32 protein-coding genes (1 of these 32 running past the window's edge) are annotated in these 44,938 nt (G+C 72.5%); 10 read left to right on the top strand and 22 right to left on the bottom strand.

The window, feature by feature from the left end:
• Positions 1–75: 75 nt before the first annotated feature.
• Genes LZG04_RS42825 through LZG04_RS36470 form a run of 5 tightly spaced genes read right to left on the bottom strand, consistent with a single transcriptional unit; the run spans position 76 to position 6,806 of the window.
• Complete coding sequence (locus tag LZG04_RS42825) at positions 76–1,779, bottom strand: CBM35 domain-containing protein (RefSeq protein WP_233825892.1); 1,704 nt, start codon at positions 1,777–1,779, stop codon at positions 76–78.
• Between the two features lie 34 nt (positions 1,780–1,813).
• Positions 1,814–3,706: a glycoside hydrolase family 127 protein gene (locus LZG04_RS36485; protein WP_233825890.1), complete on the bottom strand. Its 1,893-nt coding sequence runs from the start codon at positions 3,704–3,706 to the stop codon at positions 1,814–1,816.
• A gap of 27 nt (positions 3,707–3,733) precedes the next feature.
• Positions 3,734–4,549 carry a carbohydrate ABC transporter permease gene (locus LZG04_RS36480; RefSeq protein WP_233825888.1) on the bottom strand — a complete coding sequence of 272 codons (816 nt, stop codon included), beginning with the start codon at positions 4,547–4,549 and terminating at the stop codon, positions 3,734–3,736.
• 29 nt (positions 4,550–4,578) lie between these two features.
• Positions 4,579–5,505, bottom strand: coding sequence for a carbohydrate ABC transporter permease (locus LZG04_RS36475; RefSeq protein ID WP_233825886.1), 927 nt, complete (start codon positions 5,503–5,505; stop codon positions 4,579–4,581).
• 2 nt (positions 5,506–5,507) lie between these two features.
• Positions 5,508–6,806: a sugar ABC transporter substrate-binding protein gene (locus LZG04_RS36470; protein WP_233825884.1), complete on the bottom strand. Its 1,299-nt coding sequence runs from the start codon at positions 6,804–6,806 to the stop codon at positions 5,508–5,510.
• Positions 6,807–6,994: 188 nt separating this feature from the next.
• Between LZG04_RS36470 and LZG04_RS36465 the strand changes: the two genes are divergently transcribed.
• Together LZG04_RS36465 and LZG04_RS36460 are read left to right on the top strand one after the other, a co-directional pair.
• A complete protein-coding gene (locus LZG04_RS36465; RefSeq protein WP_233825882.1) occupies positions 6,995–8,065 on the top strand; it encodes a LacI family DNA-binding transcriptional regulator in 1,071 nt (356 codons plus the stop codon).
• Between the two features lie 335 nt (positions 8,066–8,400).
• On the top strand, positions 8,401–9,675 hold the full coding sequence (locus LZG04_RS36460; protein ID WP_233825844.1) for an amidohydrolase: 1,275 nt from the start codon (positions 8,401–8,403) through the stop codon (positions 9,673–9,675).
• A 49-nt stretch (positions 9,676–9,724) separates the two neighbouring features.
• On the opposite strand, the gene LZG04_RS36455 is transcribed toward LZG04_RS36460, so the two are convergent.
• The 5 genes from LZG04_RS36455 to LZG04_RS36435 form a co-directional block, all read right to left on the bottom strand.
• Complete coding sequence (locus tag LZG04_RS36455; RefSeq protein ID WP_233825842.1) at positions 9,725–11,035, bottom strand: hypothetical protein; 1,311 nt, start codon at positions 11,033–11,035, stop codon at positions 9,725–9,727.
• Between the two features lie 8 nt (positions 11,036–11,043).
• On the bottom strand, positions 11,044–12,402 hold the full coding sequence (locus LZG04_RS36450) for an alpha/beta hydrolase domain-containing protein (RefSeq protein ID WP_233825839.1): 1,359 nt from the start codon (positions 12,400–12,402) through the stop codon (positions 11,044–11,046).
• A 454-nt stretch (positions 12,403–12,856) separates the two neighbouring features.
• Positions 12,857–13,477, bottom strand: a complete 621-nt coding sequence (locus LZG04_RS36445; RefSeq protein WP_233825837.1) for a QsdR family transcriptional regulator — start codon at positions 13,475–13,477, stop codon at positions 12,857–12,859.
• A gap of 86 nt (positions 13,478–13,563) precedes the next feature.
• Entirely contained in the window at positions 13,564–13,977 is a 414-nt protein-coding gene (locus LZG04_RS36440) for a hypothetical protein (protein WP_233825835.1), read from the bottom strand.
• A 97-nt stretch (positions 13,978–14,074) separates the two neighbouring features.
• Positions 14,075–15,346: an erythromycin esterase family protein gene (locus tag LZG04_RS36435; RefSeq protein WP_233825833.1), complete on the bottom strand. Its 1,272-nt coding sequence runs from the start codon at positions 15,344–15,346 to the stop codon at positions 14,075–14,077.
• Between the two features lie 101 nt (positions 15,347–15,447).
• On the opposite strand from LZG04_RS36435, the gene LZG04_RS36430 reads away from it, so the two are divergent.
• Together LZG04_RS36430 and LZG04_RS36425 are read left to right on the top strand one after the other, a co-directional pair.
• On the top strand, positions 15,448–15,822 hold the full coding sequence (locus tag LZG04_RS36430) for an ATP-binding protein (protein ID WP_233825831.1): 375 nt from the start codon (positions 15,448–15,450) through the stop codon (positions 15,820–15,822).
• A gap of 54 nt (positions 15,823–15,876) precedes the next feature.
• Positions 15,877–20,232, top strand: coding sequence for an HAD-IC family P-type ATPase (locus LZG04_RS36425; protein WP_233825829.1), 4,356 nt, complete (start codon positions 15,877–15,879; stop codon positions 20,230–20,232).
• On the opposite strand, the gene LZG04_RS36420 is transcribed toward LZG04_RS36425, so the two are convergent.
• The 3 genes from LZG04_RS36420 to LZG04_RS36410 are packed head-to-tail and all read right to left on the bottom strand — an operon-like array spanning position 20,213 to position 23,326.
• Positions 20,213–21,028, bottom strand: coding sequence for a carbohydrate ABC transporter permease (locus LZG04_RS36420; RefSeq protein ID WP_233825827.1), 816 nt, complete (start codon positions 21,026–21,028; stop codon positions 20,213–20,215). The two genes, LZG04_RS36425 and LZG04_RS36420, sit on opposite strands and share 20 nt — an antisense overlap.
• Entirely contained in the window at positions 21,025–22,002 is a 978-nt protein-coding gene (locus LZG04_RS36415; protein WP_233825825.1) for a carbohydrate ABC transporter permease, read from the bottom strand. The genes LZG04_RS36420 and LZG04_RS36415 overlap by 4 nt, the downstream gene beginning before the upstream one ends.
• A 7-nt stretch (positions 22,003–22,009) precedes the next feature.
• Complete coding sequence (locus LZG04_RS36410) at positions 22,010–23,326, bottom strand: ABC transporter substrate-binding protein (RefSeq protein ID WP_233825823.1); 1,317 nt, start codon at positions 23,324–23,326, stop codon at positions 22,010–22,012.
• A gap of 244 nt (positions 23,327–23,570) precedes the next feature.
• On the opposite strand from LZG04_RS36410, the gene LZG04_RS36405 reads away from it, so the two are divergent.
• Together LZG04_RS36405 and LZG04_RS36400 are read left to right on the top strand one after the other, a co-directional pair.
• Complete coding sequence (locus LZG04_RS36405) at positions 23,571–24,737, top strand: SGNH/GDSL hydrolase family protein (protein ID WP_233825821.1); 1,167 nt, start codon at positions 23,571–23,573, stop codon at positions 24,735–24,737.
• A 152-nt stretch (positions 24,738–24,889) separates the two neighbouring features.
• Positions 24,890–26,866: an alpha-glucuronidase gene (locus tag LZG04_RS36400; RefSeq protein WP_233825819.1), complete on the top strand. Its 1,977-nt coding sequence runs from the start codon at positions 24,890–24,892 to the stop codon at positions 26,864–26,866.
• Here LZG04_RS36400 and LZG04_RS36395 read toward each other — a convergent pair.
• The 8 genes from LZG04_RS36395 to LZG04_RS36360 all read right to left on the bottom strand — a co-directional run bounded on the left by LZG04_RS36395 (position 26,863) and on the right by LZG04_RS36360 (position 38,378).
• Positions 26,863–27,861, bottom strand: coding sequence for an IS481 family transposase (locus LZG04_RS36395; RefSeq protein WP_233825817.1), 999 nt, complete (start codon positions 27,859–27,861; stop codon positions 26,863–26,865). The two genes, LZG04_RS36400 and LZG04_RS36395, sit on opposite strands and share 4 nt — an antisense overlap.
• Positions 27,862–28,063: 202 nt before the next feature.
• Positions 28,064–30,082 (bottom strand): beta-galactosidase, encoded by a 2,019-nt coding sequence (locus LZG04_RS36390; RefSeq protein WP_233825815.1) that lies wholly within the window; start codon positions 30,080–30,082, stop codon positions 28,064–28,066.
• Positions 30,079–30,771: a DUF624 domain-containing protein gene (locus LZG04_RS36385; protein ID WP_233825813.1), complete on the bottom strand. Its 693-nt coding sequence runs from the start codon at positions 30,769–30,771 to the stop codon at positions 30,079–30,081. Before LZG04_RS36385 ends, LZG04_RS36390 begins: the two co-directional genes overlap by 4 nt.
• 2 nt (positions 30,772–30,773) lie before the next feature.
• The gene (locus LZG04_RS36380) at positions 30,774–32,297 is read right to left on the bottom strand and encodes a xylan 1,4-beta-xylosidase (protein ID WP_233825983.1); all 1,524 of its coding nucleotides are present in this window, start codon (positions 32,295–32,297) and stop codon (positions 30,774–30,776) included.
• Between the two features lie 87 nt (positions 32,298–32,384).
• On the bottom strand, positions 32,385–34,016 hold the full coding sequence (locus LZG04_RS36375) for an extracellular solute-binding protein (RefSeq protein ID WP_233825811.1): 1,632 nt from the start codon (positions 34,014–34,016) through the stop codon (positions 32,385–32,387).
• Between the two features lie 50 nt (positions 34,017–34,066).
• The gene (locus LZG04_RS36370; protein ID WP_233825809.1) at positions 34,067–35,002 is read right to left on the bottom strand and encodes a carbohydrate ABC transporter permease; all 936 of its coding nucleotides are present in this window, start codon (positions 35,000–35,002) and stop codon (positions 34,067–34,069) included.
• Positions 34,999–35,988, bottom strand: coding sequence for a sugar ABC transporter permease (locus LZG04_RS36365; RefSeq protein ID WP_233825807.1), 990 nt, complete (start codon positions 35,986–35,988; stop codon positions 34,999–35,001). The genes LZG04_RS36370 and LZG04_RS36365 overlap by 4 nt, the downstream gene beginning before the upstream one ends.
• Complete coding sequence (locus tag LZG04_RS36360; protein WP_233825805.1) at positions 35,985–38,378, bottom strand: glycoside hydrolase family 3 N-terminal domain-containing protein; 2,394 nt, start codon at positions 38,376–38,378, stop codon at positions 35,985–35,987. Before LZG04_RS36360 ends, LZG04_RS36365 begins: the two co-directional genes overlap by 4 nt.
• A 303-nt stretch (positions 38,379–38,681) precedes the next feature.
• On the opposite strand from LZG04_RS36360, the gene LZG04_RS36355 reads away from it, so the two are divergent.
• Complete coding sequence (locus LZG04_RS36355) at positions 38,682–39,743, top strand: LacI family DNA-binding transcriptional regulator (RefSeq protein WP_233825803.1); 1,062 nt, start codon at positions 38,682–38,684, stop codon at positions 39,741–39,743.
• 126 nt (positions 39,744–39,869) lie between these two features.
• Here the strand turns inward: LZG04_RS36355 and LZG04_RS36350 are convergent, their stop codons facing one another.
• A complete protein-coding gene (locus LZG04_RS36350) occupies positions 39,870–40,829 on the bottom strand; it encodes a glutathione S-transferase family protein (protein ID WP_233825981.1) in 960 nt (319 codons plus the stop codon).
• Positions 40,830–41,082: 253 nt separating this feature from the next.
• Between LZG04_RS36350 and LZG04_RS36345 the strand changes: the two genes are divergently transcribed.
• The 3 genes from LZG04_RS36345 to LZG04_RS36335 all read left to right on the top strand — a co-directional run.
• Entirely contained in the window at positions 41,083–42,240 is a 1,158-nt protein-coding gene (locus tag LZG04_RS36345) for an AI-2E family transporter (protein ID WP_233825801.1), read from the top strand.
• A 190-nt stretch (positions 42,241–42,430) separates the two neighbouring features.
• Positions 42,431–42,883, top strand: coding sequence for a helix-turn-helix domain-containing protein (locus LZG04_RS36340; RefSeq protein WP_233825799.1), 453 nt, complete (start codon positions 42,431–42,433; stop codon positions 42,881–42,883).
• Between the two features lie 256 nt (positions 42,884–43,139).
• A protein-coding gene (locus tag LZG04_RS36335; protein WP_233825797.1) for a helix-turn-helix domain-containing protein crosses the window boundary here: on the top strand, positions 43,140–44,938 show its 5' portion. The gene runs 478 nt beyond the window's last position; the window shows 1,799 of its 2,277 coding nt (coding positions 1–1,799); it begins with the start codon at positions 43,140–43,142; its stop codon lies beyond the right edge, outside the window.

Raw genomic sequence — 44,938 nt, 5'->3', positions numbered from 1 at the left:
GGCCTCGCGGGTTGGGGGGGTGGGGGGGGGGGCGGGGGGTGGGGGGGGCGGGGGGGCGCGGCCCCCCGCGGCGGGTCAGGTCAGCTGGATGTAGTCCAGCTCCGCGTACCCGGTGCCGCCGGCGAAGTGGGGCGAGCCCTTCGCCAGGCGGATCACGTTGTAGCCGGCCCGCAGGGCGACCGCGGTGCTCACGGTGGAGCCGAACTGGCCCCACCCGGCCGTCGGCGGGTAGCTCACCGTCGACCAGGCGCTGCCGTTGTAGGCCAGGCCCTGCGTGGCGGTCGCGCCGGTGCCGTTGGCGTACCCGATGGTCATCGTGTAGTTGCGCGCGGTGGGCACGTTGACGACGAAGTCGACATAGCCGGCATTGCGCGGGTCGCCGGTGTTGTCGATGCGGCCGACGTACCCGCCGTTGGACGCGGAGGACGCGGACAGGCGCTCGGCGCGGAACACCGACGCGTTCTCCGCCTCGTACCGCTGCTGGTAGGACGGCACGCCGCTGGTCGGCTCGACCACGAGGTGGTACGACGCGGTGTCCGACATGTTCGCCACCGGCACGGTGATCTCGCCGTTGGTCACCGGGTAGGTGGTGTTGGCGATCGTGGTCGGTGCGGACACGTTGGTGAAGCGGCCGGATCCGGGCGTGGACTCCAGCCGGACGCGGACGGTGCCGCCGAGACCGCCCAGCCCGGTGACGCGGACGTTGTTCGTGCCGGACTCGTCGCCGAACACGACGTCGACCCGCTTGCGCGTGCTGTCGTAGGAGGCGAAGCCGTCCAGCCCGGTCTGGGCGCGCGGGGTGGTGCGCACCATGTTGCCCGCCATGTCGCCGTACCACTTGTACAGCCACCAGGAAGCGGTCGGCCGGCTGTTGTACGTCAGGCCGTTGACGGTGCCGTACTCGTACCAGAACGCCCGGTCGGCGGCCCACACCCCGGCGCGTTCGAGCTTGGCGATGTAGTTGGTGACGCGGCCGGGCACGTCGATCTCGGCGGTGGTGGCGTACTCGTTGATGAAGATGCGGCGCGGGCTGATCCCGAGCGACGACTCGATCGAGCGGTACTCGGCGACGTGCGCGGCGATGCCGGAGCTGCCGGACAGCTCGTGCCAGACGACCAGGTCGGGCAGGGTGTTGGTGGTGCGGGCGTTGGTGAGGAAGTCCCTCATCCGGGTCGGGTTCCAGTAGGAGTCACCGGGCCCGGCGACCGGGGTGACGGTGTCGCGGGCGCGGATGCGCTGCACGGTGCGGGTCCAGCCGGTGTTGAAGTCGCCCGCCGCCGCGGTGTTCCAGGTCCAGTCGGGCTCGTTCCAGATCTCCCAGGCGGTGATGTTGCTGACGCTCGTCGCGGCCAGCCGGTCGTTGACCATCTGGTCGACCTTGGCGAGCCAGTCGTCCCAGCCGACCCACCGGTAGGGGAAGTCGCGGTAGATGTCGGGCATGCGGATCACCTGCGCGGCTCCGACCCGGTCGGCCTGCGGCGCGACCAGGAGGGCGTCTCCGCCCGGCGGCTGGCCGTTGGGTGCCTGGCCGACCCGCGGCGGCGGCTGGGTGAGGGTGTGCGGCTTGATCGGCAGCAGCATCGAGTCCGGCGGCCGGTTGTTCTCGGCCAACGCGTACAGGCCGCCGGCGGCCACCCGCGTGACGGGCCGGAACGGCACGCCCGCGTCGACGACCAGCGTGCTGCCCGCCGCCTGGGCGGAGTGCAGGGGTAGTGCCACCAGGGTGGTGGCGGCGAGGGCGGAGACCGCTATCGCGGTCCGCAGTGTCGGCTTTGGCACCGTGCACCTCGTTCGGGGGTTGGGGGAGGGTGGGTCATCCCGTGGTCGTGGTCGGGATCCAGACGCGCATCGGACCGGGCGACCGGTTGCCCCACAGGAAGTAGGGGACGGCGGTGAGGCGGAGCGGGGCGGCGGCGGAGTCGGGCGTACCGGTCCGGTACAGCGCGTCGTCGCCGGGCGGCACGACCGCACCTCGCGTGGTCAGCGCGACGGGGACGTCGGGCAGGTCGGTCGGTTCGACGGCGGCGGCCGGATCGATCCGCACGTCCTCCAGCACCACGCCGGCGGGCAGGTCGGCCTGCTCGACGCAGTAGACGAGCGGGCCGCGGGCCAGCGCCACGCAGCCGCGCACGGCGTCCACGCGCGGGTGCGCGGTGACCACGCGGACCGGCATGGCCAGGTCGAGCGTGACGGTGGCGCCGCCCGACCAGTCCCGGCGCAACCGCAGGTAGCCGCCCTCGGGCACGACGTCGACCGGCACGCCGTCCACCAGCGCCGACGCCTCCGCGCACCAGCCGGGGACGCGCAACGCCAGCGTGAACGGGCCCGAGCCGGTCACGTCCAGCTCCACGCGGCCGTCCCACGGGTAGTTCGTGCGCGTGACGATCTCGGCCGCCTCGGTGCGCACGGTCCCCGCCGAGTACAGGTGCACCTGGACGCCGGTGTCGTCGGTCGTGGCGGTGTAGCCGTGCAGCGACGCGACCAGCCGCGCCAGGTTCGGCGGGCAGCACGCGCACGAGTACCACGGCAGGCGCTGCGACGGCGCGTCCTCGTGCGAGCCGTCGTGCCCGGTGCGCAGGTGCAGCGGGTTGGAGTAGAAGAAGCGCGTGCCGTCCGCCGACGTGGAGCCCGCCACCGCGTTGTACAGCGCGCGTTCCAGCTCGTCGGCGTACCGGGACTCGCCGGTGGCCAGCAGCATCCGCCAGTTCCACTGCACGCTGGCGATCGCCGCGCACGTCTCGCCGTACGCCCGGTCGGCGGGCAGCTCGTACGGGTCGCCGAACGCCTCGTCGCGGTGCCGCGAGCCCTGCGCGCCGGTGAGGTAGGTCTTGCTGCCGAACGCGTCGTCCCACAGCCGGCGCGCCGCGTCCAGCAACTCCTCGTCACCGGTCTCGACGGCGACGTCCACCACGCCCGCCAGCAGGTACAGCTGCCGCACGACGTGACCGGCCACCTCCTCGGCCCGCCGCACCGGGACGTGGTCCTGCAGGTAGGCCGAGCCGAACCGCTCGCCGTCGAGCAGGCCCTGGCCGCGCAGGTCGAGCATCCGGCGGGCCAGGTCCAGGTACGGCCGGTGGCCCGTCACCCGGAACAGCTCGACCAGCGCCGTCTCGACGCCGGGGTGCCCGTCGATGCCGGGCGGCGCGTCCGGGCCGCCGAAGCAGTCGACCAGCAGGTCGGCGAACCGCCGCGCGACCGCGACCAGCTCCGCGCCCACACCGGCCCGTGCGGCGGCGACGGCGGCCTGGATCAGGTGCCCGCCGACGTACAGCTCGTGGCTGTAGTGCAGCTCCTGCCACCGCCGTTCGGGCTTCACGACGGTGTAGTGCGAGTTCAGGTAGCCGTCGTCGCCCTGCGCCTTGGCCAGCAGCTCGGCCGCGGTGTCGACGAACGCCCGCAGCCGCTCGTCGCCCGGGTCCGAGGTGAGCTGCCACGCGGCGGCTTCCAGGGTCTTGTGCACGTCGGAGTCCGCGAACCACATGTTGCGGAACTCGCCGGTCACCTCGCCGGTGACCAGCCGCAGGTTGTCCAGCGCGCCGGAGACCTCCAGCTGCTCGACGCAGTGCGGCAGCGTGCCGGTGGCGTTGCGGCGCTGCCAGCGGCCGAAGAAGCCGTCGGCGGCGAAGGCGACGCCGTCGAGCGCGACCGGGCGCAACGCGGAGGTGGCGGCCGGTGTCGGCTGGACGGGACCTTGGTGCGCAGTCATGGGTGTTCCTTCCGAGCCCGTGACAGGTCAGCCCTTGAGGGCGCCCGAGGTGAAACCGCGTACGTAATGCCGTTGCAGCAGCAGGAAGACCACGACGCACGGCAGCGCCGACGTGACCACGCCCGCTTGCAGCGCCTCGAAGTCGACCGACCCGAGGCTGCCGGACTGCAGGTTGAACAGCGCGACCGGCAGCGTGAACTTCGCGCCGTCGGTGAGGAAGATCAGCGGCGCGACGAACTCGTTCCAGGCGGCCAGGAACGAGAACAGGCCGACCGTGACCACGCCCGGCAGCACACCGCGCAGCAGCACCCGCCACAACGCACTGCCGGGCGTGCAGCCGTCGATCAACGCCGCCTCCTCCAGCTCGCGCGGCAGCGCCTCGAACGAGCTGCGCATCATGAACAGCCCGAACGGCAGCTGGAACATCGCCAGCACCAGCCCCAGCCCGATCAGCGAGTCCTGGAGGCCGATCCAGCCGAGCAGGATGTACAGCGGGACCAGGATCGTGGTGTAAGGCACCATCAGGATCGCCAGCGTGACGATGAACAGCAGGTTGTGGCCGGGGAACCGCAGCCGGGCCAGCGCGTACCCGCCGAGCGTCGTCGCGACCACGGTGACCGCGACCGCGACGACCGCCACCACCAGCGTGTTGACCAGGTAGGTGCCCAGCCCGCTGCCGTAGTCGGCCAGCCGCTCGTAGTTGTCCAGGCCCCAGCCCGGCTCCCCGTCGGCGGCCCGCCTGCTGTTGACCGACGAGTACAGCGTCCACAGCATCGGCAGCAGGAACAGCACGGCCAGCGCCGAGCCCGTGACGTGGAAACCGGCGGTGCGCGCGCGTGACATGGCGCCCAACCTCCTTGCGGTGGGAACGGTCACCGGCCACGGCGCAGCAGCCGCAGCTGCGCGCCGTTGACGACGATGAGGACGGCGAGGATCGCCACGGACACCGCCGCGGCCCGGCCGAGGTCCTGGGACAGGAAAGCCTCGCGGTAGACGCTGATCACCACGGTGGCCGTCTCGTGCCTGCCGCCGGTGAGGATGAAGAACTGGTCGAACGCCAGCAGCGACCCGGTCAGCGACAGCACCATGGTCAGCGCGAGCGTCGGCCGCAGCAGCGGCAGCGTGACGCGCCACAGGATCTGCCACCGGTTCGCGCCGTCGGCCCGCGCCGCCTCGTAGAGCACCGGGTCGATGCTCTGCAGCCCGGTCATCAGGATCAGCATGTAGAAGCCCGCGAACCGCCAGGTGATCATGCCGACGGTGGACGCCAGCGCGTTGTCGGTGGAGCCGAGCCAGTCGACCGGGCCGAGCCCGAGGAAGTCGACCAGCCCGTTCAACGGCGACGCCTCGGTGTTGAACAGCCCGTAGAACAGCAGGCTGGTCGACGCGAGCCCGACCACGCTGGGCAGGAACAACGCCGTCCGGTAGGCGCCGACGCCCGGCCTCGCCTCCTGCACCAGCAGCGCGAGGCCGAACGCGACGAGACCGAGCACGACGGTCGTCACGGCCGTGTACTTCAGCGTGAACCCGATCGCCCGCAGGAACAACGGGTCCTGGAGCGCGCTGTAGTTCTCCACCCCGTTCGGGGCCGACGCGCCCAGCAGCGGCCAGTGGTTGAACGACATCCACACCATCAGCACCAGCGGGATGACGAACAGGACGACCACCAGCAACGCCATGGGACTGGCGTAGAGGATGCCCAGCCTGCGCCGCGCTCCCGCGATGGTCGCGCGGCGGCGACGGTCCGGCGGTGCGACCGGGGTCGGGGTGCGGGGTCGGGCCCGCGTGAGGGTGGCCATCGTCAGCTGCCGGCCAGGGACTCGGTGATGGTGCCGTTGTGCTGCTTCAGCGTCGCGGCGACGTCCTGCGAGCCGAACAGCGCGTCGGTGACCGCGGCCGTCCACGGGCCGTTGGTGTCGTTGAACGTCTTGCCGAAGTTCACCGAGATCGGCGTCTGCCCCTCGCTCGCGAGCAGGTTGAACACCCGCAGCCGGTGGTCCTGCTTGGCGTAGGCGTTGTCGGCGAGGTCGCTGCGCACGGTGATGTTCTTGTTCTTCGCCAGCACCTCGACCTGCGCCTGCTCGGACAGCGTCCAGGAGATGAAGTCCCACGCCGCCGCGGCCTTGGTGGAGTTGGCGCTGATGCCCAGCACGTCACCGCCGACGAACGAGGACCGGCCGCCCTTCGGGCCGGGGATCGGCGCGACGCCGATCTGCAGGCCGGGGCCTTCCTCCATGCCCTGCAACGCGGTCGCGCCCATCGGCTGGATGCCGATCTTGCCCTCGGCGAACAGTTGGGTCCACGTGGGACCGGACTCGTTCTTCGCCGACGCGGGCACGATGCCCTCCGCGGACATCCGGCGCATCGTGCCGTAGACGTCGGCGGCCGTGGCGCTGTCCAGCGTCGCGGCCGTGCCCTGCTCGTCCAGGACGGTGCCGCCCGCGGCCCAGATCATCGGCCAGGTGGTGAACAACATGCAGCCCGGGCACGCGCCGCCGAAGAAGTAACCGTCCACGTCACCCAGGGCGTCGATCTTCTTCGCCGCCTCGTAGATGCCTTCCAACGTGGTCGGCGGGTTCTCCGGGTCGAGCCCGGCCCGGCTGAACAGCACCTTGTTGTAGAACACCGCGGACAGGTCGATGTCGTGCGGCACGCCGTAGACCTTGCCCTGGTGCGTGGCGGCCTCCATGTGCGCCGGCGCGAGCTTGCCCTTGAAGTCCAGGGTGTCCACCCGGGCCGTGAGGTCGAGGTACACGCCTTTGGCCGCGTAGTTGGGCGCGTACACCACGTCCGCGGCGAGGATGTCGGGCAACTGCTTCGCGCCCGCGGCCGTGCCGACCTTCTGCTGGTAGGAGTCGGCCGGGAAGACGGTCAGCTCGACCTTGTTCTTGTGGCTCGCGTTGTAGGCGTCGACCAGGGTCTGGCTGAACGTGGCCGTGGGCGACCGCGTCCACATGGTGACCGTCGTGCCGTCGTCCACGGCGGTGGTGTCACCCGCGTCCGCGGCGGACGGTCCGCTCTGGCACGCGGTGAGGAGCAGCAGCGCCGCCGCCGCGGTGGCGAGCCGCCCGCGTGCGCGCAGCGGTGGAAGTGAACTCATCTGGGCTTCTCCTCGTGCGACCACGCGCCCGGCTCGGGCAGGACGGCGTGGGAGGGAAAATTAGGAAACCGGTTGCCTTGAGAACGTAGGGACGGGGTCGACCCGTGTCAAGGCTGAGTTTCGGGGCTGTGACGTGCTAATTCGTCAGAAGGCTCAGCAGCTCGGGCAGCACGGGGTAACCTTCGCCCATGCCGCCGAGGAAAACGAAGGAAAACGCCGGGTCGCCGGGCCGCCCGGCCACGATCAGCGACGTCGCCCGGTTGGCGGGCGTCTCGGTCGGCACCGCCTCCAAGGCGCTCAACGGCCGCGGGTCGCTGCGCGAGGAGACCCGGCGGCGGGTCCGGTCCGCCGCCGACGAGCTGGGCTTCCAGCCGAACACGGCCGCGCTCGCGCTCAACTCCGGGCGCACCTACACCGTCGGCATGATCACCACCGACACCATCGGCCGGTTCAGCATCCCGCTGATGACCGGCGCGGAGGACTCGCTCGGCGCGGGCCGCATGTCGGTGTTCCTGTGCGACGCGCGCGACGACCCGATCCGCGAGCAGTACTACCTGCGCACCCTGCTCAGCCGCCGGGTCGACGGCATCATCGTCACCGGCCGCCGCACGCAGGCCCGCGCGCCCATCGGCGTCGACCTGCCCGTGCCGGTCGTCTACGCGTTCATCAGCTCCACCGACCCGGACGACTGCTCGGTGGTGCCCGACGAGGCGGGCGGCGCGCGCAAGGCCGTCGACCACCTGCTGGCCCTGGGCCGGCGGCGGATCGCCCACGTCACCGGACCCGAGCACCACCACTCGGCGGCCGTGCGCGCGTCGGCCGCGGTGGGGCGGCTGGCCGAGTCCGGGCTGGACCTGGTCGGCCCGCCGCTGTTCGGCGAGTGGAGCGAGGCGTGGGGCAGGCAGGCGACGGGCATCCTGCTCGGCGCGGACGAGGGGTTCGACGCGGTGTTCTGCGGCAGCGACCAGATCGCGCGGGGCGTGGCCGACGCGTTGCGCGCGGCCGGGCGGCGGGTACCCGACGACGTGGCCCTGGTCGGCTTCGACAACTGGGACGTCATGGCCCTGGCCTGCCAGCCGCCGCTCACGAGCATCGACATGGAGCTGGAAGGGCTCGGCCGGACGGCGGCGGACCTGCTGCTGGCCGCCATCAACGGCCAACCCGCGCCCGGCAGGCACGTCAGCCCGTGCCGGCTGGTGCTGCGCGAGTCCACCGCCGTGCCGGTGCGGCCCGGTGCGACCCGGGTGGAGCAGGTCTAGCGCCACGAGCGCGGTCGAGTGGGCATCGTCGCCGCTCCTTGGACGTCCGCGCGGGGTGCGCGAGAGGGTGACCCGGGTCTCTTCTGTTAACGCTAACAGCGCTCGATGGCTCGACTCAAGAGTGATGGTCGCGGTTGTGGTGCGCGGGAAGTGTGTGGAGTGCTGGTCGGTGTTAGCGATAACAGGTGTGCGTGTCGTGGAGCCGCTGCACCCGAACGGGCGATTGCGACCCCGTGCAGTGGATCTTGCACGCTCCGTGGGCGAAGATGGGCCCGACACGAGCGCGTGTCGCTCCCCGAGGCGGCGTGACGCCCTGGCACGAACGGCGAGCCACCATGACTTCTGTTGCGGGCAACCTGCTGCCGCCGGCCACCGGCGGCCCGGACGTCCTCCCGTTCGACGCGGTGGCCGCAGACCCGCCGCCGGTGCCCGACCCCGCCGCGGGCCGAGGTCCGCGATGGCTGGACGAGTGGCTCGCCGCGAACCTGACCCGGGTGGTGTCCTGGCGGCGCACGCTGCACGCGAACCCCGAGCTCAGGCGCGCGGAGTTCCGCACCACGGCCACGATCGCGGCGGTGCTGCGCTCGCTCGGCCTGCACCCGCGCGTGCTGCCGACCGGGACCGGCGTGATCTGCGAGATCGGCAGCGGACCGCGCTGCGTCGCCCTCCGCGCGGACATCGACGCTTTGCCCGTGCCGGAGGCGACCGGCGAACCGTGGGCCTCCCGCGTGCCCGGCAGCTCGCACGCGTGCGGCCACGACGTGCACACCGCGATCCTGCTCGGCGCGGCGGCGGCGCTGGCCTGCGCGCCCTCGCTGCCCGGCCGCGTGCGGCTGCTGTTCCAACCCGCGGAGGAGGAACCGGGCGGCGCGCACGATGTGATCGCGGCCGGCGGCGTCGAAGGCGTGGAACGGATCTTCGGCCTGCACTGCGACCCGAAAGTGCTGGTCGGGCGGATCGGCACCAGGGTCGGACCGGTGACCTCCGCGTGCGACATGCTCGAACTGCGGGTGGGCGCCAGCGGCACCGGCCGGCGCAACGAGCTGAGCTCCGACGTCGTGCACGCGCTGGGCGTGGTCGCGACCGGGCTGCCCGCGATGCTGGCCCGCCGCGTCGACCCCCGATCCGGGACGGTGCTGGCGTGGGGCCTGATGGACGCGCCGGAAACACCCGCCGGCACGCCCCGCGAAGGCGTCCTGCGCGGCACGCTGCGCACCGGCGACCCGGTGGTGGGCGGGCAACTTCCCGCGTTGGTGCAGGAGATCGTCGGCTCGCTGCTGCGCCCGACCGGTGTGCGGTTCGACCTGGAGCACCTGCGGGCCGTGCCGGTGGTCGACAACGACCCCGCAAGCACGGCCCTGTTGCAGCAGGCGATCACGGCGGCGCTCGGGCCGCAGGCCCTCACGTCGACCACCCAGTCCACCGGCGGTGAAGACTTCGGCTGGTACCTGGAGCACGTGCCGGGCTCGTACGCCCGGTTGGGCACCTGGTCCGGCGAAGGACCGCAGGGCGACCTGCACCAGCCGACGTTCCACGCCGACGAACGCGCCCTGCCGGTCGGCGTGCGGGCCATGGCGCACGCGGCGCTGACCGCGCTGGAGGCCGGCTGAACCGGTCGTGGAGCCGTCGGGCTCCACGACCGGCGTTGCGGCGACGGCCTCACCGCACCGTTGCCCGCACACCTCCCGTCGAGCTGTCGAGGTAGTCCTTGAACTGCACGGTGACCGCGTGGGTGTCCGACGGCCAGTTCGGCACCGCGATCGTGCGGGTCCGGCCGTCACCGCCGCGCGCGGTCTGCGTGACGCGGATCGTGCCGCCGGCATCGGCCCGCGCGGGCAGGTAGGCGTCGACCGCGGTCAGGAACGGCAGCGTCGTGAACGGCGGCAGCACGACACCCGGCGTGGACGCCCGATCGCAGTTGTCGTCGAACGCGAACGCGGCGAGGACCTGGCGCAGCCGCGGCGACACGGCCGGTTCGAGCACGTTGACGCCGTTCAGCTCCAACCTGTCGCTGTCGGGCTGGTCGGACCACCACTCGCGGTTGCGGATGACGGTCAGCGCGCTGTGCGTCGGGCAGCGGTCGATGTTGTCGGTGATCCCACCCGGTCGCGACACCTGCAACCGCACGAACCGGTCACTGCGCTCGAACGGCTCGAAGTAGGAGTGGTAGGGGATCTGGCCGTCGCGCAGCACCACCAGCTCGTAGTGCTCGCGGCCGTTGACCCACAACGGGCCGAACGCGCCGTCCGGACCGGTCCGGACGCTGTGCCGGGGCTCGCCCACCCGCGCGCCGGTGCCGCTGTCGACCTCCCAGACCTGCACGACACCCTCGACGCCCGAGTTCTGCGGGTAGTACGTCGCCCGCCCGGCGATCCGGACCAGCGCGGGCACCTCCGGCACCACCCGGGTGGTCAACGCCGGCCTGCCGCGCAGGAACCGGTACATGTGGGCGAAACCGTCGGCCGACGTGGTCGTCTCGGTGTGGCCCAGCGTGGTCAGGTAGACGTTCGTCGCACCACCGATGGAACCGTTGGGCTGCAAACTGCCCCACAACGCGAGCGTCGGCACACCGCCGGGCAACGCGGCACTGGACCGCCCGTCGACGTTGACGTACCTGCGCACCGACGCGGCCCGTTCGGGCACGGAAAGGTAGGTGTGCAGGACGGTCGTGCCGCGCGAGTGCGCGATCACGTCCACCTTGGACGATCCGGTTCTGGCCTTGACGCCGGCGATGAACGCTTCGAGGCCCGCGATGGCGTGGTCGTTGGTCGGGACGCTCGTGTCGTACTCGAAGGCGTGCAACAGCGCGTCGGGGTAGCCGTTGCCGGAGAACCGCTTGGCGTTGGACTGCCACTGCTGGGCCGAACCCTGCTGGCCGTGCACGAAGACGATCGGGGTGAGCGACTCGGCGTTGGCGTGGGTCGGTGCGGCCGTGACCGCGGAGGCGAGGGCGACGGTCAAGGCTGCCATGATGATCCTCATCGGCCCGCTCCGATCGCGTCCGCCAGGTTCTGCCGCGCGTCGGCGGGCAGCAGGTAGCCGGCGTGCACGTTGGCCAGGTCAGTGGTGACGACCTGGTGCACGTAGTCGCCGCGCTCGGGGTAGAGCCGCGCCAGCGTCGCCGCGTCGAACGGCACGTGCGTGCCGAACAGCCGGCAGAACGTCTCACCGGAGTTGTCGCCGGTGTTGAGCGCCCGTGGCGCGGCCACCTGGGACAACCGGATGCCGCCCACGGCGAGCCCCAGCGCGTCGCGCTTCTTCGTGACGCCGTCCGCTTCGAACTCCAACGGCCGGGCGGTCGGCGGCGGCGTGCCGCGTTCGACCCACCGGCGCAGGTGGTCGTAGGAGGCGGCGGTGACGTGGTGCATCGGGACGTGGCTGAACGGCGGCCGGTCGCAGGCGTACTGGGGCGCGCCGCCGAGGTCGCGCTCGGAGATCGGAGCCCGGTACGCCTGGCCCTCGTAGCCGGAGTGCGCCGCGCCCGCGACCTCCCAGCGGCGGAACCGGTCGGTGTCGACCGGGCGTTGCGCGGTCCGCACGTCGGTCTCCGACAACACCTGGAACACCGGTTCCGCGCCGACCCGCGTCGGGGCCGTGCCGACGATGAAGCCGTAACCGTCGAACACCGGCCGCTGCTGCGGCAGGACGCGGTCGTACAGCACGGTCATCCGGGCCGCGGACTGCGAAGCGCCGATGGCCAGCAACGTCCGGGTCCGCAACCCACCCATGACCGCGCCCGAGTCGACCGCGCGACCGGCCTGCGTGAACACGTCGTAGGACAGCTCGTCGGCGCTGAACCGCCCGCCGCCGGTCACGTCGAGGCCGCCGTACCGGGCCGGGCTCCAGGTCTTGAGCTGGTCGACCCCGACCCGTTGCGCCGACACACCGACCCAGGCGTGGCCCGCGCGGACGGCGGAGTCGGCGTTCCACAGGGCGTCCAGGTCGTAGCCCGCGGTGACGTTCTGCCACTCGACCAGCGTGGTGCCGGTGAAGTTCCGGGCGTGCGCGGGGCGGCGCACGATGACGCGGGTCGTGTAGGGGACGGCGGTGGCGACCTTCGTGCCGTCGAGGGCGAAGGCGTCGGCCGCGCCGGAGAGGTGGAACTCCTCCTCGACGTAGCCGACGGCGCGGAGGTCGTCCGGCGTGGAGAAGAAGGGGTAGGTGTCCTCGATCCGGTCGGCCAGCCGGTTGCCCGGGACGGTTCCGGGCAGCGGGCCGACGACCCGTGGTGCTGGGGCCTGGGTCGTCGGTGTCGCGAAGGCGGGGATGGAAATCGGGAGGAGCAGACCGAGCGCGGCTGCGGCCAAGCCGAGACAGCGCCAGGGCGAAGGGGACATACCGGCTCCCACAGCGATGGGGGATGGGGATCATCGCCGACGGTAGCCGGCCGTTGACAGCGGGCACCAGGACGCGAACCGATCGTGAGACCGCTGTCGCAGCGAGGGGAGAGGTGGAGTGGGAGTCCGGGAAGCGCGGTTCGGTCAAACCCGGGGTTGGGTCCGGCTCGATTTGACATGGGGCCCTTACGGGCACTCCAGGCAGGCCAAAGCCGGGCAGGCATGGCGGATAAAGCGCCCGCCAAGCCTGCCCGGCTTCGACCAGCCTAAAGCACCCGAACCCATGTCAAATCGGGCCTCTGCGGTGGGGTGGCGGGTCCGATGGGGGCGGGTTGGGTGACGCTCGATCGGGGGAAGAGTGCAACCTTTGACAACCTGAACCGCATTTCTCACGTTAGCCGGATAAAACGGCCGGCCCGGCGGCGAGGAGGCATGGCGGTCAGGTGGGGGCGCGTCAGGTGCGTGGGGATGAGGGAGACGGAGGTGCAGAGGAGATGGGGCCTGGGTCAGCGTGCTGGAGAAGGATGGTGCGGGCGGCGGTTTCGGCCAGGGCGGGGTCCAAAGGTGCGCCGGTGAGCAGTTCCGCGTAGAGGGTGGACTCCACGATTCGCACGTAAAGGAATGCCACCTGGTCCAGCGCGGCGGTTGACCAGGGGCCCGAGTCGACCTCCAGCAGGATCTCCTTCTGCGCCGACACCGCGCGTCGGTGGACGCCGCTGGACGAGTTGAACAGGACCCGGGCGGCGGTCTCCGGTTCACCGCGCAGGAAGGCGCGGAACGGGCCCGCGGCGCGCAGTTCGGCCACGAACCGTCGCGTCACCTCGAGGACGCCTTCGACGCCGCCGTTCGTGCGTTCCCGACGGGCGCGGGAGAGGAGGCGGTCCGCCAGGGACCACAGGACGTCGGCCAGCAGGCCGTCGCGGCTGTGCACGATCCGGTACAACGTGGCGCGGCTGATGGCCAGGCTCGCCGCCAGGGCGTCCATCTCGACCCGGCCGTGCCGCAGGAAGAACAGGCAGGCGCCGCGCAGCACCTGGTCCTGGCTCACCACCCGCCGGGTGTCGGTCGACGCCACCAGCCGTCCTCGCTTCCGCCGGCGCGCCCGGCCGGTCCCAACGGCATCATCGCGCCCGTGCGGGCCCGGCCGCGAGACCCGAGGGGTTACTTCGCGGACGGGGCGGGTTCCTGGAACAGCACGGGAGGGGCGTCGCTCACCGGGCGCGGCGGGGTCGGCTCCTGGACGGGGGTCCACTGCTCGACGACCGGCTCCAGCTCGGGCACGACGTCCTCGACCACGGGCTCCAGGACCGGCGCGGCGGCCTGCACGGCCAGTTGCTGCTGGACCTGGCCGATCCACATCAGCCACATGGCCTCGTCGCGATGACCGCGGTACTCCGCCTTCAGGCCCGCCAACGCGCCGCGCACCCGCGCGGCGATCACCGGGTTCTCGCGCACGGCCGACCAGACGGCGCGCGCGGCGGCGTCGCGGGCCTTGACCAGGAGGCGGACCTGGTCGGTCAATTCCGGTGCGGGCAGGTTCGCCCACGCCGCTGCGATTCTCTGTGCCTTGGTCACGGTGCCATCCTTGTCGAGCGGACGGCGCGCGGTGGCCGTGACACGATGTTATCAAGCTCTCGTTTTTCGAGGTCAGCCCCAGGTCGCCCGGTGACGTTCAGACACCGCTCGGATACGTCTCGGGTTCGAACACGTCCACCCGGTCCGCGCGCAGGGGCCGCAGCGCGGTACTCCGGTCGCACCACACGAACGCGTCGTAACGCTCACCCGCGACCGTCGGCACGTAGTTCCCCCAGCGCTCCCGCTCGGGGTGGTAGACGACCCCGATGGCGCGGTGGGGGAGCACGGCGGTCAGCAGGTCCGGCCCGCCGGGGCGCGGGAACACGAACAGCGCCTCGGCGGGCGCGGTCCGGTGCAGCACGTCTTCCAGCGAACCGGGACGGGCCGGCGGCACCGGCGTGGACCGCGTGCCCGAACCCCACGCCTCAGCCGCGATCACGGTGCCGCGATGGGTGCCGAAGCCGACCAGCACCACCCGGGGGTCGCCGAAGCGCTCACGGGCGAGCTGACCCAGGTTGACCAGCCCGGACGCGGCCATGTCGGTGGCACGGGCGTCGCCGACGTGGGTGTTGTGCGCCCAGACGACCGCCTTCGAGTCGGGCCCGTGGTGGTCCAGCAGCCGGTCCAGGATCTCGTCCATGTGCCGGTCCCGGACGTTCCACGACGACTGCCCGCCCAGCATCGCCCGGTAGTAGCGCTCGGCGCCGGCGACGACCTCGGCGTTCTGCCACGCCCCGAACCGACCCGCGCCGCCGGCCGCCCTGTGCCGCAGCCGCACCAGCAGGTCGACCACCTCGTTCTCGCAGCCCTCGGGCACGAACCGGGTCGACATCGCGTACTGCCGCGGGTCTTCGCCGTGCGGCTCGAAGCACCGGTACGCGGCCAGCGCCGCGGGCACCTCGCGCGGGTCGTGCTCGCGCAGGTGGGTCAGGACCGCGCGCAACGACTCCCACAGCGAGTAGACGTCGAGGCCGTGCCACGCGACCCGCTCCCGCGGCGCCAGGCCGGCGTTGTGGGCGCGCAACCACCGGCAGAAGTCCACGACCTCCTCGTTCGCCCACATCCACGTCGGCCACCGGTCGAACGCGGCCAGCGCGACCCGCGGATCCTCACCGAGGCCGCGCACGGCCCGGTCGACCCGGTCGCACGCGGGCCAGTCGCCCTCCACCGCCACGAACGAGAAGCCCTTCTCCGTGATCAACCGCCTGGTCAGCGCGGCACGCCAGGAGTAGAACTCGTGGGTGCCGTGGCTGGCCTCGCCCAGCATCACCACCCGCGCGTCGCCCACGCGGTCCAGCAGCACGTCGAAGTCGCCCGCGTCGCGCAACGGCACGGCCCGCGCCGCGACCTCGTCCCCGTAACGGCTCATGGCACCCCTTCGCCTACCCGACGCCCGCGGGGGCAAACCGCTCGGCGATCGCAAGGCAGTCGTCAGGTGCGGACGGGCGAGGTGGTGGGAGGCTCGTCGGCGTGACGGCCGGCCACGACACGGTTGTCCTGGTCGTCCAGGACGGGGACGCGACCTCGCCCGACGAGGTCGCCCGGTGGCTGCGCGCACACCTGGAGGGCTGGCCCGGGTTCGACGTGCTGCTGGTCGGCCTCGTGGTCGGCGAGCTGTACGACAACGCCCACCGGCACGGTTCGCCGCCGTACGTGGTCGAGCTCGTGCTGGACCGGTGGCGGCAGGCGCTGGTCGTCAGCGTGCGCGACCGGGCGGTGCGCCGGCCCGTGCCGTGGCGGTCGTCGGCCGGGTTGACGCTGGTCGACGGGCTGTCGGCGCGCTGGGGCGTGCTGACGCAGGCGAAGTTCACCACGGTGTGGGCCGAGCTGGTCTTCGAGGACTGACCGCACCGCCCGATCGTGGTGCATGGACGTCACGGCACCGGGAAGACAGCCACGGTGGAACTCCTCGGCATCGACCCCGTGCGCACGGTGGGCGGCCTCGCCAAGGGGCTGGTCGAACTGGCCCTGGCGCCGCTGGAGCAGACCGCCGTGCCGCGCCGCGACCGCCGCAAGGTGTGGTCGTGCCCGGGGCGGCTGCACATCGAGGCGCACGGCGTGCACGGCCCGCGCGGCAAGCAGGTGGCCGAGCGCGTCGAACGCGCGCTGGAGGGCCACCCCGGCGTGCGCTGGGCCAGGGTGAACGCCCCGTCCGCCCGCGTGATCGTGGCCGTGGACGACCCCGCGCCGGCCACGAAGGACCTGGTCGCGCTGGTGCGCCGGGCCGAGGTCGAGCCCGCCACCGAGGACGAGCGCCTGGTCGAGGACGAGCTGCACCACCCGGCGGACGGCCTCGAGGGCACCCGGCTGCTGCCCACGCTCGCCGCCGACGCCGCGGGCCTGGCGCTGGCCGCCATCACGAAGATCGCGCCCTGGGCGCCGGTCCCGGGCGAGCTGGGCGCGCTGATCGCGGCCGTGGACCTGCACCCGAAGCTGCGGGAACTGGCCGCCGGACGGCTCCAGGGCCGCGAACGCGCCGACGCGGCCACGTCGGTGGTCGCCGCGCTCGTGCAGGGCCTCGCGTCACGCGGTGGCAGCACGGTGCTGGACATCGCCCAACGCGTGCAGCAGTGGCGCGAGGTCAAGGCGCACGAACGGGCGTGGTGCGCCGCCGAGGCGGACCTGATCGACGGCCCGGACGACGCCGAGGCCGAGCCGATCGCGGTCGAACGGCCGCGCCCGTTCCCCGAGGGGCCCGCGGACCGCTACGCGCGCCGGGCGTTGGCGGCGGGCGCGGCGGCGACGGTGGGCGCGATCCCGTTCACCGGGCTGCGCCGGGCCGCCGCGCTGGGCGTGGCGAGCCTGCCGAAGGCGCCGGCGGTCGGCGGGGCCGCGTTCGCCGCCCAGCTCGGCCGCGTGCTGGCCACCAGGAACGCGCTGGTCATGGAGCGCTCCGCGCTGCGCCGCCTGGACGCGGTCGACGTGCTGGTGCTCGACGAGGCCGCGCTCGGCTCGGGTCGGTCGGTGCTCGCCGACCTCGTGCCGTTGGCGGGCACCGCGCCGGCGGACGCGGCCGAGCGGGCGTTCGCGCTGTTCGACCCCGAGGACCCGACGGCGGTGCGGCGGGACGGGGACTGGGCCATCGGCCCCATCGACCGCCTGGACCCGCAGGGGCGCAGGGGTGTGCGCGAACAGCGTGAGCTGGCCGGTCACGCGGCCGTGCTCGGCCTGATCGACAAGCGCAGGTTGCAGGCCGTGCTGGCGGTCGACGTGGAGACACCGCCCGTGGTGGAAGCGCTCGCGTCGGCCGCCCGCGAGGCGGGGTTGCGCCTGGTCGTGGCCACGGACCGGGACCACCCGCCGGTCCGGTGCGCCGACCAGGTCGTCCCCTCCGGCCACGGCCTGGTCGGGGCGGTGCGCGAACTGCAGGGCGACGGGCACGTGGTGATGCTCGTGTCGGACCACCGCCGCGCGCTCGGCTCGGCGGACTGCGGCGTGGGCGTGCACCGCGACGGCCGGCCGCCGCCGTGGGGCGCGCACGTCGTCGTCCGGGACCTCGACGCGGCGGTGCTGCTGGTGGAGGCGGTGCCGGCCGCCCGCCGGGTGACCCGGGACGCGATCATGCTCGCCCAGGCCGCGAGCGGCATCGGGGCGGTCAGCGCGCTGAGCACGCGTGGCCCCGCGCCCGCCCGGAACGCAGCACGTGCGGTCGACGGGGCGTCGGCGATCGCGTTCGCGGACGGCGTGTGGCGGGCGAAGCGGCTGCCCGGCGGCCGTGCCGTCGTCGCACCGGCCACGTCGCAGCCGTGGCACCTGATGCCGGCGGACGTGGTGCTGGACCGGCTCGGCTCGGGTCGGGACGGGTTGGCCGAACGGGAGGCGCGGCGCAGGCGGCGCACGTCGACCGGGCGGCAGGCCGTCGGCACCAGCCTGGGCAGCGCGTTCCTGGCCGAGCTGGCCAACCCGCTCACGCCCGTGCTCGCGGGCGGTGCGGCCGTGTCGGCGGCGGTGGGCTCGCCGGTCGACGCGGCGCTGGTGGCCGGGGTGGTCGGCGTGTCGGCGTTGGTCGGCAGCGTGCAGCAGGTCGTCACCGACCGGGCGCTGGCCACGCTGCTCGGCCGGTCCGCGGTGCGCGCCGCGGTGGTGCGCGACGGCCGGGACCGCGAGGTGACGGCGGACGAGCTGGTGCTCGGCGACGTGGTGCGCCTGGCCGCGGGCGACGTGGTGCCCGCCGACTGCCGCCTGCTCGACGGCGACGGGCTGGAGGCCGACGAGTCGTCGGTCACCGGCGAGTCCCTGCCCGTGCCCAAGGACCCGGCCCCGGTGGTGGCCGCCGACCCGGCCGACCGGTCGTCCATGCTCTACGAGGGCACCACGATCGCGGCGGGCGAGGCGCTGGCCGTGGTGGTGGCGACCGGTGACGCCACGGAGGTCGGCCGCGGCATGGCCGCGGCCCGCCGCACCACGCCCACCACGGGCGTCGAGGCGCGGCTGGCCGACCTGACCCGCAAGACGCTGCCGGTCGCGCTCGGCTCGGCGGTGGCGGTCACCGGCGCGGGGCTGCTGCGGGGCGTGCCGCTGCGGCAGAGCATGGGCGCGGCGGTGAACCTCGCCGTCGCCTCCGTGCCCGAAGGGCTGCCGTTCCTGGTCAACGCGGCGCAGCTGGCCGCGGCACGGCGGCTGGCCGAGCATGGCGCGCTGGTCCGCAACCCGCGCACCATCGAGGCGCTGGGCCGGGTCGACGTGCTGTGCTTCGACAAGACCGGCACGCTGACCGAGGGCAGGCTGACCGTGAGCCGCGTCGACGACGGCCGCCGCGGCGCGGACCTCGACGAGCTGGACGACGCGCTGCGCCGGGTCCTGGCCGCCGCCGTCCGCGCCACGCCCGCCGCCGACGACCCGGACGACCTCGCGCACCAGACCGACCGCGCGGTGCTGGAGGGCGCACGGCGGGCGCGCGTCGACCCGACGACCGGCGCGCGGGGTTGGACGCCGGTCGAAGCGCTGCCGTTCGAACCGTCGCGCGGCTACCACGCGACCGCGGGCAGGGTAGGCGAACGGCTGGTGCTGAGCGTGAAGGGCGCGCCGGAGACGGTGCTGCCGCGCTGCGACGCCGATCCCCGGGAGCTGCGGCGGCTGGAGCGGCGGGCGGCGCGGCTGGCCGGTCGCGGCCACCGGGTGCTGGCGGTCGCCGAACGCGCCGGCTTCGACGGCGACGCCGTGACCGACGACCACGTGAAGGACTTAACGCTGCTGGGTTTCGTCGCGCTGGCCGACCCCGTGCGCGACGGCGCGCCACCGGCCGCGGCGAAGCTGCGCGAAGCGGGTGTGCGGATCGTGATGATCACCGGCGACCACCCGGCCACCGGCGAGGCGATCGCCGGCGAGGTCAACGGCGACGACGACCTGACCGTGGTGACCGGGTCGCGGCTGGACGAGCTGGCCGACGACGAGCTCGACGCCCTGCTGCCGACGGTCGACGTGATCGCCCGCTGCACCCCCGCGCAGAAGGTGCGGATCATCGAGGCCTACCAGCGGCTGGGCCGCGTGGTCGCGATGACCGGCGACGGCGCGAACGACGCGCCCGCGATCCGGCTGGCCGACGTCGGCATCGCGCTGGGCGGGCGCGGCACGCCCGCCGCCCGTGCCGCCGCCAACCTGGTGGTGACCGACGACCGGCTGGAGACGATCATCGCGGCGCTGGTGGAGGGCCGCGCCATGTGGGCGTCGGTGCGCGAGGCGCTGGCGATCCTGCTGGGCGGCAACCTCGGCGAGATCGCGTTCAGCGTGCTCGGCTCCGCGCTGACGGGTCGGTCACCGCTGACCGCGCGGCAGTTGCTGCTGGTCAACCTGCTGACCGACCTCGCGCCCGCGCTCGCCATCGCGCTGAGCGGGCCCGCCCGCGAGTCCGTGCCCGACCTGCTGCGCGAAGGACCGTCGTCGTCCCTGGGCGACGCGCTGACCAGGGACATCACCGCCCGCGCGATCACCACCACGCTCGGCGCCACGGCGGCGTGGACGGCGGCCCGCCTCACCGGCCGCGCCCGCCGGGCGAGCACGGTGGCGCTGGCCGCACTGGTCGGCACCCAGCTCGGCCAGACCCTGGTCACCGGCGGGCTGGACCGGTCGGTGCTCGCCGCGAGCCTCGGCTCGGCCGCCGCGCTCGGCGCGGTGATCCAGACCCCCGGCGTCAGCCGGTTCTTCGGCTGCACGCCCCTGGGCCCGGTCGGCTGGGGCATCGCGCTGACCAGCGCCACCGCGGCGAACGTCCTCGGCCTGGCCCTGAACCCGCTCGTCACTCGACGTGCTGGGTGACCGTGCCGCGCACGAAGTGCCGCTGCGCCACCAGGAACAGCAGGACCATCGGCACGGTCGCGATGGCGCTCGCGGCCAGCACCAGCTCCCACTGCTCCTCACCGCCCTCGCCGAACCGGTCCAGCACCGCCTTCAACCCGCGCGGCAGCGTGTACAGCTCCGGCTCGCGCAGGTAGATCAGCGGCTTGACCAGGTCGGTCCACGCCGCCTTCAGCTCGAACACGAACACCACCACCAGGCCCGGCTTCGCCAGCGGCAGCGCCATCGAGGTGAACAGCCGCCACGCGCTCGCGCCGTCGACCTTCGCCGCGTCGAACACCTCGCTCGGCAGGCCCAGGAAGAACTGGCGCAGCAGGAAGATGTAGAACGCCGAGCCGAACAGGTTCTGCGCCCACAGCGGGATCTGCGTGGTGGCCAGGCCCAGCGCGTGCCACTCCAGGTAGACCGGCACCATGGTCACGGCCGCGGGCAGCATCATGGTCGCCAGCACCACGCCGAACAGGGCGTTGCGGCCGGGGAACCGGAACATCGCGAACCCGAACGCCACCAGGGCGCTCGTCGCCGTGGCCGCGACCGCCGCCGCCAACCCCACCGCGACGCTGTTGCCGATCCACGTCAGCAGCGGCACCGCCCGCCACACCTCGACGTAGTTGCCCGGCGAGAACGGCCGGGGCAGCAGCGCGTTGTCGAACACGTGCGCCCGGTCCTTCAACGACGCGCTGACCAGCCACCAGAACGGGTAGCCGAACGCCAGCGCCACGACCAGCAGCGCCGCCCACACCCCGACCCGCTTCACGACCGCTCACCCTCGTAGTGCACGTACCGCCGCGACAACCGCACCTGCACCGCCGTGATCACCGCGATCACCACGAACAAGCCCCAGGCCAGGGCCGACGCGTACCCCATCCGCAGCGACCCGAACGCCTCCTGGAACAGGTGGATCACGTAGAACAGCGCCGCGTCGCCCTCGGCCGACTGCTTCGCCCGCGCGCCGAAGAACATCGCGTACGCCTCGGTGAACACCTGCAGTGACGCGATCGTGTTGACCACGGCGGTGAAGTACACCGTGCCGCTGATGCCGGGCAGCGTCACGTGCCAGAACTGCCGCCACGGGCTCGCGCCGTCCAGCCGCGCCGCCTCGTACCGCTCGACCGGCACGCGGGTCAGCGCCGCCAGGTACAGCACCGCCGTGCTGCCGACCGTCCACAGGCTCATCACCACCAGCCCCGGCTTGATCCACACCGGGTCGGTGGTCCAGTTGGGGCCCTGGAACCCGAACCAGCCCAGGAACCCGTTCACCGCGCCGTGCTGCCCGTTGAGCAGCAGCAGGAACATCGCCGCCAGCGCCACCGGCGGCGTCATCACCGGCAGGTACAGCACGGTCCGGAAGAAGCCGCTGCCGCGCCCGGCCCGGCGCAGCAGGCTCGCCAGGCCCAGTGCCAGCACGATCTGCGCGGGCACGTGCAGCACGGTGAAGAACACCGTGTTCCACAACGCGGTGCCGACCCGTTCGTCGACCAGCGCCTCGCGGTAGTTGTCCAACCCGACGAACGTCGGCGGCTTGAGCATGTCGTAGTGGGTGAGCGAGAGCCACAGGCTGAACAGCATCGGCCCCGCGGTGAACGCCACGAACCCGATCACCCACGGCAGCAGGAACAACCACCCGGCCCGCGCTTCCCGCCCGCTGACCGTCACGGCCCCGCGTCGAGCCCGTCGGGCCCTGCCGACCACCACCGCGCCCTCCGCGCGCCCACCTCGTTCGCCGACCACCACGGCGCTACCTCCCGCTCACCCGCTTGAGCGCCCGTTCCGCCTCGCGCTGCGCCTGCGCCATCGCCTCCCGCGGGCTCTGCTGCCCGACCAGCACCCGGTTCACCGCGCCCTCCCAGGCGCGCACCAGCTCGCTCGCGGCCGGGCTCGGTGGCAGCGCGAACGCCTCGTCCTGCAACGACAGCACCACCGGCACGCCCCGCTCCAGGATCGGGTTGCCCTTCGGGTCGAACACCTCCCGGAAGATCCGCTCGTCCGCGACCCGGTCCGCGGTGAACGTGCCGCCGTAGGGCCGCCCGGCCTTGGTCAGCGCGTCCCGCCGCGCCGTCGCGGCCGTGACCCAGGTCTGCGTGTCGGTCATCGTGACGAGGAACCGGCAGGCCAGGTCGGGGTGCCGGGCACCCTTCGGGATCGCCCACGCCTGCCCGCCCGACTCGGTCAGCACCCTCCCCTCGCGGTCGGTGAACGGCATGATCGTCACGTCGGCGTCGGGGGAGTTGGTCGCCAGCGTGTTGATGTACCAGGAGTCCATCGGCATCGCGGCCAACTGACCGGTCACGTACTGGTTGTTCGCGCCGAACTGGTCGAACGTGTCGCGCGACGCCTTGAACGACGCCCAGCCGCCCTGCCGGGCCACCAGGTCGGTGGTGTGGCGGACCGCCTCGACCACGCGCGGGTCGTCCAGCCGGGCGTCGGGCCCGATCAGCTCGGCCCCGTTCGCCTTGGCCCACAACGGCAGGAACTCGGGCACCTTCGGGTCGAAGCCGATGCGCTCGACCCGCCCGTCGTCGACCTTCTTCAGCCGGTCGGCCAGCGCGCCCATCCCGGCCCAGTCGGAGGTGGACAGCGCCGCCGGGTCCAGGCCCGCGGCCCGCACCACCGGGTTGTTGACGATCATCAGGCGGACGCTGGAGAACTCCGGCAGCCCGTACACCCGGCCCTCGTAGGTGACCTGGCGCAACGCCGCCTCGCGGAACCGGCCGAGGTCGACGCCGTGCTCGCGCACGCAGGCGTCCAGGCTCTGCACCGCGCCACGCGCCGCGTAACCGCCGAGCTTGCGCCGCTCGGCGTAGACCAGGTCGGGTGGGTCGCCCGCGGCCACCGCGGACAGGAACTGCTGCTCGTCGAACGCGCCCTCGCTGATCCGCAGGTCGACGCCCGGGTTGGCGGCGCGGAACACCGCCACGCGGGCGGTCGCGTGCTCGTCGGGCAGCCCGAAGCCCATGGTGACCAGCGCGCCGGAGTCGTCCGAGCCGAGCCCGCCGCAGCCGGAGACCACGAGCGCGGTCGTGACCAGCACCGACGTGACCAGCAGCCCCCGCATGCCCGCCTCCCCGCGCCCGACGTCGCCGGCGACGTCACCGAGTCGGTTCCCGTCTTGGCCGCCCGTCACACCAGGGTCGCCCGGTTGGCGCAAGGCCGAGCGGGTGACCGCGGAAGGGGTGGGCCCACCGCCGGACCGGCGGCCGGCTCGTACCAGAATCGGCCCGTCACGCCACCGAGCCCGGGAGGTCGGCCCACCCATGAGTCCCAGCGCATCACCCGTCGGCCGTTGGGTGCACACCTGGGTGTCCGCACCGCAGCTGACGGAGCCGGACAACCTGCCGCCCGCGCCGTTCACCCGCGCCGGCCTGGTGCTCGCCGACGCCACGTTGCGGCAGACCGCGCGCGTCACCATCGGCGGCGACCGGCTGCGGTTGCGGTTCTCCAACGCGTTCGGCGGCGCGGTGCTGCCCATCACGGCCGTCACGGTGGCGCGGCCGGTCGGCGGCCGGGCGGGGGTGGCCGCGATCGAGCCCGGGTCGGCCCGCCCGGTGACGTTCCACGGGCGCGCGAGCGTGGTCGTGCCGGTCGGGGCGCAGGTCGTGTCGGACCCGCTGGACTTCCCGGTCGGGCCGGAGGCCAACCTGACCGTGACCGCGCACCTGGCCGACGGGCAGGCGTCCGACCTGGTCACCTCGCACCCCGGCTCGCGGACGACCTCGCACCTCGCGGCGGGCGACCACGTCGACGCCGACGACCTGACGGGCGCGACGACCACCGACCACTGGTACTTCCTCAGCGGCATCGAGGTGTGGTCGCGGCGCGCGGGCTCGGCCGTCGTCACGCTGGGCGACTCCCTGACCGACGGGCGCGGCTCCACCACCAACGGCAACGACCGCTGGCCGGACCGCCTGTCGGCCCGGCTGCGCGCGCACCCCGCCACCGCGGACGTCGCCGTGCTCAACCAGGGCACCGGCGGCAACCGGGTGCTCAGCGACGGGATCGGGCCGAGCGCGCTGGCCCGGTTCGACCGCGACGTGCTGGCGCAGAGCGGCGTGGCGTGGCTGGTGCTGTTCGAGGGCATCAACGACCTCTGCACCGCGCACGCGACGGCCGCCGCGCAGGAGCAGGTCGTCAACGACCTGTGCGCGGCCTACGAGCAGATCGTGGTGCGCGCCCACGCGCACGGCATCGCGGTGTACGGGGCGACGCTCACGCCGCTGGGCGGCAACGAGGCCTACGACGACCCGGACGGGCACCGTGACGCCGCACGTCAGGCGGTCAACGAGTGGATCCGCGCGGCCGGGGTGCTCGACGCCGTGCTCGACTTCGACGCGGCGGTCCGCGACCCGCACGACCCGCGCCGGCTGCTCGCCGCCTACGACGAGGGCGACCACCTGCACCTGACCCCGGCCGGGTACCGGGCGCTGGCCGACGCCGTGCCGCTGGAGCTGTTCGCTCCGTCCAGATGAGACGCATCGGCGACACCCGTTGCCACGCAAATGTTTCGTAGTCGTCCACACTCGTGAACGTCGACAGTGGACGGCCGTTTTTCCTTGCCCGGTGCGTCGGAGGCGACATAGTTTGGCGGGGCAACCGCTGTCGCACCGGGAGGAACCTGCGAATGACCGGCGTGCACCCCGCGTGGCTCCCCACCTCCGCGTTCCGGCCGATCGGCTCACGGCGGGTCCGCGTCCTCGGGGACGGCCCGGTCGTCGGCACGGTCCGCGCCGAGGTCGCGGCGGCGACGGCCGGGCACGGCGGCGCGCTGGTCGACGACGGACCGGCCGACCTGGAGCTGGTGGTCGCGTCGGACGCCGGTGAGACCGACCCCGAGGCGTTCGTGGTGGGACGCGCGGGCGCGACCACGGTGGTCCGCGCGATCGCCGGGGTCGGGCTGCTGTACGGCTTGCACCACGTGGTGCGGCAGGGCGAGTCGGCGTTCACCGGCGAGTTCCCGGCGCGGCGCCACGCCCCGCGGCAGGCGGTGCGGATGCTGGACCACTGGGACAACGTCGACGTCCACCCGGTGATGGGGCAGGTCGAACGCGGGTACGCGGGCGGGTCCATCTTCTACGCCGACGGCGTGGTCCGCGCCGACCTGTCCCGGGCCCGTGCCTACGCGCGGCTGCTCGGCTCGATCGGCGTCAACCGGGTGGGGTTGAACAACGTCAACGTGCACCGCACGGAGGCGACGCTGCTGACCGACCTGCTGCCCGAGGTGGTGCGGCTGGCCGACGTGTTCCGCCCGCACGGGATCAGGGTGCACCTGTCGGTGAGCTTCGCCGCGCCGATCACGCTCGGCGGCCTGCCCACGGCCGACCCGCTCGACCCGGCGGTGGGGCAGTGGTGGGCGCGCACGACGGCCGCGGTGTACGCGGCGATCCCGGACTTCGGCGGGTACGTCGTCAAGGCCGACTCCGAGGGCCAGCCCGGACCGTTCGACTACGGCCGTGATCACGCCGACGGCGCGAACGTGCTGGCCCGCGCCCTCGCGCCGTTCGGCGGCACGGTGTTCTGGCGGGCGTTCGTCTACGACCACCACCAGGACTGGCGCGACCGCTCGACCGACCGGGCCCGTGCGGCGCACGACAACTTCGCCCCGCTGGACGGCGCGTTCGAGCCCAACGTGGTGTTGCAGGTCAAGGCCGGTCCGATGGACTTCCAGGTGCGCGAACCGCTGTCGCCGGTGATCGCCGCCATGCCGCGCACCCGGCTCGCCGTCGAGCTCCAGGTCACGCAGGAGTACACCGGGCAGCAGAAGCACGTGTGCCACCTCGTGCCGCAGTGGCGCGAGGTCCTCGGTTTCCTCCCGTGGGGCGAGGGCGGGGCGACGGTCGCGGACATCGCCGCGGGCCGTGCGGACGGTCCGGCCGGCGGGGTGGTGGCCGTGTCGAACGTGGGCGACGACCCGTTCTGGACCGGGCACCCGTTGGCGCAGGCCAACCTGTTCGGCTTCGGCCGGCTCGCGTGGGACGACCGGCTCGTGCCGGAGGCGGTGCTGGACGAGTGGATCGGCCTCACGTTCGGGGACGTGGAGGGGGTCCGTGCGGCGTTGCACGAGGTGATGGGCGGGTCGTGGCTGACCTACGAGCGGTACACGGCCCCGTTGGGCGTGGGGTTCATGGTGAACCCGGCCGACCACTACGGGCCCAACGTGGACGGCTACGAGTACTCGAGGTGGGGCACCTACCACTTCGCCGACCGCGACGGCGTGGGCGTCGACCGGACGCGTGCCACCGGCACCGGCTTCACCGGCCAGTTCCCGGCACCGTGGCGGGACGTGTACGAGTCGGTGCAGACGTGCCCGGACGAGCTGCTGCTGTTCTTCCACCACGTGCCCTATGGGCATGTGCTGCGCTCGGGGAAGACAGTGATCCAGCACATCTACGACACCCACTTCGCCGGGCGCGAGGAGGTGTGCCGGATGGTGGAGACGTGGTCGCGGCTGGCGGGCCTGGTTCCGGTGGAGGTGCACGAGCGGGTGACGGAGTTGCTGTCCGAGCAACTGCGGTGCGCCACCGAGTGGCGTGATCAGGTGAACACGTACTTCTGGCGCAAGTCGGGTGTGCCGGACGCGCGCGGGAGAAGGATCTACTAGGTGTTCTGTCCTGTGAGGTTGGGGACGCGGGTGGCGGGTGGTTGGCCTGCGAGTGCGGTGTGGCCGCGGTGGTGATTGTAGGTGTGTAGCCACCGCGGCAGTGCTTCGCGGCGTTCGGTTTCGCTGCGGTATGCCTGGGCGTAGGCCCATTCGTCGAGCAGGGTGCGGTTGTAGCGTTCGACCTTGCCGTTGGTCTGGGGCCGGTAGGCGCGGGTGCGTTTGTGGGTGATGCCCGCCTGGGTGAGGGTGTCGCGCCACAGGTGTGAGCGGTAGCAGGAGCCGTTGTCGGTCAGTACCCGTTTCACGGTGATGCCAGCGGCCTGGAAGAACGCGTTGGCCCTGGTCCAGAACGCGGCGGCGGTCTGTTTGGTCTCGTCGGGCAGGATTTCGGTGTAGGCCAGGCGGGAGTGGTCGTCCACGGCGTTGTGCAGGTAGGAGTAGCCGAGGTTGGGGCGGCCGTGGACCTTGCGGGGCCTGCCGGGGTCGCGGTGGGCGGAGCTGTTGCGTCCACCCGCGGCCCGGCCGTGGACTTTGTGGCCGCCGCCGTCGGGGATGTTGCCCAGCTTCTTGATGTCGACGTGCACCAGATCGCCCGGTGCGGCGTGTTCGTAGCGGCGCACCGGCGCGGCGGTGGCCCGGTCCAGGTGCGCCAGGCGGGCCAGGCCGAAGCGGCGCAGCACCCGGTGCACCGTGGAGGGGTTGAGCCCCAGCAGGTAGGCGATGCGGGCCGGTCCCCATCGGCGTGCCAGCCGGACCTTCACGATCCGGCGTTCGCGGCGGGTGGGCAGACGACGCGGGCTGTGGTGCGGTCGGCTGGAACGGTCGACCATGCCCGCCTCTCCCAGCCGCCGGTAACGCTCCGCCCAGCGGGCGGCGGTGGTGGGCGAGACCTGGAACCGCTCCGCCGCGCGTCGCAACGGCCAACCCCGGTCCACGACACACCGGGCCAGGCGCAGCCTGCCCACCGGAGTCAGGGGTGCGTTAGCGTGGATCACGAGGGCCTCCGTCGGTCAGGTGTAGACGTCGCAATCCACACCGAACCCGGAGGCCCTCCCTCATTCCAACATCATCCGACTACGTGTCGGACCGCCCACAACCTCCCAGGGCAGTACAACTAGGCGGCTCGGCCGGGCCGCTCCGGTGAGTCCTACCTCCAGGCCGCGAGTGTCCTGCGTTCAGGACCCCCGAATTCACCGCTCAGGACTCGCAGCGGATCACCAGGACGGTGGTCGGGGGCAGGTCCAGGTCGTCGCCCGCGCGCAGGTGGCGGTTGGTCAGCAGGTCGGTGCCGGTGACCGGGGCGGGGACGGTGTGGTGGGTGCCGTGGTTCAGGATGAACAGGTGGCGGGTGCCCGTCGGGGTGATGCGTTCGGTGACCTCGACGTCCGGGATGTCGGCGAGAGGGCCGAGGAGGGCGTGGTCGGCCAGTGCCTGGTGGACGACGGTGGCCACGCCGGGGTCGTCCAGCAGGGTGGCGACGTACCACGCCTGGCCTTGGCCGCGCCTGGCCCGCGTCACGGCCGGTGTGCCCGCGTAGAAGTCCGTGCCGTAGGTGCCGATGACCTCGGCGTCGGCCGGCACGACCACCTCGAACACGTGCCGGGCGTCGTACTCGCGGCCGAAGAGGGTCACCGGGTTCACCACGTCGGGTCGTTGGGCGTCGGTCTCCTCGACGCGCAAGCCCAGCAGTGACGCGAAGGGGCCGGGGACGTCGGTCAGGAAGGCGTTGTCGTCCTCGTCCACCCGACCGGACAGGGCCGTGGTGACGAACGTGCCGCCGCGTTCCACGAACGCCGTCACGCGGTCGGCCAGGTCGCCCTTCACCATGTGCAGCAACGGCGCGACGACGAGGTCGTAGCCGGACAGGTCGGCGGTCACGGGCACGACGTCGAGCGGCACGTTGGCCTGCCACAGGGCACGGTGGTACGAAGTCAGGACGTCCAGGTAGCGGACGTTGCGGTTGGGGCCGTCGGACAGCTCGACGGCCCACCAGCTGTCCCAGTCGACCAGCAGCGCGGCCCGGGCGGGGGTGCGGGAGCCGAGCAGGGCGTCACCCACGTGGGCGAACTCGGCACCGAGGGCGGCGACCTCGCGGAACAGCCGGGTGTCCGTGCGGCCGGCGTGGTCGAGCACCGCGCCGTGGTACTTCTCGCACGCGCCGCGCGACTGCCGCAGCTGGAAGTACAGCACCGCGTCCGCCCCGTGCGCGACCGACTGCCACGACCACAGCCGCAGCACGCCGGGCCGCTTGACCGGGTTCACGTCACGGGAGGCGGTGACCGAGGGCGTCTGCTCCATGACCCAGAACGGGTCACCGCCGCGCAGGCCGCGCATCAGCCGGTGCGCCAACGCCATCCGCGCGGCCGTGCGGCCGGCCGAGCGGTCCTCGGGCGGGTAGTTGTCCCACGACGCGAAGTCCAGGTGCGGCGCCCACCGGTGGTAGTCGATCGGCTGGTACAGGCCCATCATGTTCGTCGTCACGGGCGTGTGCGGCGAGTGCTCCCGGATCGCCGCCTTCTCCGCCACGAACCCGCCCAGCAGCGCGTCGGACATGAACCGCCGGTAGTCCAACGTGATGCCCTGGAACGCGGTGTGGTCGGGTCCGCGCCAGTGCTCGGACAACGCGTTCGGCGGCACGACCTGCGCCCAGTCGGTGAACGTGTGCGACCAGAACGCGGTGTTCCGCGCGGCGTTGAGCCGGTCGAGGGAGCCGTAGCGCCGGGCCAGCCACTCGCGGAACGCCTCGCCGCACGCCGGGCACCAGCACGCGCCGCCGTACTCGTTGCCGACGTGCCACGCCACGATCGCCGGGTTGCCGCCGTAGCGCTCGGCCAGCCGCCCGGCCAGCGCCACCGACAGCCGGCGGAAGTCGGGGGAGGACGGGCAGGCGTTGTGCCGCTGCCCGTAGACGTGCCGCCGTCCTTCGAAGTCGACCCGGCAGGCGTCGGGGTACCGGTGCGCGAGCCACGGCGGCATCGCGCCGCTGGGGGTGGCGAGCACGATCCGCATGCCCTCGGCCGTCGCGCGGTCCACGATCGCGTCCAACGTCGAGAAGTCGTAGCGGTCCTCGGCCGGCTGGAGGTGCGCCCACGCGAACACGCCCACCGTGACCGTGTCGACGCCGGCGAGCTTGAACGCGGCGTAGTCGGCGTCCCAGACCTCACCGGGCCACTGCTCGGGGTTGTAGTCGCCGCCGTAGCCGATCTGCGGTGTCACGCGGTGAACCTCTCGGTGGCGTCGCGCAGCACCGGCTCGGCGTTGCGCAGGAGCAGCAGGGTGAACGGGGACGCCAGCAGCGCGAGCACCCAGTCCGAGGTGAGCACGACGAGCCCGCCGGCGGCGATGAGCAGCGACAACGCACCGAGCGCGCTCGCCGGCCGTGCGCCCAGGTAGTACGACGCGAGCCGAGCCGTGTCACGCGTGCGCAGCGAGAGCGTGGACGACAGCACCAGCGCCTGCGTCGACCAGACGAGGATGGCCACGGCGATCACGACGAGCACGAGGCCGTACCCCGCGGGCACGCGCGCCAGCTCCAGGTTCGCCAGGCTGAAGCCGATCACGGACAGCACCACCAGCGCGGGCAGCCACCAGCGCAGCACGTCGAGCCAGTTGAGCCGGTAACCGCGGCGGAAGTGCCGGGCGGGGAAGAGGTCGCGGTCGTGCAGGAACACCCGCCAGGCGTAGACGGCGGCCGACAGGGCAGGGCCCACGGGGGCGAAGCAGAGCCCGATGAGCGGCGCGTTGCCCGCGCTGCGGTCCAGGAACAGCAACGCGAGCAGCCCGGGGGCCGTGGTCAGCACGATCATGGCCTCGATGACCACGAACCAGTACACGACCGAGGCGATGCGCGACAGGATGCCCGAGCCGATCTCGGCCGCGGGATCACCCCGTCGTTCGGCGGACACCGTCACGGCCCCTCGTGCGGCGCGACGAGCCGGTCGTCGGACGCGCCGAGCAGCCGCCGGTCGTCCAGCCCTTCGTGCTCCTCGGCCCGCACGGGGGCCAGCTCGACGAACGTGACCTCGTGCCGGGCGAGCGCGAGGTCGAGGTCGACCCGCCCGTCCACGACCGCGACCGACCGGTGTTCCAGGGCCGGGCGGGCGCAGTCGCGCAGCACGTCCAGCGTGCGCCGGTCGGGGGAACGGGGACGGCCCAGCTCGCGCCACGCGCCGAACGCGTTGCCGTCGTGCTCGTTGACCCGTTCGCGGCGGACGAACGCGCGCGGGCCCGTCATCGGCACCGACAGCCGCACGTCGTGCCGCTCAGGGGCGTCCGGACCCTCCGTGCCGCCGACCGGCTGCCAGGCCAGCACGGTGACGCGGCCGTCGTCGGTCGCGCACACGAGGTGGTCCGCCCCGCGCGCCAGCACGCGCGAGCCCATCCGGGCCATGAACGCGTAGAGGTGATAGGTCGGCTTGGGCACCTGCCGGTGCGTGAGCAGGCCGAAACCGCCGTGGAACAGCGAGGTCGGCACGTTCTCCTCCTCGAAGACGTCGCAGAACGTCCAGTAGGAGTACGAGTCGACCAGCTCCGTGCCGCCGGTGAGCACCGGGGCCAGGTAGGCGGCGTGGTAGGCGGTGTCGTGGATCGGGTTGTCGGGCCGGTAGGAGCTGTTGTACTCCGTGATGTGCACCGGCAGCCCGGCCAGCGCGGTGCCCGCCAGGTGCTTGCGCGGCGCGTCGAACTGGTCCAGCAGGTGCTCGGGCGCGGTCAGCGTCTGGTAGGTGCCGAACGGCACGTGCTGCGCCGGACCGGACGAGTAGGCGTGCCTGCTGACGAAGTCGATGGGCACGTCGCGGCGGGCGACGAACTCGGCGAACGGTGCCCACCACTGGTCCGAGCCGGGCGAGATCGCCGGGCCGCCGACCTGGAGCCGCGCGTCCACGTCCTTGACCGTCCGCGCGGTGATCTCGTAGAGGCGGAAGTAGGCCTCCTGGTCCGCGTCCTTCCAGAAGTTGACCAGGTTGGGCTCGTTCCACACCTCGATCGGCCAGGTGCGCACCTCGTCGAGGCCGTAGCGGTCGACCAGGTGGCGGACGACGGCCCGGACCAGCGCGGCCCACTCGTCCCAGTCCTTCGGCGGGGTGATGTTGCCCTTCCACCAGAACACGGTGTCGTCGCCCGAGGCGAGCGCGGTGGGCATGAACCCCAGCTCCACGAACGGTCGGATGCCCAGCTCCAGGAACCGGTCGAACACCTGGTCCACGTAGGTGAACGAGTACCGGGTCACGCCGTCGCCGGACACGCGGTGCACGCCCATGTCGTCGGACAGCAGCCCGTGGCCGCGGATGTGACGGAAGCCGATGTCGCGCTGCACGCGGGCCAGCGACTCCTGGTAGTCGGCGCGCAGCGCGAGGTTGAGCCGTCCGGTGCCCACGCAGTGGCGCCACGACTCGGAGAGGCGGCCGATCGGCTCGCCGGGGACGATCACGCGGTTCAAGTGCCCTCCTGGACCCGCCGGACGTGCCGTGGACAGGCCCGGTCACGGCGGGGGACGCCGTGACCGGGCATCCCCCGGTCAGCCGTTCTTCTCCTTGTAGCGCTTGTGCGCGGTGTTCACCAGCTCGATGTAGTCGTTCATGCCCTTGGCCTCCAGCTCCTTGACGTAGGCGTCCCACGTCGAGAGGTCGCGCTGGCCGAGGATGAACTGGAGCGTGGACTGCGTGACGAGGTCCTTGAGCGGGGTCTCCCACAGGCCGGCGCGCTCGCGCTCCTCCTCGTTGAGCGGCGCGGGCGGCGCCAACGGGAGCTGCTTCTTGTTCGCCAGCGTCTTCTGGAAGGCGAGCTCCTCCTCGGTGAACATCGACTGCACCAGCTCGGTCGGACCGCCGTAGCTGAAGACACCGCCCTGGAAGCCGAAGTCGCGCTGGAGGTTCTTGGGCGCGCCGACGTTCATGCCGCCGAAGGCGACCTCGGGCTTGAGGGTGCGCTTGCCGGAGGCGTCCTTGTCGTAGGTCGTGCCCTTCACGCCCCACTTGGTGAACTCCTGCGCCTCGTCGGCGTACCAGAGCCAGTCGATGAACTGCATGGTGGCGACGAACTTGTCGCTCTGGGCGAGCTTCGCCGACACCATCAGGCCGTTCTCCAGCCGGGAGCCGCGCAGGACGTCACCCTTCGGGCCCGCGGGCACCGGGATCTTGGCCACGGTCGCGCCGGGGATCTTGGAGACGTTCGGCCGGTAGTCGTTGATGATGTTCTGCGCGTTGCTGCTGATCGCGAACGACTTGCCGCTGGCGAACTTCTGGATCGCCGCGTCATCCTTCTGAGTGAAGCTCTCCGGGTCCATCAGCCCTTCCTTGACGAGCTTGCCGAAGAACTCGATCAGCTGCTTGTACTCGGGCGTGGCGCCGGCGAACTCGAACTGCTGCTTGTCCTCGTTCCAGATGGAGTTCTTGACGTAGCCCCAGCCGGCCTGCGCGCCGAACGTCTGCGCCGCGATGTTGAGGATCGACTTGCCCTCGAAGCGGTCCGACAGCGGGTAGACGTCCGGGTGGGCGGCCTTGATCGCCTTGAGGACGGTGTAGACCTCGTCCCAGTTCTTCGGCGCCTGAAGGTCGAGGCGCTGCAGCTCGTCGGTGCGGAACGCCAGCGTGTAGTCCTGCTGCACCTTCTCGTGCAGGCCGGGCAGCACGTAGAACTTGCCGTCCTCCTGGCGCAGCGTGTTCAGCTCCGGCTGGAGCTTCCACTTCTCGACCTTGTCCTTGAAGTTCGGCATCAGGTCGACGTAGTCGCTCACCGGGAGGATCGCGCCGGAGGAGACGAACGGCTCCTCCTGTCCCGGGTAGGTCTTGGAGATGATCGTCGGCGCGTCACCCGAGCTGATCAGCAGGCCGCGCTTCTGGTCGTAGTCGCTGTAGGGGACGACCGTCGGCTTGACCGTGATGTTGGTGCGCTGGCTGATCTCCTTCCAGAGCAGCCAGTCCTCCTTCATCGGGTAGTGCGACTGGTCCAGGAAGAGCAGGCTCACGTCGAGCGGCTCGGTCGCCTTGAACTGCGTGCCCGCCTTGTAGTCGGCCATCGACGCGGTCTTCTTGCCGTCGAGGTTGACGCCGCTGCCGGCGTCCCCGCCTTCCTCGCTGCACGCCGCCAGGCTGACCACGAGGCTGCCGGCGACGGCAGTCAGAAGCGTGCGCTTCCATTTGGTTCGCATCGTGCTCTCTCCTCAGGTGTTCGACACCGTCGTCGACTGAAGCGGACTCGCTACTGCTTGACCGCGCCGAGCATCACGCCCGACACGAAATAGCGTTGGATGAAGGGGTAGACGGCCACGATGGGCAGCACGGTGAGCACCATCGTCACGGCCTTGATGTTCGCGGAGATGGCCACCGCGTTGGCCTCCACGGCGCCGACCGACGTCGCCGAGGTGGCGCCGGCGATCATGTTGCGCAGGTACACGGTGACCGGGAACAGGTCCGCCCGGTCGAGGTAGAGGAACGCCTGGAACCACGAGTTCCAGTTCGCCACCGCGTAGAACAGGATCATGGTGGCGAGCACGGCCTTCGACAGCGGCAGCACGATCCGCAGCAGGATGCCGTAGGTGTTGAGGCCGTCGATCGCGGCGGCCTCCTCCAGCTCGGACGGCAGGCTCTCGAAGAACGCCTTCATCACCAGCAGGTTGAACACGCTGATCGCGTTCGGCAGCACGATCGCCCAGATGGTGTTGGTCAGGCCGAGCCCGTTGACCAGCACGTAGTTCGGGATCAGGCCGCCGTTGAAGAACATCGTGAACACCGCGATGCCGACCAGCAGGCCGCGGCCCTTGAGCCGGTGCTTGGACAGCACGTACGCGTAGATCGTGGTGAGCACGATCGAGATCGCGGTGGCGGTCACGGTGTAGACGACGGTGTTGAGGTAGCTGTTCCAGAACGCCGGGTCGGACGCGACCAGCTTGTAGGTGTCGAGGTTGAACCCGCGCGGCACCAGGTTGACCTGGCCGGTGCGGATGTAGACCTCGCTGCTGAACGACTGCGCGACGATGTTGACGAACGGGTACAGCGTCACCGCGACCACGCCGAGCAGCACGATCGTGTTGACCACGCGGAAGACCCGGTAGCCGGGGGAGTCGTCCAGCGACGTGCGGCGGGGCCCGGCGGGCTTGTCCAGCCGCTCCATGACGCGCGTCGGGTCGGTGGTCACCACAGGCTCGTCCCCACTGTGCGGCGCGAGATCGCGTTGGCGGACAGGATCAGCGTCAGGCCGATGACCGACTCGAACAGGCCGATCGCGGCGGCGTAGCTGAAGTTGTTGGACACCAGGCCGACCCGGTACAGGTAGGTCGAGACGACGTCCGCGGTGGGGTAGGTCAGCGGGTTGTACAGCAGCAGGACCTTCTCGAACCCGACCGCCATGAACGTGCCGATGTTGAGGATCAGCAGCGTGATCATCGTCGGCCGGATGCCGGGCAGCGTCACGTGCCAGGTCTGCTGCCAGCGGTTCGCCCCGTCGATCCGGGCCGCCTCGTAGAGCTGCGCGTCGATCGTGGTCAGCGCGGCGAGGTAGAGGATCGTGCCCCAGCCGACGGTCTGCCAGACCTCGGAGGAGACGTAGATCGTGCGGAACCAGCCCGGGTCCTGGATGAACGAGGTCGCCTCGCCGCCGAGCGCGCGGACGACCTGGTTGACCGTGCCCTCCAGCGACACCAACTGCATCACCATGCCGGCCACGATCACGATCGACAGGAAGTGCGGCAGGTAGGACACGGTCTGCACGAACCGCTTGAAGTAGCGCGAGCGGACCTCGTTGAGCAGCAGTGCCAGCACGATCGGCAGCGGGAAGGTGAACACGAGCGACAGCGCGCCGAGCGCCATCGTGTTGCCGAAGACCTCCCAGAAGTTCGGGTCGTTGATGAACATCTTGACGTAGCGCAGGCCGACCCACGTCTCGCCGTAGATGCTGCCGCCGGGCACGAACTTGCGGAACGCGATGACGTTGCCGAGCATCGGCGCGTACCGGAAGACGAGGAAGAACACCAGCGGGACGATGGCGAGCGTGTAGAGCTGCCAGTCGCGCTTGAACGCCTTGCGCCAGGTGGTCCGGTACCGGGGTGCCTTGGTCGTCCTCGGTGGTTTTCGGGGCCGGTCGGTCGCGGGTCCGGCCGCGGGTTCGCTGATCTGGGTGGTCATGCTCGCTCCACCTCCTCGTGGGTGACCGACACCGCGGTGTGCCACCGCCGCGTGTGGTCGACTTCGCGCAGCGGGCCCACGAGCGCGAGGTCCACCGCTTCGTGCACGTCCGCGCTCGACCGGGACACGCGCAACTGCACCGCGCCCGGCTCGACCACGCGCTTGCCCGCCAGGCCGGTGAACGACGTGACGTCCGCGGGCACGCGGAACGTGACGCGGGCCGACGCGCCGCCGGCCAGCTCGACCCGCGCGTAGCCGATGAGCCGCACGACCGGGCGGGTCACCTGGGCGACGGGGTCGTGCAGGTACAGCTGCACCACGTCCGCGCCGGGCCGTTCGCCGGGGTTGCGCACCTCCAGTTCCAGCTCCACCTCACCGTCGGTGGTCCACGGCGTGTCGCCGGACACCACGCGCACGGACGACCAGGTGAACGTGTCGTAGCCCAGGCCGTGGCCGAACGGGAAGGCGTGCGTCGGGTCCACGTTGGACACCTCCGTGCGCCGCCCGAGCGGCGCGGACAGGTAGGTGCCCGGTTGGCCGGAGGGGTCGCCGGGGATGCCGACCGGCAGCCGGCCCGACGGGGACACCGCGCCGGTCAGGACGTCGGCGATGGCCCGGCCGCCGAGCTGGCCGGGGAAGAACGCCTGCACGACCGCGGCCGCGCCGTCGGCCAGGTCGCCGATCGCGTAAGGCCGCCCGGTGATCAGCAGCAGCACGACCGGCGTGCCGGTCGCCCGCACGGCCCGGACCAGTTCGGCCTGCGCTCCGGGCAGCCGCAGGTCGGTCGCGTCGCACCCCTCGCCCGACGTGCCGCGCCCGAACAGGCCCGCCAGGTCACCGACCGCGACGACGGCGACGTCCGCGTCCCGTGCCGCGGCGACGGCGGCCGCGATGTCGTCCGCGTCGGGCTCGGCGGAGACCTCGCAGCCCTTCGCGTGGGCGATGTCGCCGCCTACGGCATCGCGCAACGCCGACAGCACGGTCGGGATCTCCAGGCCCAGCCCGGCGTCCGGGTGGTGCACGCCGATGTGCGCGGGGAACGAGTAGCAGCCCAGCATCGCCATCGGGTCGTCGGCGAGCGGTCCGACCACGGCCAGCCGCACGTCCGGCCGCAGCGGCAGCACGCCGTCGTTGGCCAGCAGCACCACGGACTCGCGCGCCAGCCGCAGCGCCACCTCCTGGTCGCGCGGCGAGTCCAGCCGCAGGTCGTCGACGTCGGGCGGCAGGGGCGACCAGTCCGGGTCGAGCAAACCCAGTTCCACCTTCTGGCGCAGCACGCGGCGCAACGCCCGGTCCACCAGCTCCTCGGCCACGTCACCGCGCTCGACCGCTGCGCGCAGCGGCGCGCCGTAACAGCGCACGGTCGGCAGCTCCACGTCCACGCCCGCCGCCAAGGCCAGGGCGGCGGCGTGCGCCTCGTCCTCGGCGACGCCGTGCAGGGTCTGGAGGAACTTCACCGCGAAGTAGTCGGCGACCACCGTGCCGTCGAAGCCCCAGGTGTCGCGCAGCAGCGTGGTCAGCAGGCCCGCGTCGGCCGCCGACGGCACGCCGTCGATCTCGGTGTAGGACTGCATGACCGACCGCACGCCGCCGTCGCGCACGGCCATCTCGAACGGCGGCAGCACCACGTCGGCGAACTCGCGCGGCCCGATCGCCACCGGAGCCAGGTTGCGCCCGGCGCGGGAGGCGGAGTAACCGGCGAAGTGCTTGAGCGTGGCGACGATGCCCGACTGTTCCAGACCGCGCACGTACGCGGTGGCGACCGTGCCGACCAGGTACGGGTCTTCGCCGATGGTCTCTTCGGTGCGGCCCCAGCGGTAGTCGCGGGTGACGTCCAGGACCGGGGCCAACCCCTGGTGCACGCCCGCCGCGCGCATCGAGCGGCCGATCAGGCCGGACATCTCGGCGACCAGCCCGGGGTCGAACGACGCGCCCCAGGCCAGCGGCGCGGGGTAGGCCGTGGCCCGCCAGGCGGCGAACCCGGTGAGGCACTCCTCGTGCACCAGCGCCGGGATGCCGAACCGGTTGGCGGCGGCCACCTCCCGCTGCGACGCGGCCAGGGAACGGGCCCCGGCCACCGGGTCGACCGGCCGGGTGCCGAACGGGCGGGTGAGCTGGCCCAGGCCGGCGGAGATGACGTCCGCCCAGACCACCGGCTCACTGGTCATGTCGTGCTGGTGCGGCGCGACGCCCGCGCCGGAGGGGTCCGCGCCGACCCAGACGCCGACGAGCTGCGCGAGCTTCTCCTCGAGGGTCATCTCCGCGACGAGCGCGTCGACCCGTTCGGCGGCGGGCCGGGTGACGTCCCGCCACACCGCGTCCGGCTGGTCGGCGGCAGTCGGGACGCCGTCGCCCGCCGGCGTCGTCGCGACCCCCGTCGTCCTGTTCATCATCGACCAGGTACCCCCGCTCACGTCCTCGTGAAGACCGAAACTATCGAAGTAACTTCCGACATGCCGATCTGGTGGGGAGACCGTAGGAGGATCTCCGCAAGACGTCAACAGTCCGTGTCCTTCCTGTGTCTTCGCAGTTCACAGGTATGAACAGGCCTGGAAGAGGCGGCCCTATCGCGTTAATGAACTAATGCGCCGAGCGGTCATGCTGGTGATCGGAAGGTCGAACCTTTACGCTCGGCCGTCGAAACTTTAGATCCGGTGTGCGGGGTGCGGACCGCGACGCGAACAGGGGGCGGCATGAGTTCGTCGACCGAGCGGGAGGCCGCCGGCGCGCTGCCGGAGAAGACGGTGAAGGGTGCCGCGTCCATCTCGTCCATCGCGGCCGAGGCGGGCGTGTCCATCCCGACCGTCTCCAAAGTCCTCAACGGACGGCCGGACGTCGCCCCGGACACCCGCGCCCGCGTGGAGAGCATCATCGAACAGCACCGGTACCGACGACGACGAGCGCGGCAGTCGTCCCGGCCCGCGTTGATCGACCTGGTGTTCCACGAGATGCACTCGGCGTGGTCGACCGAGATCATCCGCGGCGTCGAGCTGGCCGCGGCCAACGAGCGCGCCGCCGTGGTGCTGTCCGAGCTGGGCGGCGAGCACCGGCCGCGGCGCGAGTGGTTCGACGACCTGCTGGCCCGCCGGCCGCTCGGCGTGATCCTGGTGCTGGCCGGGCTGGACGCCGAGCAGCGCCGTCAGCTCATCACCCGCAACATCCCGTTCGTGTTCGTGGACACCGCCGGCGAGCCGCCGCCCGGCGTGCCCACGGTGGGTTCGGCGAACTGGGCCGGCGGGCTGGCCGCGACCCGGCACCTGCTCGCGCTCGGGCACCGCCGGATCGCGGTGATCTCGGGGCCCACGACCATGCTGTGCAGCCGTGCCCGGGTCGACGGGTACCGCAGCGCGCTGGAGGACGCGGACGTCGTCGTGGAACCGGATTTCGTGCGGTACGGCGACTTCTACGTGCAAGGCGGGTACAGCCACGGCATGGAGCTGCTGCGCCGCCCCGACCGGCCGACCGCGATCTTCGCGGGCTCCGACTTCCAGGCGCTGGGCGTGATGCGGGCGGCGCGCGAGCTGGGACTGTCCATTCCGGACGACCTGTCGATCGTCGGCTACGACGACCTGTCGGTCACCGAGTGGATAGGGCCCCAACTGACCACGGTGCGGCAACCGCTGCGGGAGATGGCGACCACGGCGGCGCAGATGGTGTTCAGCCTGGCCCGCGGCGAGCGCCCGCCGAACGAGCGCATCGACCTGGCCACCGAACTGGTCGTCCGCGAGAGCACCTGCCCACCGCGCACCCCTTGACCCGCGTGTCCTACCCCCAGAACGCGAGAGTCCTACGTTCAGAACGCGCGTGTCCTACGTTCAGGACACCCGAATTCAACGCTCAGGTCGGGGGAGAAGCCGGGGGAGCGCGTTCCCCCGGCCGGCTCACCGCAACGGCGTGTGCGCCGGGTCCACCCGTTCGCCCTCGCGCACGGGACCGGGCGGTGTGCCCTCGCCGAACGGCCGCCCGCCGAGCGCTTCCCGCCCGTGCGGCGTCACCCAACCGGACAGGTCCGGCCCCGCGGGCACGATCCCGCTCGGGTTGATGTCCTTGTGCACCACGTAGTAGTGCTGCTTGATCTGCGTGAAGTCGACCGTGTCGCCGAAGCCGGGCGTCTGGAACAGGTCACGGGCGTAAGCCCACAGCGCGGGCATCTCGGCCAGCTTGTTCCGGTTGCACTTGAAGTGGCCGTGGTAGACCGGGTCGAAGCGCACCAGCGTGGTGAACAGGCGGACGTCGGCCTCGGTGATCGTGTCCCCGACGAGGTAGCGCTGACCGCTCAGCCGCTCCTCCAACCAGTCCAGCGCCGTCCACAGGCGGCGGTACGCCTCGTCGTACGCCTCCTGCGTGCCCGCGAACCCGCACCGGTACACGCCGTTGTTGACCTCGGTGAAGACCCGCTGGTTGACCGCCTCGACCTCGTCGCGCCGAGCCCGCGGCAGCAGGTCGGGCGCGCCGTCGCGGTGGTGGTCGCGCCACTCGGTGGACAGGTCCAGCGTGATCTGCGCGAAGTCGTTGGTCACCACCGCGCCGGTCGTCGTGTCGACGATGGCCGGCACGGTGATCCCGCGCGGGTACTCGGGGTCGCGCTTGAAGTACGCCTCCTGCAACCGCTCGATGCCCAGCACGGGGTCGCGCCCACCCGGGTCGAGGTCGAACGTCCACGACCGCTCGTCGTGCGTCGGCCCGGGCAGCCCGAGCGAGAGGGCGTCCTCCAGCCCCAGCAACCGCCGCACGATGATCGACCGGTTGGCCCACGGGCAGGCCCGGGCCGCCACCAACCGGTACCTCCCGGCCTCGACCGGGAACCCGTCCCGCTCGTCCGCCGTGATCCGGGTCGTGATGTAGCGCGTGTCGCGGGTGTACTCCTTGCCCTTGACGGAGTACTTCCCACCCTGCTGGTGCTCGGGGTTGCCGAGGTCCGCCGCGGCCGTCGAGGTGTCGCTCACGGTCCCGAGCCTACGTCCCACTCCCGCCGGGGGCCTCCCGGCGAGGCGAGCGGACCGCCGGCGGGGCGGCGCGATGGGTCCACCCGGTTCTGGCAGGCTGCCGCACGGGCGCGCCGCGGGGCGCGACGCGGTGGAGGGATGGGACGACGTGAGCGCTGAAGACCGCCGCTGGACCGATCGCGGTCAGGCGATCGGGCACGGGGTGACCTGGCTGGCGCGGTGGAGTGCCCGCCTGGCGCTGGTCGCGATCGGCTTCTGGCTGCTGTCCACGCTGATCGGCAGGCTCTGGGTGGTGGTGATGCCGGTCCTGCTGGGCCTGCTGATCACGACGGTGCTGTGGCCGCCCGCCCGGTGGCTGCGCTCACGGGGCGTGCCGCCCGCGCTGGCCGCGACGATCGTGCTGCTCGCCGGGCTGGTCGTGCTCGGCGGCGTGGTGGCGCTGATCTCCACGTCGATCGCGTCCGGCGTCCCCGAGATCGCCGACAGCGCGACCCGCGCCCTGCAACAGGCGCTGGACTGGGCGGCGGGCCCGCCGCTGAACATCCGCGAGGGCCAACTCGACCAGTTGCTGCAACAGGGCATCGACCAGCTGCGCAACAGCGTGGGGTCGATCGCGAACAGCCTGATCACCGGTGTCGGCACGGTGACCTCGGGCTTGGTCACCGGTGTCGTCGCGCTGCTGCTGGCGTTCCTGTTCGTCAAGGACGGCCCGCGGTTCACGCCGTGGCTGCGCGGCGTGATCGGCCGGCGCGCCGGCGGGCACGTGACCGTCGTGCTGGAGCGGGTCTGGACGACGTTGGGCGACTTCATCCGCACGCAGGCGGTCGTGAGCCTGGTGGACGCGGTGCTGATCGGCCTGGGCCTGGTGGTGCTGGGCGTGCCGCTGGCCGTGCCGTTGGCGGCGTTGACGTTCCTCGGCGGTTTCGTGCCGATCGTCGGCGCGTTCATCGCGGGCGCGCTGGCCGTGCTGGTCGCGCTGGTCAGCAACGGCCCGACGACCGCGTTGATCATGCTGGTGGTCGTCGTGGTGGTGCAGCAGGTGGAGGGCAACGTGCTCCAGCCGGTGCTCCAGTCCCGCAGCCTGCGCCTGCACGCGGCGGTCGTGCTGGTCGCCGTCACGGCCGGCAGCACGCTCTACGGCATCGCGGGCGCGTTCCTGGCCGTGCCGGTCGTCGCCGCCCTCGCCGTCGTGCTGCGGTACCTGGGCGAGGTCATCGACCGGGGCTCCGCGCCCGAGCCCGCCGTGCCGGACCGCCCGGACGAGCCCGAAGCCGTGCCGGACGCGCGCCCGGCGGACGGCGCCTGACGTGCCCGGACCCGGTTGCGGCATCGGTAAGCCGCAGCCGGTCCGGCCGCCGCACGCGGATCGGTGAGAACGTTCCCAGCACGGTGACGTCCGGCTTCCCGACGTCGGTGCGACGCGCAGCGCGCGGGTGCGCCCGAACCGGTCGTCGACGACCGGGTTGTGCGCCGAAAACCCTGGTTATCATGCGCGGATGCTCCGACGCACGTACGACGGCCAGCTCTGCTCGATCGCCCGGGCCCTCGAGGTCGTCGGCGAGCGCTGGACGTTGTTGATCGTGCGGGACGCGCTGTCGGGCGTCACCCGGTTCGACGGGTTCCTGGCCCGGATGCCCATCGCCCGCAACGTGCTCAGCGACCGGCTCAACGGCCTGGTCGAGCACGGCGTGCTGGAGCGCGTGCGCTACCAGGACCGCCCGCCGCGCCACGAGTACCGGCTCACCGCCCGCGGACGTGAGCTGACGCCGGTGGTCCTGGCGCTCATGGCGTGGGGCGACCGCCACCTGCCCGCGCCGACCGGCCCGCCGAGCGTGGCCGAGCACGCGGGCTGCGGCGGGACCGTCCGCACGTGCCTGGTCTGCGACTGCTGCGAGCAGCAGGTCGTGTCCGGCTCGGTGCTCCGGCGGTCGAACGCCGCCGCCACATGAGCTCGATGCCCGGCGGCACCGGCATGAGCGGGTGCGGCTGACCGACCGCGAGCCACGGCACGATCTCCAGAGCGACCCGGTGCCCGCGGCGAACAGCCCGAGCAGCACCACCACGGCTCGGAACGCCTCCATCACGACCCCGCCGTCCGCGTATCGACGATCAAGCTGTCCGCCGTGGCGGTACCACCGGGTAACTTGAGGGACCGGTCGTGTCGGTCATCGGACGACGCAACGCGCGTGACGCGGGGGGTTGGGTGTGACGAGCCGGTTCGGCGCTCTGCTGCGGCGATGGCGGCAGCGGGCCGGGTTGAGCCAGGACGAGTTGGCCGACCGCGCGGGGCTCGGCGTCCGCACCGTCCGCGGCCTGGAGACCGGGCAGCGGGGCAACCCGCAGGTGCGCACGGTGCGGCTGCTCGCCGACGCGTTGCGGCTGGACGGGGCCGAGCGCGTCGAGCTGTTCACCGCCGCCGGGCACGCCGAGCCGGCCGACCCGGACCAGGACGTGGCCACGCGGGCGGCGGGGCACACCGCCGCTCGCCGACCGTCACCCGGACCGGCGCTGGCCGCGGACCCGTTGGCGGAGGCGGTGGACGCGCTCGCCTCCGCCGTGCACGCCCGGTGGTTGCGGGAAGAGGAGCAGCAGCAGGTGCACGACCCCGTGCCGCTGCCGGTGCGCTGGCGACTGGCGCCCGAACCGCTGCGGGACGACTGGGCCGACGTCCGGTCGGCGCGGCCCGGCCAAGCCGCGCGCCCGCTCGACCTCTCCGGGCGGCTCGACCAGGTCGTGGAGGTCTACCGGCGGATCCCGTCGTCCCGGCTGATCGTGCTGGGCCGGGCGGGCGCCGGCAAGACCATCCTCACCACGCGGTTCGTGCTCGACCTGCTGGCCACGCGCGCCCCCACCGACCCGGTGCCGGTCATCTTCGGCCTGGGCTCGTGGAACCCGGCCCGCGCCGAGTTGCGGGACTGGCTGGCCGACCAGCTGGTGCGCGACCACCCCGGCCTGGCCGCACCGGGCCCCGGCGGGTCGACGCTGGCCGCCGCGCTGGTGGACGCGCACCGCGTGCTGCCCGTGCTGGACGGGTTCGACGAGGTGGCGGGCGGGCTGCACCGGGCGGCGCTGGCCGCGTTGAACGCCACGACGTTGCCGTTGCTGGTGACCAGCCGGGTGGACGAGTACCGGGCCGCGGTCGCGGCCACCGGCGTGCTGCGGGCCGCCGGCGCGGTGGAACTGGTCGACCTCGCCCCGGCGGACGTCGCCGACTACCTGCCGCGTACCACCGGCCACGCGCGCAACCCCTGGCAGCCGGTCCTCGACCACGTCCGCGAACACCCGGACAGCGCGCTCGCGGCCGTGCTCACCACGCCGTTGATGGTGGCGCTCGCGCGCCGGATCTACAGCGACACACCGGGCAACGACCCGGCCGAGCTGGTGGACCCCGACCGGTTCGACGGGCGGGAGTCGATCGAACGGCACCTGCTCGCCGGTTTCGTGCCGGCGGTCTACCGGCAGCGGCCCGGCGCCCGCACCTACGACCTCGACCACGTCCGGCACTGGCTCGGCCACCTCGCCGCGCACCTGACCCGCCTGGGCACGCACGACCTGGCGTGGTGGCAGCTCGGTTCCTCCCTGAGCCGGCGCGCCAGGGCGCTGGTGGTCGCGCTGGTGGTGTTCGGCGGCGTCTGGCTGACCGACGTCGTGGTCGAGAGCCTGCTGATCGGCGAGGTGAGCGGGCAGCTCGTGGGCTACGGGGCCGTGGTCGCCCTGCTCGCCGGGGCGTCGTTCGGGTTGGTGCACGGGCACCTGGCCCGGGTGCAGCCGCTGGAACCGGTCCGGTTCCGGCTGCGGTTGCGGGCGGGTCCGGGCTCGACGTGGCCGCGGGTGCGGGTCAGGGCCGGGATGGGCCTGCTGTTCGGCGCGCTGGTCGGCTGCTCCTACGGCGTGCTGATGATCCTGGTGAAGTGGCTGGTGGCCGGTCGGGTCGTCACCCCGGCGATGGTCCTCGTGGACGCGGGCGTGTTCACCGCGGTGTTCGCCTCCGGCTCGGCGCTCGC

It is taken from the genome of Saccharothrix sp. S26 (genome assembly GCF_021390395.1).
Taxonomy (GTDB): domain Bacteria; phylum Actinomycetota; class Actinomycetes; order Mycobacteriales; family Pseudonocardiaceae; genus Actinosynnema.
The sequence above is the reverse complement of the archived record's forward strand: the minus strand, read 5'-3'. Positions and strand labels throughout refer to the sequence as shown.

Excerpts from the sequence above, each read along its gene's own strand:
- LZG04_RS36355 (WP_233825803.1), top strand. The coding sequence starts at position 38,682 with ATGAGTTCGTCGACCGAGCGGGAGGCCGCCGGCGCGCTGCCGGAGAAG.
- LZG04_RS36485 (WP_233825890.1), bottom strand. The coding sequence starts at position 3,706 with ATGACTGCGCACCAAGGTCCCGTCCAGCCGACACCGGCCGCCACCTCC.
- LZG04_RS36475 (WP_233825886.1), bottom strand. The coding sequence starts at position 5,505 with ATGGCCACCCTCACGCGGGCCCGACCCCGCACCCCGACCCCGGTCGCA.
- LZG04_RS36455 (WP_233825842.1), bottom strand. The coding sequence starts at position 11,035 with ATGGCAGCCTTGACCGTCGCCCTCGCCTCCGCGGTCACGGCCGCACCG.
- LZG04_RS36450 (WP_233825839.1), bottom strand. The coding sequence starts at position 12,402 with ATGTCCCCTTCGCCCTGGCGCTGTCTCGGCTTGGCCGCAGCCGCGCTC.
- LZG04_RS36465 (WP_233825882.1), top strand. The coding sequence starts at position 6,995 with ATGCCGCCGAGGAAAACGAAGGAAAACGCCGGGTCGCCGGGCCGCCCG.
- LZG04_RS36365 (WP_233825807.1), bottom strand. The coding sequence starts at position 35,988 with ATGACCACCCAGATCAGCGAACCCGCGGCCGGACCCGCGACCGACCGG.
- LZG04_RS36435 (WP_233825833.1), bottom strand. The coding sequence starts at position 15,346 with ATGAGCCGTTACGGGGACGAGGTCGCGGCGCGGGCCGTGCCGTTGCGC.
- LZG04_RS36480 (WP_233825888.1), bottom strand. The coding sequence starts at position 4,549 with ATGTCACGCGCGCGCACCGCCGGTTTCCACGTCACGGGCTCGGCGCTG.
- LZG04_RS36340 (WP_233825799.1), top strand. The coding sequence starts at position 42,431 with ATGCTCCGACGCACGTACGACGGCCAGCTCTGCTCGATCGCCCGGGCC.
- LZG04_RS36375 (WP_233825811.1), bottom strand. The coding sequence starts at position 34,016 with ATGCGAACCAAATGGAAGCGCACGCTTCTGACTGCCGTCGCCGGCAGC.
- LZG04_RS36400 (WP_233825819.1), top strand. The coding sequence starts at position 24,890 with ATGACCGGCGTGCACCCCGCGTGGCTCCCCACCTCCGCGTTCCGGCCG.
- LZG04_RS36470 (WP_233825884.1), bottom strand. The coding sequence starts at position 6,806 with ATGAGTTCACTTCCACCGCTGCGCGCACGCGGGCGGCTCGCCACCGCG.
- LZG04_RS36460 (WP_233825844.1), top strand. The coding sequence starts at position 8,401 with ATGACTTCTGTTGCGGGCAACCTGCTGCCGCCGGCCACCGGCGGCCCG.
- LZG04_RS36360 (WP_233825805.1), bottom strand. The coding sequence starts at position 38,378 with ATGAACAGGACGACGGGGGTCGCGACGACGCCGGCGGGCGACGGCGTC.
- LZG04_RS36410 (WP_233825823.1), bottom strand. The coding sequence starts at position 23,326 with ATGCGGGGGCTGCTGGTCACGTCGGTGCTGGTCACGACCGCGCTCGTG.